This window comes from Mesorhizobium sp. M1050 (assembly GCF_040318715.1).
Classification (GTDB): domain Bacteria; phylum Pseudomonadota; class Alphaproteobacteria; order Rhizobiales; family Rhizobiaceae; genus Mesorhizobium.
On sequence record NZ_JAMYMV010000040.1, the window covers coordinates 1 to 56,671 of the forward strand.

Genomic DNA, 56,671 nt, shown 5'->3' on the forward strand with positions numbered 1-56,671 from the left:
TCCTCGCCCTGATTGACGATGACCGTCTCCGCCAGATAGCGCTTCGGCGTGAATCCCAGCCTTTTGATTAGCGCCGCATCGTCGTCATTGAGCCCGACATGCGATGGAATATTTTCGATTCCGTGCAACGACGGCTGTGAAGTGAATGCCATGTACTACCCCCGCCCAAGAGCTGCCTCCCATCTGCTTCCCCAAAGGAATGTACATCAAATTTGATGCGATGAGTATCTGTTCAAGAGCCCCACTATTGGAAGATGTGACGATTAGACTTTTCGCTGGAAACATACAGATTCAGCCGGCTTGCCGACGTCAGGATTTTGAAATTTCCAGAGAGAACAGCTCCAGCTATATTCTATCTCCCTTGAAATTTTCCCGCATGGACTTGACTATTTGGCTCAGGATGAGACGACTGCGGTTATCGAGTTTATTAGCGGCATTCCGTAGTGTCGTCGACGCTTGATTGAGCAATCCTCTGATCTCTGCTGCTGGGATGCTTCCAGTTCCAGCAACACGGATTCGCTCACGCGCAAGCGATCCTCAAGGTCCTGGATCGCTAGTTGAAGAGCGCACATCCGTCAGTGGCGGGTCGAGATTCATGCCTACTTGCAGCACGAATCCGCAACCGCAAAGCTCGACAAGTTCGTCTAGTGTTACTGCGACGAAAATACCCCTCGTTGACTACTCAGCGAATGGCAATGAAATTTTGTGTCGACCAAGGTGATATCGGCTGGCGACCTCTACTCCCGGAACGCCCTATGGACCTGGTCCGACAAAGGCTTCATCACGTAAGACCAGACGTTGCGCTCACCCGTCTGGTTGTGGACCTCCGCGGGCATGCCAGCCTGGAGCCACCTGCTGCCACGCAGGCATGAGTTCTGGTCGTCCAGCGTCGTCCTCGCCACGAAATACGAAATCTGCCGTTGTGGATCCTTGATCAGGTCGGCTGAGACTGTCTGCACCGTGCCCTTGCATTCCGGGGTCGTGTTCGTGTCGAACGCGGAGAAGCGTATTGAAACGGGCTGTCCGGGCGCAATATCATCGATGCTGGCGTCCCCGGCAACCACGAGTTCCACATCAGGCTCTGCCATCCGTTTCACGAGACTTTCCGGAAGTGAACACGTCTGCTTTGACGAGTTCAGTTCAACTACTCTGTCTCACTCGCCTATACGCCTCTCGTCATGGGCGTCGAAGGCCGCTATCGGGCGACTTCCCGTGGAATGTAGGCGGCTCACGCCGAGCGAGCAGCTTGTCTATCCGCCTTCCGTCCATATCGAGAATCTCGAAGCGCCAGCCCTCGTAGTCGAAGTGCTCACCAGCTTCCGGAAGATGCCCAAGCCGGGACAGGGCGAACCCGGCGATCGTGTGAAAATCACCCTCTGCCCCTGATCGAAAGCCGAGGAGAGCGAAAGCATCGTGCGCCAGCATCATACCGTCGATCAGCAGGGAGCCGTCTTCACGTTCGACGACGTCGGGGTCCTCACCGTCCAGATCCGGAAGGTCGCCTGCGATGGCTTCGAGCAGATCGGTCTGGGTGACGATCCCCTCCAGAGCGCCATATTCGTCGATGACGATCGCCAGGCGTACCGGTGCCCTCTTGAACCGATCGAGAACGCGGAATATCGGCGTTCCTTCATGAACGATCACGGGGTCGCGGATGACCGCCATTGGATCGAGCGTTTTCCCGACGAGCACTTGGTCGAGGAGATCCTTCTTCAGGATCATGCCGATTGGTTCATCTATCCCGCCACGGCCGACCAGAAGCTGCTCATGGCGACATTCACGGATGGTATGCAGAATCTCGTCTGGACTGTCCTCAGTGTCGATCCAGTCGATATCGCGCCGCGGCGTCATGATGTCGGCGATGCGCCGATCGCCAATGTTGAAGACGCGCTCGACGAGCTCCTGCTGGGTCTGGTGAAGCAGCCCTGCCTCCTGGCTCGCCGCGACAAGCAGCTTCAGCTCTTCAGGCGAATGCAGGGACTCCTCGCCCGTGCCTGGCCGCAGCCCGCAGAGCCGCAACACCAGGTTGCCGAGGCCGTTTAGAGCGAGGATCGCCGGCCTGAGCAGGAACAGGAACAGGCCTAGCGGACGCACCACCCATAGTGCTGTGCCCTCGCTACGCTGAAGCGCCAGGCTTTTCGGCGCCAACTCGCCCAGAACGATGTGGAGAGCAGTGATGATAATAAAAGCAATTGCGACGGCGATTGTATGGGATCCGGCGGTGGCAAGAGACCCCATCGCTCCAATCAGCAGTGGCTCGATCAGATGGGCGAGTGCAGGTTCGCCAACCCAGCCAAGCGCCAGCGACGAAATGGTGATACCCAGCTGGGTGGCGGCAAGATTGGCATCGAGATTCGCCAAGGCTCTTTGAAGCAGCCCGGCGTTCAAACGTCCAGCGGTAGCAAGTTCGTCGACTCGGCTCCGCCTGACCGCCACCAACGCAAATTCGGCGGCGACAAAGAAGCCATTTGCGCCAACGAGTACGAGAACCAATAGAATTCCAAGAATGTCGCGTAGACTACCATCGTCCGCCGGCATGATATCCTCTGCTTGATCTGACTGGGGCCATCTCTGAAGCGTATTTGGCGCTATTGCGCAACCGCATTAGGCCAAGATCGCCAAACCGGAGCTGCTACCGCAGCGCCGGGGCCTGCTCAATCAAGGCTAGCAAACCCAATTTCGCGCTGCGAACTCGACCGAACAAAAGCCGGCCGACATCGACCGGCGGACGAGATCAGACAGAAGACGAGTTGGTCTTGTCGACCGAAGTCAATGGCAGCGCCATGGATAGATCGCCCTTGATCCAGTGATCGAGCAAAATCACCGCAATGCCCGCAAGTATGGCTAGCGCTATCATCCAGGCGATCTTTTGACGGTCGGTCACTCATGATCTCCCGAGGAGCCCACAATCCTCACGGCAATAGGCAACCGGTATCGTCGGGTGAAGGCGAATCCAGTATGTCGCTCGGGGATTGCAATCCGTTCGGCAATTGAAGGACGCAAGGGCACACCTCACTAAGCCACACGCTCTGCGATGGCGAACGCCTGAAGATTCTTTGCCTTGCCGTGATAGCAGCGCGGTTCGAGTGCGACCACCGCCTTTGTCCTGGCTAGACTTGCGGCGCATTCGTCGCGACCCTCACCTTGTCGCCCATCTCTCTCGCTGTCGCCGAAGCTTTGCCCTTCCTTGGTCGTCAACACTTTGCGCCAGTGCGGTGCCTCGACACGCTCACAACGCAGTTCGTCGCAGGCGGCTCGTCGGTCATGCGCCCAACTCTGTTTCGCCCAAAAGCAGAGTTGGGTCCGGGTTTCTTGGAGATTGGGTTCTAGTCGCATGGTCTCTTTTTCCAAAACGGCGTTAAGGAGACGTGATTTGCCAAACGGCTACGCCAGCTAGAATGAGGCCAGCGACGCCCTCGATGGTCCGCGAAATGGCATCGAACAGGCGTGGCCAGCTATCGAAAAAATGCACCAAGCGCTCGCGAAACAGGATCGACAGCACCGCAACGCAAGACAGCGTCAGCGCCACGCCGGCCATCATGGTGATTGCGAAAAGAATGCCGGCGACCGGAACGCCTCTGGATATCGCAAAGGTCATCACAAAAAGCGTCAGCGGACAGGGGATCAAGCCGGCCATGACGCCGACGGCCTCGCCCTCATGCTTGTGGTGATAGCCGTGACTCAATGCACGCCAGAGCATCCAGATGCCAATCAGGCCAAGCAACCCGCGGCTGATGTCTTCCAGTAGCGGCGCACGGCCAACACTGCCCAGGGCAATCGACACCAACGGCAAAGAGAGCGCCGCGATCAGCACGGCGATCGTCACATGGGTGAAGGAAAGTGCCAGCGATACCAGAAGCCCACGCCGGACACTGGCATCCGATCCGGCCAGATAAGTCGCCAGCACGGCTTTGCTATGGCCCGGCGTCAGCGCGTGCGCCGCACCGAACAGAATGCCCATGGGCAGAAAGGCCGTGAAGGCCAGCCAATCGCCGCCGGCCGAAAGCAGTTTGATCTGCTCGGCAAGCGCCAGGTAGATCGTGCGCTGGAACTCGACCAGCATCTGGAACATGGCCATCGAACCGGCTCCGCTTCAGCCGCAGGTCAGTTCGAGGCGTGTCGCGAAGATCTTGCCGAGATCGGTCCCCGTCGGGTCACTAAAGAACGCGTCTGTCAGGCTCTTCTGGTTCTGCGCGATGGCCGTGTCCGGATCTGGACGCACGACCGCGCGTGAGCAGCCTTCAGGAAGGCCAGCCACAGCAATCTTGTCGTCGTCGGTAAAATCGATCGCCGTGTAGAAGGTCGGGTCGTACACGCCGATGCTGACTTTTCCAGCAAGGGCCAACGGGTCCTTCGGCTGCGTTTCGAACTGGACGACGAGTCGATCGTTTTCATAGCTGACGCTGAACTTCGGCGGTGGCGCCATCGTCACGTCCTTGCCGTTCAAGGTCACCATCTGAAAATAGTTGTACTCGGCCAGCGACGCATGGACGGTGAGAGCGACTTCATCGAGTTCCTTGGCATCAAGGACAAGGTCGGAATTCTTGTCGAATTCCATCAGCACGATGCTGGAAAAGAGGTCGTCGAAACGCCAGAGATGCCGAAGCGATTTGACCGTGTGGTCTGGACCAACGGTCAGGTCCAGCTTCGCTTCGGCAAACACATGCGGATGGGCGTTCGCCGCCGCGGCGGAAGCGAGCAACAGCGCCGCGCCTGATACTATGCCCGTCAGCTGCATTTTTCGCTCACATTTCGCTCGTCGATTCCGGATCAGGTACACCTGCCATTGCAAGCAGGCCGAAATGGGACATACCAGAACAGGTCGTCATGCAACTAGAGTCTGAGCATGATCACGACGCCTGGCCCGGCTGGTCCTTTTTCACCGTCGCGCGAATATAGTTCAGGTTCTTGGTCCCGACGGCGCCGATATCGCTGACCTGAAATCCGCTCTCGGTCAACAGCGAGGCGACCGAATGCATATCGACATGACCATGCTTGTGGAGCCTGGGCAATCTGGACTTGCGCACGGGCCTGCCGAAATCGATGAGTAACAGTCGGCCTGCTGGCTTCAAGACGCGTGCCGCCTCGCGGATGAAGGCCGATCGAACGGGCTTCGACAGGTGATGCAGCATTAGCGTGCCGACGACGATGTCGAATTGCGCGTCCTTGAAGGGAAGCTCCTGCGCCGTCCCGTTGACGAAAGTCAGATCGAGACCGGACCGCTCGGCCTTGGCGCGCGCCCTCTCGATCATTTCGGCCGACGCATCGACGCCGGTGATGCTTCCGCCCGAACCGACCAGCCGCTTCGCGGCAATGGCAAGGGTGCCCGTGCCGCAGGCGACATCGAGCATCGCTTCGCCGGGCTGGAGCTTTGCCGGGCGAAGCATGAGCTCGCGAAACCGGCCCTCGCGGCCAAAGGTCAGAACGCGCGCAAGCAAGTCATAGGCCGCCGCCCGGTGCAGGACGATGCCGGTGCCCCTGTCGCTCGCGCCGTGCGCACCCTTGCCGACCAGCCCCCGGTGACGCAGGCTGCCCCACAGCGCCAATCCCGCGATCACGGCGAGGACGAGGCCGTGGAATGCCGCCGTCCAGGCACCGGCCTGAATATAGCTCATGCCCAATTTGGCGAGGACGAGGAAGCCGGCGACCAGCGACAGCTTGGCAAGCAGGGCCAACGCAATCACCCTCTTGCGCGAATGCGATCCGTTACCGGCGTGATGATCAGATGAGTGCATGGCTGGCGACCTTCTGCTTCATTGCGGCATGCCCAAACCCGATTTGAGCTCCTGGACTTGGCGTATCATAATGGACACAATGTCTGGAAATGCTGTTGTCGGACACCGGGCCGCCGAATGTCCGAAACCGGCCACTGCAGAGGGCCATGACCATGAAAACCGAACGTGCGGGCGAGCGGAACACGATCGATCGACGCGTCGCGCGGACGCGCGGCCTGCTGCAGGATGCGCTCATCGCCCTGATCCCGGAGCAAGGATATGCCGCCATCACGGTCGATGACATTTGCCAGCGGGCCAATGTTGGCAGGTCGACCTTCTATACCCACTATGCCGACAAGGATGCTCTGCGCAGCGCAACCATCGAGGCGCATCTGCGGTCGATAGGCCGCAGGCGCGAGGCGGCAAGTCAAGAAACAGATAGCCGCCTGTTCGAGTTCAGCCTGCCCATGTTCGAGCACGCCCATGCATTCCGACCGCTTCACCACGCATTGCTTGCAAGCAGCGGCGATACGATCCACGACGAATTGCGTGAGCGTATCCGGCGAGCCGTCCGGGAAGAACTCGTCGACAAACGGATCGGCGATCGCGGCATGCCTGCGGAATTCGCCATTCAGTTCATCGCCGGCGCATTTCTTGCGGTCCTCGCCTGGTGGGTCGCCACCGACATGAACCTTTCACCGGCACAGGCAGACGACCTGTTCCAGAGGATGGCGGGAAAAGGCATCGGCGCCTGATTAGTCGTCGGCTATCGAGCTTGCAATGATCGAATTCGCTCGCTCCGTGTCGACCGGCGATGTCAAATGGACGAGCTGTTTTCGATTGCCTGCAATCAATATGTAAAGTTTGGAGACCTGATCTCCATTCCGGTCCTCGCTGATTTTTTCGGCGTCCGTTCGGGCGAAGAAGCGCTGTTCGAATGTTGCGCGGTCGACGTCGAACAGTCGGATGGAACAGGTCTGCACGGCTTTGCCGTTCAAGTTGGCTTTGGTCACTGCGATTATGGTTCCGGCAGGTAGATCGTTGCCAGTCACGGCCCACCCCTGAAAGGCATTCACTTCATCGACTGGAGCAAGCGCTGCGTCACCGGATAGCGGTGTCCATCCACGCGTCTTCGCCACAGCGACGGTTCGCTCGAAGTCGGGGCCATGGGCAAGACAGGTTTGGTGAAAAGTTTCTAGCCCGAGATCGACCTTGTCGGCAAACACCGGTGTCGATACCAGGCAGACGCCTGCGAGCGCAAAAGCGAAGACGGCTTTCGACATATCAGTTACACCTCGCGCTGGGAGCGAGCACCGGTACGATTAAGATGGAGGCGTTGGCGCGCTGGTCAAGCGGTTGCCAAGGACGTAGCACCTGCAGAATGATGTAAGGCGCGCCGCTCATATTGGCTCGCGCATGCTGCGGGCTGCTATAGACCCTCCAGTCGTTCCTCTGGCGGGCGAACCTTGCGAAACATCGCAAGCAGAAGCATATCGTAGACAATCTTCAAGGCGCCGGCGATCAGCAGCGGCCAACCGAAACCGGACATTGCGAGCAGCGAGCCGGCAAGCATCGGGCTGGCGGCTGCCGCGAGGCTGCGCGGGACAGCGGTGACACCCGCGGCTGCGGCCCGCTCACCAGGCGATACCACGGCCATGACGTAGGAGGTGCGGGTCGGTACATCCATCTGCGACAAAGCGCTCCTGATCGGCAGAAGTGCGATAACGTCTGTGAGTGGAGCTCTGATGATCTGGAACCAGCACAGCTTCGTTGTGCAGGCCTGGCGCGCGGCCACAGGAATGTCTTAACAATGTCGACGTTGGCTTGAGCCCTTCGCGCGCTGTGCCTTAGCTTGTTGGCCGGTCCCGCGACGCGCATGCGCGCGGCGCTGCGTTTGCCATAGGAAAGCGAGGCCCGCCTGCGTCGCCGAACCGGCGCTCGGTCTCGACAAGCGCTAAATCCAGCTCAGCGTCATCGCCGCCAGCGCGAGCTAGCGGCCGACCTTCGCGATCGTGACGATCGCAAGGAAGCTCCAGAACGGCTCCCGCAGCGCTCCCGCCACAAGCGTCAGCGGATCGCCGATGAGAGGCAACCAGCTCAACAGCAGCGACCATCGTCCATAGCGCTGATACCATCGCGTTCGCGCGCGTCAGCGCGGAGGGCTTCACAGGGAACCATTTGCGGTCGCGAAAGCGATCGACGCCCCGGCCGAGCCACCAGTTCACGATCGAGCCGAGCACATTGCCGGCGCTTGCGGAGACGATGAGCGAAGTCGGGGCATAGCTTTCTGTCAGAAGTAGTCCCGCAAGGGCTGCTTCCGAGTGCATCGGCAGGATGGTCGCCGCCGCGAACGCGGTCAGAAATAGACCGCCATAGATGGCGAGCTCGCCAGGCATGTTGAGTTCTCAGCTTGTCTTGGGCCATTTCGGGTGCCGATCATCGACGACGTAGCCATGCGAATGCTCATACCCCGCTTCCGACCATACTGCGTCGTCGCCGATGTGCCGGTCGTCCTCAGGCAGATCGACATGCGTGTGCACAAGCACGTCGGGATCATGTTTCGGCCAGAGCCAGACCGCGGCAAGCAGGGCAGCGGCGCCAATGATGCCGAGCAGAATGAATGTGAAAGACAATCCCATCGCCGCACCGACACGGCCGGCAATGGGATACGTGATCAACCAGCAGGCATGCGAAAGCGCGAATTGGGCAGCAAACAAAGCGGGCCGGTCGACGGCATCGGCGGAACGCCTGATCAATCGGCCCGAAGGCGTCTGCGCCAGCGAATAGCCGAGCCCGAGCACGAACCAGAGCGCCAGTAGCAGATAGTAGCTGCCGGCGAGAGGTCCCACCAGCACGCCCACGACCAGGATCGCGGCGCCCGAGAGCATCGCAACCCGGTCCGGGACGTTCTCCAGCAGCCGCGGCAGGGCAAGAGCTGCAATCATCGATCCGCCGCCGAACGCTGCGAGCGCCAGCGCCGTGTCACTTTGCGAGAGGCCGAACTGTGCCTGAACCAGGACGACTGTGTTGACGATCACCATCGCGCTTGCCGCCGCGACGGCAACGTTAAGGGCCAGCAACCCGCGCAATCGCGGCGTCGCCAGATAGATGCGCAATCCGCGCGTGGTACGATCGTAAACGCCGCGCGGCTGCGACGGTTTAGGGCTCGGCAGGACCACCGACACCACCAGCGCCGCCGAGGCGAGAAAGCCGATAACCGTCCCGGCGAACAGGCTGTGGAAGCTGATGACGGAAAGCAGCGCCGCCGCCAGCATGGGACTGACAACACTTTCGAGGTCGTAGGCCAGACGCGAAAGCGACAGGGCCCGCGTGTAGTCCTTCTCCTCGGGCAGCACGTCGGGGATCGAGGCCTGAAAGGCCGGAGTGAAGCCTGCCGACGCCGACTGCAGGACGAAGATGAGAAGATATACCTGCCAGACTTCGGTAACGAAGGGCAGGAACACCGCGACTGCTGCCCGGATGAGGTCGAGCGAAACCAACATGGTGCGGCGTGGCAGGCGCTCTGCGAACGCAGCGGCGACAGGCGCCACGCCGACATAGGCGATCATCTTGATGGCGAGCGCCGTGCCGAGCACCGCGCCGGCATCGGCGCCGGCAAGATCATAGGCCAGCAGCCCGAGCGCCACGGTGGCAAGGCCAGTGCCGATCAGGGCGATCACCTGGGCCAGGAAGAGATGACGGTAGGTGCGATTGGCCAGGACCTGAAGCATGTTTTGCCTTCTTGCAGCGGATTGGGGTTCGTCGAGCCAGGAAAGTAGCGCGACAGCCCGCCTGTCTCAGTGGTGGTGGCCTTCCGGCTCGACCATCTTGAATGGCAGCACCTGCTCGCGACCCTTCGCGACCAGGATCAACCTCGCCTGGAACTCATGCGGCTCAGCAGGGGCGACGGTGCTCTCAAGCCGATGATGGTTGTCTGCAACGGGTTCGAGGCGAAGCATCTCCGCCCCGTTGGGCCGGTCGATGATCACCGTCGCTGTCAGATCGTCGGCATGCCGTTCTATGGTCAGCCGCATCCGCTCGCCAGCGGGCGTGTCGACGATTTCCAACGTCCCCGCAGCCAGATCGCAGGCGAGTTTGAAGGGCTCCGGCGCATGATGGTGAGCATGAGAGGCTTCCGCGCCAGTGACGGCCAGCCCGGCTGGGCTCACCAGGCGGACATTAGCTTCCGCCAACGCCGGCAAGTGGGCGAACAGCTCCTCCTTGAGGGCTTCGGTTACGCCCAGCACGTCCTTGGCCGTCGCCATCTCCGGAACACTGATGGCGACATCGGCATGCAGACGATGTCCGATCCAGCGTGCCTGAACGCTTTCAACGCGCCCGTTGCCCGACACGTGTTCGGCGGCATGATGGATTTCGTCGACGATGGCGGGCTCAACACCGTCGAGCATGCGGGTCAACACGGCTTTCGACGACTGCCAGACGATGGCGAAGATCGCCACGGTGATCAGCAGCCCGACGATCGGATCGGCAAGCGGAAAACCCAGCCAGACGCCGATAGCGCCCAGCACGACCGCCAGACTGGTAAAGCCGTCGGTGCGGGCATGATAGCCGTCCGCGATCAGGGCTGCGCTGTTGATCTCTCGCCCGACGCGGATACGGAAGACGGCGACCGCTTCATTGCCGATGAAGCCTATGAGGCCGGCGATGGCGACCCAGCCAAGAAACGCGATGGGCCGCGGATTGATCAACCTGTCGATCGCCTCGTAGCCGGCGACGATGGCACTGAAGAGAATGATGAGAACGATGACGATCCCGGCCAGATCCTCGACCCGGCCCAGCCCGTAGGTGAACGTCTTGCTCGGTTTGCGGCGGACCAGCACGAAGGCGATCCACAGCGGAATGGCAGTGGCCGCGTCGCCGACATTGTGGATCGTGTCGGCCAGCAGCGCCACGCTGCCGGAGAGGAACACCACCACGAGCTGAAGCGCTGCCGTGATGGCCAGAACGACGAATGACCATTTGATCGCCCATATGCCGCGCGTCGTCGTGGCGATCGTCGGATCGATGACGCCATGGGTGTGGCCATGGCCACCATCACCGTGATCATGTCCGTGGCCGCTGAAGCCCTCTGTCATAGGGCCGAAGCCGAACCAGTCCCGCACTCTACCCAGCATGACGTTTCTCACAGGTACTTGGTAATATCCTTGAACTCATCGATCGAGCGGCGCTGCTCGCGCGCCAAGGGCCCGACAACGTCTTCAAGGCAATGGTTGAGATGATCCTGGATCAGGGTCTTCTTGGCTTGCGAGATGGCCTTCTCGACAGCATGAAGCTGCTGGGCGAGGTCGAGGCAGGGCCGGCCCGCTTCGATCATGTCGATGACGCCCTTGAGATGTCCATCGGCCCTTTTCAGGCGCTTGACGATATCGGGATGGGTTTCGTGGATGTGGGGTTGGCCGCTCATGCGACGGATACTATCCTCCCGGAGGGGATATGCAAGTCTCAAAGAGGCCTCGATTCTGATGTAGCAAAAACCATTCGTTAGGATTTTAGAGAATAATCGCCGTTCATGTCGAATCGGATCCACAGCACGGTTTTTTGTCTGGTCATCGCTTTAGCGATGATGTTCGGCGTGCTGCGTCCTTTCGGCTATTCGACCTCACACGATCCGATCGCGATTGCCACCGCGGTTGAACGTCACGGCGGAGCCGCCGCGCAGATCGAAGATCATGGCCACGCACACGATGATGGCGTTTCGGACGAGCAGAGCATTGGACATTTTCACGGGCACAATGCGGCAGACCACTCGCACGAGACGGCGAGTACGCCCTCCGACTTCGCACCGACCGTTCCGCAACTCGAACGGGGCTGGCTGAATTATCCGCTGATTTTCGTCGATCCGGATACGACATTCCGGCTTGAGCGACCGCCGAGACCATTCCTCGCCGCATGATCGCGGCCGCTCGCGCGGCCACCCTCAACGACGAAGATTGGAAATCTTATGCAAGGACCCTTCGACCGGGGCCGGACAGGCTCGCGTCGCACGTGTTGGCGACCCGCCCTGCCCCTGCTTATCGCTCTCATGACCCTGCCGCTCCTGGGCGGGGCTGCCTTCGCCCACGCCGTGGCCGAGGGCGACAAGGGCTATATCCAGGAAATCTCGGGCATCAACGTGCTGCCCTTCATCTATCTCGGCGCCAAGCACATGGTGACCGGATACGACCACATCCTGTTCCTTTTTGGCGTGGTCTTCTTCCTCTACCGGATGAAGCATATCGGCATCTATGTCAGCCTGTTTGCGCTCGGCCACTCCACGACCATGCTGCTTGGCGTCTATTTCAACGTCGGCATCAACAGCTACATCATCGATGCGATCATCGGCCTGTCCGTGGTCTACAAGGCGCTCGATAATATGGGCGCTTTCCAGCGATGGCTCGGCTTCCAGCCGAACACCAAGATCGCGACGCTGGTCTTCGGCTTCTTCCATGGTTTCGGCCTGTCGACGAAGATCATCGAATACAACATCTCGCCGGACGGCCTGGTGCCCAACCTGCTCGCCTTCAATGTCGGCGTCGAGATCGGCCAACTCATGGCTCTTGGCGCCATCCTGATCGCCATGGGCTACTGGCGCCGGACACGAAGCTTCTGGCGCCATGCCTACACCGCAAACGTCATTATGATGACGGCTGGTTTCCTGCTGATCGGATATCAGCTCACCGGTCTGTTCGTCGCAGCATAAGGAACCGAAACCATGTACAACACCGACCTTCCCAGCCGCGCCGATTTGCCGACTTCAGCGCAGCTCAAGCGCTCCACCATGATTGCCGCGCTGACGGCATTCGCCTTGCTCATCACGGTCGTCATGCCGTCCGAGTATGCGATCGACCCGACCGGTGTCGGACGGTTCCTGGGCCTCACCGAGATGGGCGAAATCAAGACCCAATTGGCGGCCGAGGCGGCCGTGGATGAAACCAGCAGCGGGAAGGCCACAGCAGCGAGCCTGCCGAAAACTGCCGCACCGGAAGAACTAATTGCGCGCATGGACCGCATTGAAAATCTTCTCGTTGGTTTGACCGCCGAGCGGCCTGCCTTGTCACCGTCGCAAACGGCAAGTCCTGCGGCGCAAGACGATGTGACAGTCGGCGAAATTGCTCTTGCCGAAGCCGTGCCAATCGATCCGAGTGCGGCGCCGCAGGTCGCCGAAGTCCCTGCGGAAGCTCCGGCCCCGACCATCGGAAGGCGAGATGAAATGTCCTTCACACTTACACCGGGTCAGGGCATTGAGGTCAAACTTGTGATGCGGCAAGGCGCCAAGGCGAACTTCGCCTGGACCGTGGACGGTGGCGTCGTCAACTTCGACGCCCATGGCGATGGAGGCGGACAATCTGTCAGCTACGAAAAGGGCCGCAGCGTCCCTTCCGGCGAAGGTGTGCTGGAAGCTGCTTTCGACGGGAACCACGGCTGGTTCTGGCGCAACCGCGGTGACAGCGACGTGACGCTGACGATCCAGACCGAAGGCGATTACATCGACATCAAGCGGATGATCTAGCGCGATGCAAATTCGCCCGGCGCCACTTCGGCGCCGGGATCACTTATCCGCCTGTTCCATTGTGGAACGCAGATGCGCGTCGAAACTCTCCACCCCGCCGAAGACACGGCTGACCTCCGGTAAATGGGTCTTGATCCACCTCTCGATCTGGGTCACGGCATTTCAGACCGACGTGATCAAACCGCCACGCGGGCAAGCAACAAGTCGGCAGCGCCCTCAATGGCTCGGGAAACAGTTTCGAACAGGCGTGGCCTGCCGTCGAAGAAAGACGTTCGCGGAGCAGGAGCGACAGAAGCGCGACAAAGACAGCGTCAGCGCTACGCCGACCATCAAGGGTGATGGCAAAAAGAATGCCGGCGAACGAAACGCCTCTGGATATCGCGAAGGTCATGACAAAGAGCGTGAGCGGACACGGGATCAAGCCGGCCATGACGCCGACGGCTTCACCCTCATGCTTGTGGTGGTGGCCGTGGCTCAATGCGCACCATTGCGACTATCCAAATAGTTATGTTGACAGGGTTCCTACCAGCTTGGATGCTCTGAACATACAGAGATCCTGTCTAGGCCAGTCGCTGGCACAGAGGAAAGCCTATGTCGACGCCGTACAATTTTTCCGAAGGCGATGCGCCGATCGACCTTCAGACATCGTTCTGGAACAGATGGAATGCCGACAATCGTGAGCACCAGATGAGCGAAGTCAGCGCTCGTCAAGCTGAAGTCATTCTGGGATGGCTTGAAAATACCGGCCGAAGAAATCTCGATATACTTGACGTCGGCTGCGGTTCCGGGTGGCTCGCTCCAAAGCTAGGCCGATACGGTGTCGTGACGGCGACCGATCTTTCTGACGAAGTACTAAACCGGGCGGCGATGCGTTGGCCCCAGGCGAAATTCATCGCTGGTGACTTCATGGCCCTGGACTTTGGCACGCCAGCATTTGACGTCATCATAACGCTTGAGGTTTTATCGCATGTCTTCGATCAAAGAGCCTTCATCCGCAAACTCTCCACCCATCTGCGGCCGGGCGGGTATCTGATGTTGGCGACCCAAAACCGCCATGTTCTCGAAAAATACAATGCTATCCCTCCGCCTGCACCCGGCCAGCTGCGTCGCTGGGTATACAAGCAAGAATTGGCTGATTTGCTCGTGCCTGAATTCGAGCCATTGGAATTGTTCACTGTTTCACCAATTGCGCGCAAAGGGATCATGCGATTGGTAAACTCCTGGAAAGTCAATGCTCCGATACGTGCTATCTTCGGCAATCGCGTTGAAAGAATGAAGGAGCGTTTGGGACTTGGATGGACACTGATGTCCCTGTCGAAAAGACGCACGTAGCGTCGCATGAGCGCCGTTTAGGCACCCCCGATTTGCCAGACCGCCACGGCCGCGAGAGCAAGCCCTGCTGCACCCTCGATCCTTCGGGAAATGGGATCGAACAGGCGTGGCCGGCTATCGAAAAAATGCACCAGGCGCTCCCGAAAAGGAGCGACAGATCCAACAAGCAAGTCAGCGTCACCGCCAGGAAAACCATAATGATTGGTGCAAACTCAATGCCCGCGACCGGAATGCTCTGGAGATCGCGAAGTCATCATGGAAAGTGCAAGTGGACATGAGGTCGGCACGGCTCTGATGCAGTTTCTACAACCCGCCTCGTTCGTTTTGCCGGCCGGAGCCTTGGCTGGTCGCCCCCTCCAGGATCGGCATCATGAGCGCAAACAGCTCTGCTTGCGAGGAAAGGCTGCATTTGCTGTAAAGCTGCTTGCGGAAGACCTTCACTGTTTGCGGGCTGACGCCGAGGTTTAAACCGATCGATGGCGAGGAGTGCCCCTGCAGAATGAGAAGCGCCACTTCGGCCTGACGTTTGCTCAACAGGACATCGTGGTGCTTCCGCATTGCCGCAATCAGGCTGTCGGTGATTGACATCGAACGCGGAGCGACCGCAGGCGGGGTTTCTGACGCAACCCAGTGGGCACGCAGCAGCGACATGATTGCCGGCTCATGCGAGCGCAGGCAGACCTCGGCTTTTTGCGTGAAGGCCTGGCCGGAAGAACCGTCCTTGCCCATGGATATGGTGACGGTCGCGTTCTCCCCGATCGACAGCACGACCGAGATTTCGTCGGTGATGCCGATCCGCCCATAATACCATTTGAAATAGCGGCTGCGGCGAAACTGGTCCGGTGCCACGTCGAGAAGACGATAAAGCCCCGGCGCGCCGCGTCGCAGATGAAAATGATAGATCGGGTCCAGGAGATAGGCCGCCGGCAGATATTGCTCGGCAAGATATCGAAACACATCCGGGCCGTAGATCTTCTTGTAAAGCACGGTGGGGACAGCGGTGCCCGAGAAAACGATGACGATCACATTGTCGTAGCTGAGGCAGCGCCGCAGATACTCGGTAACAGCTGGATAGAACTCGCGCTTGCCGATCGCGTCGATGGCCAGCGCGAGACCTTCAAAAACGGACATTGTCACCAATCATACCCCGATGGGGGTATATACCCCCAAGAAACGATGCCCGTAGTGTAAATCAAAAAAGAAAGGGGTACGAGAGAATTGTCCAGTTTGCCATTCGAGACCGCGCACAGGCCGAGATCGCGGCGGGGATTTTCGCCGCGATGAAACGTCCCGTCGATCATGGCGCCATGGCCGTTTCAGGCTACACGGTGCCCTGGCACACAGCGACTGGTACGCCTGTCGCGCTTCACGTCTCGTCGTCGCGGCCGGTGCGCGCTGTGCGGATCTTGCGGCTCGATACGCCCTCGGCCGCGGTCATGGACTGGGATGTCGAACCGACAGAAAATGCCGCGTCGCATCGCGACTTCAACCATGGGTCCTTCCTGAGGATCACGGCATCGGAACTGGCCAAGGCCACCGAAATCGGCGGTGTTTCCTTCGAGGTCTATTTGACCCGCAATGACGGCGCTCGCGTGCTCTTCGAGTGCGGAAATTTGCTAGTTGGGTTGCAGGACGGGCGGCTGACGTCAGGCCATGACGGCAAGCCGCTGGAAATCGGCGAGACCCTGCCAGCAAACACCTGGCTCATGGTCGAGATTTCATCCGATGGCGGCGGGACGGTCCTGAACATCGGCTCCGACGACCTGTTGTCGCCGTTTCGCCTGCAGCATCAATTCGATCGGCCCTGGTCCCTGTCCGGTGACATGATCTTCGGTACCAGCGCGGCAAACGACGTCAGGTCGCTCAATGCCAAATTCTCAGCGATCGCCCTGCAAACCGCGGCCGGACGCACCGCCTGGACCTTCCCCACCTTGCTGCCGAGCGGTCCGATCGCCTCGACAGGTGGAGATGACGTTCTCCTCCTGGAAACGGTCAACCAGCCCGCGTTCTGCATGACTTCGCGCCGCTGGGACGGGTCGAGTTTCGATCCCCGGCTGGTGCCATCGCATTACGACGCGGTGCATTGCCATGACGACGACATGGGTGCGTTGGATTGGCCTGCTTCCTACCATTTGCAGGTCCCCGCCGAAGCGTCTGCCGGGGTTTATGCCTTCGAAGTCAGCCATGACGAAGGATCGGAGCGCATCGTCTTCTTCATCACCTCGACGGCACGCCAGGCACCGCTGTTGTTCCTGGTACCGACGGCCACCTATCTCGCCTACGCTGATGAATTCCTGCCGGCGCATCTCTACGAGTGGATGTGCGAGGATCGCGGCCATCGCTTCGCCATCGATAACAATCTGAAGTCGCTCTACGACTACCACAGCGATCTCAGCGGCGTGTCGATCTGTTCCTACAGAAAACCGAAGGCAACGCTGCGCGACGACTACAAATACCCGCTCTGCGGCTGCCCGCACAATCTGCCAGTCGACCTGCATTTCCTGCGCTTCTGCCACGCTAACGGCATCGCCTTCGATCTCATCACCGACCGCGACCTGCATGAGCGCGGCGTTGCGGGCCTGCAGGGCTACCAGGCGGTCATCACCGGCAGCCATCCCGAATACATGTCGATCGAGATGGAGCATGCGCTGCGCCAGTTCGCGGCGACGGGCGGTAGCATCGCCTATCTCGGCGGCAATGGCTTTGCCGGCAAGGTGGCGTTCCAGGACGATCTGATGGAACTCCGCCGTTCGCCGCTCGAGGCAGGCCGCACCTGGGACGGACCGATCGCCGAACAATCGCTGTCGATTACCAACCAGCCGGGCGGCCATCTGCGCGCCAGCGGGCGCGGCGAATTCTCGCTGACCGGCGTCGCCATCTCGCTGATGGGTTTTGACCGCGCGCGGCCTTTTACGCGCACGCCGGAAAGCCACCAACCTTCGGCCGCATGGCTGTTCGACGGCGTCGCCAACGAAGCCTTCGGCGACGAGGGCATCGTGCTGGGCGGCGCGGCCGGCTACGAGGTCGATGCCACCGACCCGCATCTTGGCACCTCCCCCGATACAACAGTCATTGCGCGCGCAACCGGTTTTCCTGACAGCTTCGTCCACGACGCTACGCGCTGGTATGAGGGCGGCGAGGAGGAGCGCGCATCGCGGCGCTGCGCGGAGATGACGCTGCGCCACCTGCCTTCAGGCGGTTTGATCTTTTGCGCGAGTTCGGTCGCCTGGTGCGGCGCTCTGCCGACCGGCGACGCCATGAACGACGTCGGCAGGGTCACCAAGAATTTGCTGACGCATCTGGCGTCGGCAAAGAGCCGGCCGGCCCGGGATCGACAGCAACAGAGCGGGAGCCAACCCGCCACCCCATCGGCTTCGACAGCATAGCGACAGTTCAACATCACACTTTGGGAACAAGGACCAGGATCATGGGAACCATCAGAAGACATTTCACCGGGGCGGTCGCCCTGTTGGCGCTCTCCACCGCACTGCCGTTCGCCGCACAGCCGGCAAAAGCACAGGACCTGCCGGTTGAACCGGGCGTGTTCAAGCTCGCGATATCGCCCTGGCTCGGCTACGGCATGTGGTACATCGCCCAGGAAAAAGGCTTCTTCAAAGCCAATGGCCTGGAAGGCGTCGAGCTGACCAATTTCGTCGAGGACAAGGATATGGGCGCGGCGGTTGCCGCCGGACAGGTCGACGGCGACAACGAATCCATCCAGCAACTGCTGGCCAAGGTGCAGGCCGGCATTCCGATCAAGGGCGTGCTGCTGCTTGATGCCAGCACCAAGGCCGATGCCATCCTCGTCAACGGCGACATCAAGACCGTGGCCGACCTCAAGGGCAAGCAGGTTGCCTTCGAGCGCGGATCGACCAGCGATCTGCTGCTGAACTATGTGCTGCAGAAGAACGGCATGACCATCGACGACGTCAATGTCCTGCCGATGCCGGCGGCAAGCGCCGGCACCGCGATCATTTCCGGCACCGTACCGGCGGCCGTCACCTATGAGCCTTACATCTCGGCAGCCATCGGCGCCGACAAGAACATCAAGGTGCTGGCCGAGGCCGGCGAGGCGCCCGGCCTGATCAGCGACGTGCTTTCCGTGCCGGAAGAGACGCTGAAGAAGAAGCCGGGCCAGGTGCAGGCCATGCTGAAGAGCTGGGACCAGGCGCTGGAATATTATCGCGCCCACACCGAGGAAGGCCGCGCCATCATCGCCAAGGGAGTCGGCGCCGAGCCGGCGGACCTGGCGACGGCCTTCGACGGCGTGTCGTATTACTCGGCCAGCGAAAGCCAGAAGGCGCTCAACGGCGTGTTCAAGTCCGACACTTATCCCGGCATCGTCAAGGCGGCGATCGCGGCCAAGCTGATCGACAAGGACATCGCCTACGACGCGGCCATCGGCTCGACCGTGGCGCATTGGAAATAAGCGTTGCGAAACCGGCAGGCGGGCCAACGCGGCCCGCCTATTCCTATGCGATGGCGGGAAGAAAACCCAGGCATGACCAGCCCTGACGTTCAAGTGGCGCTGACGTTCGACTTCGATGGCTATTCGACATGGATCGGCAGCCAACGGGCGACGTCACCGAGCATGCTCTCGCGCGGCGAGTTCGATCCGATCGGCGCGCGCCGCATCCTGAAGGTGCTGGAGCAGGCCAGCATTCCGGCAACCTTCTTCGTGCCCGGCCATTCCGCCCTCGCCTTCCCGCCGGTCGTGCGCGCCTTTCGCGATGGCGGCCACGAGATCGGCCATCATGGCTGGGTTCATGAGAACCCTGTGCTGCTGACGCGCGAGGAAGAGCGCGCCGTCCTGCTGCGAGGCCTGGAGGCGCTGGACAAGGTCGCCGGCATCAGGCCATCCGGGTACCGCTCGCCGGCCTGGGACAACAGCCCGTCCACGATCGAACTGCTGCTCGAACTCGGTTTCGAGTATGAAAGCTCGATGATGGGTAACGACCATGAGCCCTATTGGTGCCGGATCGGCGATGCGTGGTCGACGTCGGAAGAATTCCGCTTCGGCCTGCCAGTCGATCTCGTCGAAATGCCTGTCGCCTGGCATCTCGACGACTTTCCGCAATTCGAGTTTCTGGCGACCGACAAGGGCTACCTGCCCGGCGGCCGTGCACCCTCGAGCGTGCTGGAGATCTGGAAAGGGGAGTTCGACTTTCTCTACCAGCGGATCGGCAGCGGCGTGATGGTGGTGACCATGCATCCGCAGATCATGGGGCGCGGCCACCGGCTGCTGATGCTCGAGGAATTCATTCGCCATGTCGCGTCGCATGAGCGCGCCGGCTTCACGACATGCCAGGACTATGTGCGGCAATGGCGCAAGGGGCGTTCGCCGTCCCTGCCCTCGGATGCCGGCGACAACAGGCTGACCAGATGAAAACGGCAATCGTCACCGGTGCCGCCGGCGGGATCGGCGCGGCGATCGCGACGCTGTTCGCGTCGATAGGTTCCACCGTGATCGCACTCGACCGGTCGTTCACCGGCGTGAGCGAACAGGCCACCGGCGCCGGCCAGATCCTGTCGGCCGCCTTCGATGTCGCTGATGAAGCCGATTGGGCGAGGATTTCGGACATCGTTGCCCAGCGGTTCGGCCACGTCGATGCGCTGGTCAACAACGCCGCCATCTTCAATCCGGTGCCATTCCTGGAAGAAAGCGTCGCCGGTTTCCAGGCCGTCACCGACGTCAACCAGCTGGGCACGTTCCTCGGCATGCGCGCCGCCGCCGCGCTGATGCCGGCGCAGGGCGGCTCGATCGTCAACGTCTGCTCCACGGGCGGCTTGAGAGGCTTTAGCGGCGCCTTTGCCTATTCGACCTCGAAATGGGCGATCCGCGGCATGACCAAGGTCGCGGCGCGCGAACTCGCCGGCCGCAACATCCGGGTCAACGCGGTGCATCCAGGCTTGGTCGACACGCCGATGCTTGGCGAGAACACCGCTGAGAACCTGGCTGAAATGACCGCCTCTGTGCCGCTCAACCGGCTGGCTAGCCCGCGGGAGATCGCGCATCTCGTGGCGTTCCTGGTGTCGCCCGGCAGCGAATACATCACCGGGTCCGAATTCACGATCGACGGCGGGCAGACGATCTAGAGACTCAGGAAAAGAGCTGGCTATGGAAAAGCGATTTCAGGGAAAGGCCGCCGTGGTGACCGGTGCCGGCAACGGCATTGGCCTGGCTACCGCCAAGCGGTTGCAAGCCGAAGGCGCGGCGGTGCTTTCGGTCGACTGGAACGCGGACTATCTGGCCGACTGCGCGGAACCGAAACTGACGATAGATCTCGCCGATGACGATGCCCCGGCGCGGATCGTCACGGCTGCAAAGGCACAGTTCGGGACCATCGATATCCTGATCAATAATGCCGGCGTCGCCGGTTCCAAGACGCTTGGCGACAGCAGTGACGAACTGATCGACCGTGTCATGGGGATCAACGTGCGCGCGGCGATGCGCCTGACCCGCGACACGCTTCCGCATCTGGCGAGGCCGGGCGGCTCTATCGTCAATGTCTGTTCGGTGTTCGGCGAGGTCGGTTTTCCCAACACCGCCCCCTATGCCGCGTCCAAGGGCGCGCTGTCGCAACTGACGCGCCAGTTGGCCGCCGACCTGTCGGCCGACGGGATCCGCGTCAACGGTGTGGCGCCCGGCGTCATCAACACGCCGATCGTCGCCGAACGCATCGCGTCGGACGCCTGGTACCGGCGCGCGATGATCGAAACCACGCCGATCCGTCGCGTCGGCACGGCAGAGGATGTCGCCGGCGGCATCCTGTTCCTGTGCGGCCCGGACGCCCAGTTCATCACCGGCCACATCCTCAATATCGACGGCGGCTGGCTTGCCGCACGCGTCGCCCCTTGAAGGGGCGTTTCGACGAGACGAAGGAAACAGATTGTCAGATGTAGCAATCCACGACCTGGCCACGATGTCGTCCGAGGCGCGCACGCGCCTGCTGGAGCGGACCGAGGCCGATCTCACCGACACGATCCGCAAGGTCGAGCCGATCATCGCCGCCGTGCGGACCAGAGGCGACGATGCCCTGATCGAACTTGCCGCCCGGTTTGACGGCGTGACGCTGGACCGCACGGCTTTGAAGGTGTCCGCAAGCCAGATCGCCGGCGCCGAGAAGGAACTCGATCCCGATGTCGTCGCGGCGATCCGGCTGTCGGTGGCGCAGGTGAGGCGTTTTCATGAGGCACAGATGCCCGACAACCTCTGGCTAAACGAGGCAACCGAAGGCGCGCTGATCGGCGACCGCTGGACGTCGATCGATTCCGTCGCCTGCTACGTGCCGCGCGGCAAAGGCTTCTTCCAGTCGAGCGCGATCATGACCGCGGTGCCCGCCAAGGTGGCCGGTGTCGCACGGGTGGTGATCGTGACACCACCGGGGCCGGACGGTTCGGCCGACGCCGCCACGCGTTTCATCGCATCCTTGATTGGCATCGACGACATATATGTCTGCGGCGGCGCCCAGGCGGTGGCAGCGGTCGCTTATGGCACGCAGACCGTGCCGAAATGCGCAAAGATTGTCGGCCCCGGCAGTCCATGGGTCAGCGCGGCGCGCCAGCTTCTGTCGAACCGGATCGATCCGGGCAGCCCGGCCGGCCCGAGCGAATTGCTGGTCTATGCCGACAGTTCGGTTCCGGCCGCGCTTGCCGCACTGGAGCTGACAGTTGAATCGGAACATGGACCAGACTCGTCAGCCTTTGCCGTCACCACCGACCGAGCACTGGCGGAAGCCATCGCCGCCGCGGTGCCACAGTTCTGGGAGGCGATGGGAGAGTATCGCGCGGATTTCTCCCGCACCGTGCTGAACGGCAGGAATGGCGGCATCGTGCTGGCGCCTTCGATCGAAGCGGCGTTCGACTTCATCAACGACTATGCGGCAGAGCATCTGGCCGTGCTGTCGACATCGGCCTTCGAGCTGCTGCCGAGGATCAGGAATGCCGGCGAGATCCTGCTCGGCCCGCATTCGATTGCCAACTTCGTGCTTGGACCGAGCCACGTCCTGCCGACGGGCGGGCGGGCCAACACGGCATCGCTGCTATCCGTCTTCGATTTCATGAAGCGCTCCTCGATCGCCTACCTTTCCCAGGCGGCCTATCAGCGGCTGGCGCCGGCCGCCCGCACCTTCGCCCAATATGAAGGGTTCATGGCGCATGCGAATTCGGTTTCGGAAATCCGCGATCGCATCCTGTCGAACAGCAGCCCTTTCACCCGGCCCGTGAGATCACGATGACCCTACAGACAGACACAGCCGTCCTGAAGCAGACCGTGCAACGCCCGCAGCGAAAACCGTTGCTGAGCATGGCGGCAGAAATTTCTGGCTCGACCTATCTCTTCATCGCCGTCTGCGCCTTCCTGCTCTTCATCGCGGCGTGGTTCCTGGCGACAGGGCTCGGCATGACCAAGCCGATCTTCCTGCCCTCCCCCCTTGCCGTAGTCGCCAAACTTACCAAGCTCGCCATGGATGGAACGCTGGCCAGCGATGTCGGCAACAGCGTCTACCGCATCATGATCGGCTTCCTCCTCGCGTCGGTGATGGCGCTGGCGACCGCCATCCTGATCGGCGCCTACCGCTTCTGGGAGGCGGCGATCGAGCCATTCCTCGATTTCGTCCGCTACATGCCGGTCGTGGCCTTCGTGCCGCTGACCATCCTGTGGAGCGGCACCGGCGACATCCAGAAATTCCTGATCATCTGGATCGGCACCTATTTCCAGCAGGCGCTGAATTTAAGGACAACATCAAGCGTGTTCCCACAGACTTCATCGGTTTTGGACGAACACTGGGGATGAGCGACCTGCGCGTTCTGATGCGCATTGTCGTGCCTTCGGCGATGCCGCAGATCTGGGACACGCTGCGCATCTCGCTGGGCTGGGCCTGGACCTGGGTGACGCTGGCTGAACTTGTTGCCGCCAATTCCGGGCTTGGGTACCGGATCACGGTTGCCCAGCGCTATCTGCAAACCGACATGGCGATCGGCTACATACTGGTGCTCGGCATACTGGGCCTGGCGACGGACCAGATCATGCGATTCCTCGGTCGGCATTTCTTCAAATATGAGAGGAAGTCCTGACATGCAGATGCATCCCAAGCTTAAGATCTCGCATCTGCAAAAATCGTTCACCAACGGCCGGTCGACGATCAAGGTGCTCGACGACATCAACCTCGAAGTCGGCGACAACGTGTTCGTTTCGCCGGTCGGCGCGTCGGGCTGCGGCAAGAGCACGCTGCTCTCGATCATCGCCGGCCTGCAGGACTATCAGCAAGGCGAGATGCTGGTCGACGGCAATCCGATCATCGGACCGGGCCGCGATCGTGGCGTCGTCTTCCAGTCCTACACCTTGCTGCCATGGCTGACCGCGCTGCAGAATGTTGAGTTCGCGCTGCGCGAGACCGGGCATGATGCCAAGGACATTCCCGAAGTGGCGCGCCAGCATCTCGACCTGGTGAAGCTTTCGCGCTTTGCCGACAGCTTTCCGAGCCAGCTTTCCGGCGGCATGAAGCAGCGCGTCGCTATTGCGCGCGCTTTGTCCTATCGGCCGAAGATGCTTTTGATGGACGAGCCCTTCGGTGCGCTAGATGCGCTGACCCGTGGCCAGATGCAGGAACTCTTGATGCAGATCTGGCAGGAGCATCGCCTGACCGTGATCTTCGTCACCCACGATGTCGAGGAGGCGGTTTATCTGTCCGACCGCATCTTCGTCATGGGCCTCAACCCGGGTCGTATCAAGGAGTGCATTACGGTGCCTGCCGTCAGGCCGCGGCCGACCGGCGTTCAGCATGATCGCGATGTCCTGGAGCTTCAGGCAAGAGTGCTGAAATCCATTCGGGAAGAGACCAGCCGCGCGGACTTTGAGTGAGTTCGATAGCCTCCATCAGGGGCAAGGAGCAGGGCCGACAACTATGCGGCAAGCGAAATCTCTCGTTCAGCGAACACACAATTAAATCCTGACGCAACCCAAGAGCGTGGGGCCGTGAGATTCAAGCTTTGGCTTGAGCTGTCTACCATTCTGTGGCCTGATACGGCATGCTGGATCGAGACCAGCGTCAGTCGATCGACGAATTCAAGGCCATCACCAAACACCGGGGCGGTCACTGGGGTTGGGCTCACAAATGCGATAGTTCCTTCGCCTAGATCTCGCTCGACAGCGCATTGCGCGCTGCATAAAGCTCGGCGATGAAATCGGTTGTCAACGTCGAGTTGATGCCGTCCGGCGGGCGCAAAATCAGTGCTCGGAAATGGACGGCTGGCTCGAATGGCTTGGCGACGATGCCGTCGATCATGCGGTCGGCAATGACGGAAGGATTGACCAGACCGATACCCATGCCCTTCGCGGCAAGGATGGCAATGGTCAGACCGTAAGGTGTTTCAATCAAGACGCGTGGCCGCACACGATGCTCGGCAAAGATCTTGTCCATGGCGAGCCGCACCGTGTCTTCCGGCGACAGTGCCAGGAACGCCTCATCATCAAGATCCCCAGGCGTGACAACAGGCTTGCGGGCCAACCGGTGGTTCTTCGGCATCACGCAGACAGCGCGCGGGGTGGTGAAGATGCTGTGCAGCACGCCTGTCGTATCGACCTCGTCGGCAGCGAGACCGATGTCGAAACTGCCAGATGCCACAAGGTCGCGCACGACATTGGACGTGCGCACCTGATAGCTGATGCGAACCTGTGGATGTTTGTTGGAGAAGGCCACAATGGCACGCGGCACCAGACCGTGCCCGAGCGCCGAGAGGCTGGCAACGCGGATCGTCCCCGTCCCGACTTCCTTGATCTGGGCCGCTCGCAGCTTGAGCCGATCCAGCCCCACCAGATTGGCCTTTACCTCAGTGTGGAAAAGTTCTCCTTCCCGGGTCGGCACCAGCCTGCCGCGGATACGGTCGAACAGGTTGAAACCGAGCTCCGACTCCAGCTTCGTCAGAGAGCGACTTATCGCGGGCTGCGAAGTATCCAGCAGCGTCGCCGCCGCGCCGGCGCCACCCGTGATCATGATTGCGTTGAACACATCGATGTCGCGCGGGTTCATTGGCGGTCCATATCAAAAATGGATTATCTTTATCGTAACGGTCATAGATGGCAATGGGCGAGCCAGTTAAAGTCCGCCCATGACCCGACACGACGACACTTCACATATCCATCCTCCCAGGCGCTCGGAGGAGCCATTCAGGTCGTTGGCGATGCCAGTTGAACGCGCCTCAACGGTGGTCTTCGACGATCTGGACTCCTTCGAGCGCCGCGTCGAGCGACTGTACGATGGCTTCAGTTACGGACTTTACGGGACTCCGACCAGCCGCCAGTTGGAAGACCATATCGCTGCGCTGGAAGGCGGATCTCGGGCGCTCGTCGTCCCTTCAGGAATGGCGGCCATAACGCTGACGACCATGACCGTCTGCCATGGTGGCGATCGGGTTCTGATCCCGGAGACGTTCTATGGGCCGGCACGCGAAATGGCCGCCCGCCTTCTCGCTCCCCTTTGCATCGATACGGTGACCTACGATCCCAAGCTTGACGGAAGAATTTCGGCGTTGATCGATGGCAGGACGCGGCTGGTCTGGGTGGAATCGCCGGGTTCCGGGACCTTTGAGGTACAGGACGTGCCGGCAATCACGGCTGCGGCCCACGAGGCTGGCGCGCTTGTCGCGGTCGACAATACCTGGGCCTCACACTTACTGTTCAAACCACTCAAGCATGGTGTCGATGTCTCGATGCAGGCACTTTCTAAACATGCCGGCGGCCACGGCGACCTGCTGATGGGCTCGGTGGCGGTGAACGACGAGAGCTTGTTCCGGCGGTTAAAGGACACCGCGCGTTTTCTCGGTTACGGCGTTTCGCCGGAGGATTGCGCATTGTGCGAGCGCGGCCTGATGACCATGCCGGTGCGCATGCGCCAAGCCGACAGCACCGCTCTGAACATCATATCGTGGCTGTCGGAGCGCCCCGAGGTTGCGCAGATCCTGCATCCGAGTGAGCCCGACCATCCCGGCCACTTGACCTGGAAGCGTGACTTCGCCGGATCGGCAGGTGTCTTTTCGTTTGTGTTGCAGCCGGAACTAGCGCCCCACCAATCCGAGGCTCTGCGTCGCATGCGACTGTTCAGGCTAGGTGCAAGCTGGGGCGGGGTGCACTCGCTGATCTCCGTCAGTGATCCTCGAAAGGGGCGCAGTGGCCTCGACTGGCTGAAGCCTGGCCCAGTTTGGCGGCTCTCGATCGGCCTGGAGGCCGTCGGCGACCTTCTCGCCGATCTGTCGCAGGCCTTCGAACACTTTGCGGAAACGCGACGAACCACAGTTGGCGACGCCAAGGCTGCAGAATGACAACAACTTCAACAAAAGGGGAATGGATATGAAATGCGAAGGGCATAAATGGCTTGCCGCCTTAGCGATCGGGCTGGTCGGCTTGGCGTCAAGCGCGGGAGATGCGGCCGCGCAAAGCGTCGTCGAAAAGATAAAGGCACGCGGCTACGTCAGTTGCGGCGCGAGCCAGGGAGTGCCCGGTCTCTCTCGACCCGACGAAAAGGGGTATTATCGCGGCTTCGATTCCGACATCTGCCGTACATTCGCGGTCGCCATTCTTGGGGACAAGGATAAGATCCGATACGTGCCGCTCAATGCTGCTCAGCGACTTCCTGCACTACAGACTGGAGAAATCGATATTCTGTCGCGCACGTCCACGATCACCTACACGCGCGATGCCGTGGTCCGTTTCGTCTGGATCAACCTCTATGACACGGATGGCATCCTCGTCCGCAAAGCGGACAAAATCACCGAGCCGAAGCTGCTCGACGGAAAGACTGTCTGCCTTCAAGGCGGCGGCAGCTTGACCGAGAAGGCGATTGAGGAAACCGAGGAGGAATTCGGGATCTCGATGAAGAAGGTCTACTACGACTCGACCCTCCAGGCCCGCGATGCCTTCTTCGGCGGCCGCTGCGATTCCTACGTCACCGATGGAACCGCGGCAGCAGGGCAGCGTGCCTCGGTCGCAAAGAATCCTAACGATTACGACATCATCAAAGTCGGAAAGGCTGCCGAGCCCAATGGCGTGGCGATCGCGCGCGGCGATGAACAGCTCTTCGACATCGTTCGCTGGACGATAAATGCCCTGTTCTGGGCAGAGGCCAACAACATCACGTCGGAAAATATCGACGAAAAGCTCGCTGGGGGCAATTCGGAGGTCCAGCGAGTGCTGGGCAAGGAAGCCGGCTTCGGCAAGCCGCTCGGGCTGGATGACAATTGGGTCTACAACGTCATCAAGCAGACCGGCAATTACGCCCAGATTTGGGATCGCAATCTTGGCAAGGATAGCCCGCTCAAGGTCGAACGCGGCTTGAACGCCCTGTGGAAAGATGGCGGCCTGAACTACCCTTTCCCGTGGGATTAAAGCGCGTCGAGGGGAGCGCCTGGCGCGCTCCTCGATTCCGATAGCGATGTGGATCCGAGGTCAGCATGTTGAGTGACGCCAAAATCAGATCAATCATCATTCAGGCCGCCTTGGCGACTGCTTTCCTGGCGTTCGCAGCGCTACTCGTCAGCACCACCTTCGCCAACCTTGAGGCGCGCGGTATCCCGATAGGCTTTGACTTCTTGTCCATGCCGTCCAGGATCGTCATCTCCGAGGCAATCCTCACATACAAGTCGCGGGATCCGTACTACTGGGCCATTGTAGTCGGGCTGGCCAACACCGTCTTCATTTCCACGCTGGTCACCGTCTTCTCGTCCATTCTCGGACTGATCGTGGGCATCACGCGGCTGAGCAGCAACCCACTGGCTGCGGGCACATGTCGCGTGTGGGTGGAACTGGCGCGTAATTCGCCCCCTATCGTCCTTCTGATCTTCCTCTATTCGCTGTGGTGGAAAATGTTGCCGCCAGTCGGCGAGGCGCTCAACCCGCTGCCTGGCGTCTATGCTTCCATGCGCGGTTTCGTGGTGCCAGCCGTTGGCATCGACGTAAGCATGACCGGTCTCCTCATGATCTTGTGCGCCATCGCGCTCGCTATCGCAGGCTGGATCGCAGTACGCAAAGGTTGGTCGCCGAAGGCTGTCGTGCCCAGTGTGCTGGCAGTTAGCGCCGCAGGAGTTTGGCTCGCTGACGCGCGGTTCACCATCGACTGGCCGGTCTTCACCGGCTCGAACTTTGAGGGTGGCAAAGAACTGACCCCGGAGCTCAGCACGATCCTCATCGGATTGACCCTCTACACAACGGGTTTCGTAGCAGAAATCGTGCGTGGCGGTGTCCTGTCGATAGGCCGCGGCCAGTGGGACGCTGGTCATTCGCTTGGCCTTCCGCGCGGCAAGATATTGCGCCTGATCGTCATCCCCCAGATGCTGCGGGTAATCGTGCCACCGCTCAACAGCCAGTACATCAACGTCGTCAAGAACTCGACCTTGGCAATCGCGGTTGGCTACCCGGATTTCCTTGCAGTCATGAATACAACCATCAGCAAGTCCAGCCACTCCATTGAAGGCGTCTTCATCATTCTCGGCGTCTATCTCGCCCTCAATCTCACCATGTCGGGCGCAGCCAACTGGTACAACCGCCGCATCGCGATCGTGGAGCGATAATCATGAAGGCCGTTTCTCTCCCGTTACCGGTCGATCCCCTAGAGCGACGTGTTCGCTTCCCAGTCCTGCAGCGTTCTGCCGGGCTCCTATTCGGTACGCCTTTCAACGCCGCATTGACGCTGGTGTTTGGCACTCTGCTGATGGTCACCGTCCCGCCAGTGCTGCGCTGGCTCGTCGTAGACGCAGTGCTGTTCGAATCCGACCCGAACGCCTGTCGTGCGGCGGCTGGAGCCTGCTGGAGTTTCGTATACGCCAAGTCCGGCCAACTCCTGTTCGGCATCTATCCGATTGATGACCGCTGGCGTCCCGCCATTGTGTGCCTACTCATCCTCGCGCTGCTGGGCTGGTCTGTTCGCCCGGCTAGCTGGAGACCCCGATTACTCGCGCTCTGGTTGGCAGCATTCGCGTTGATCGTCTGGTTGATGGGTGGTGGCCTTGGCCTGGTCGAAGTCCCCACGTCCTTATGGGGCGGACTTCCTGTAACGTTGATACTGACCGTCGTTGCCATCGGTGTCGCCTTCCCGGTCGGCATCCTGCTTGCGCTGGCGCGGCGCTCTTCCATGGCTGCGGTGCGGATCGGCGCGGTGGTACTGATTGAATCAGTGCGCGGCCTTCCCCTCTTGTCTATCCTGTTCGTGGCATCGATCATGATGCCGCTCTTCCTGCCGGAATCGCTGCTGCCCGACAAATTCGTGCGCGCGCTGGTTGCTCTGACCATTTTTGCGGCGGCCTATCTGGCCGAGGTCATCCGCGGCGGGCTTCAGGCTATCCCCAATGGGCAATACGAGGCCGCCGCCGCGCTCGGCCTTCCCTTCTGGCGCACCCAGTACCTCGTTATCCTACCACAGGCCATCCGCGTGGCCATCCCTGCGTTAGCCAACACCATCATCGTCATGATCAAGAACACCAGTCTTGTCCTCGTCGTGGGCCTATTCGACTTGATCAGTTCCGGCAAGGCAGCGCTTGCGGATCCCGAATGGCCATCGCCGGCGGCCGAGACCTTCCTGTTCATCGGCGCGATCTTCTTTGCGCTCTCCTTCTCCTTCGCCCGTTTCGCCGACTTCCTCGAACGGCGCGGTCCGACATCGCACTAGGAACAAGAACATGGTGTCTTTCACTCCTCGCACGCGACATGCTGAACCTGGATCTTCTACTGCCGAGCTGGCTGCCGTCGAGATGATTGGCGTCAAAAAGTGGTACGGGACCTTCCATGCCTTGAAGAACATCAATCTCACGGTTCGTCGCGGCGAAAAGCTGGTGATCTGTGGACCGTCTGGCTCTGGCAAGTCGACGATGATCCGTTGCGTCAACCGGTTGGAGGAGCATCAGAAAGGTCATATCGTCGTAAATGGCACTGAGCTAACGAACGATCTGAAGAAGATCGATGAAATCCGCCGCGACGTCGGCATGGTGTTCCAGCATTTCAACCTCTTTCCGCATCTGACCGTGTTGGAGAATTTGACATTGGCGCCGATCTGGGTGCGCAGACTTCAGCGCAATGAAGCTGAACAGACGGCCATCCACTATCTCGAGCGCGTGGGGATTCTCGATCAGGCGCACAAATATCCCGGTCAGCTCTCTGGCGGCCAGCAGCAGCGGGTAGCCATTGCTCGCTCACTCTGCATGAACCCGAAAATTATGCTGTTCGACGAGCCGACCTCGGCACTTGATCCCGAAATGGTCAAGGAGGTGCTAGATACAATGGCGTCATTGGCCTGTGATGGCATGACAATGCTGTGCGTCACCCATGAGATGGGATTCGCCCGCCAGGTTGCGGACCGCGTTGTGTTCATGGACCAGGGCGAGATTGTCGAGACCAACACTCCGGTCGAGTTCTTCACAAACCCGCTTCACGAACGCAGCAAGCTGTTTCTTAGCCAGATTCTGAATTAAGCAATTGAACTCGTTGGCCTTGACGAGTTCAATGTCTCTATGTCGATTTTGTTCGCACATTCTGCCAAAATCGATCCCGACGTAGAGACGCTTGCCGACAACTGGATTGGCATCCGCGCTGTGGGCGCGTCGGCCGATGCGTTGATAGCATCCTGGACGACCGGCTTTGTTTGTATTGGCCGATGCTGAAATCCACTGTTAAAACCCGTTGCGGCAAAGGGCTTCAAGATCCGCCTTTGTCATCGCCTCGATACCGAGTGCAGGAAGAATATCATTGTCTCGTCTGAGATCACGACCATAAGCCGCCGACAAGATGGAAATTCCGGATTCATGGAGTGTCGCCGGATTTCCGCTGATCTTCCCCAGAACGGCAGTCGGTAGCAGGCCGAACGGAACATCCTCGAGAATATAGCGGCTCTCGATGGTTGTCGGGCCAAACCCGCCGCGGCCTTGACGATCCATCTCCTGGTTCATTTCCGAAACAGTGTTCATGGGGACGTGGAACGACAATGAAAAATGTTCCTGGACGGTACGAACCGCGATACCGAAATGGGCAGCTATGGCCAACCGTTCGGCATCCAGAGCCTCGATAAAGCGGCCAACGGCAGGAGTGACATTTCCCCCCTGGCTCCACTGCTCGGCCTTCTCCATGCGTGTGAGATTGAGAAGGGCAATTCCCAGATGGTTCTGCGGATTGAGGTTGCTGAGCGCAATCGCCAGCAGACCATCCCGCTTGACGAAGCGATCGCCGAACAAGGCCGTGCAAAGCTCGTACCCTTGGTCGAGCGCATCGAAAGGCAGCGTCGCAACATCAAGCTTCTGGCGAATGGAAGTGACATTGACTTCGGTTGATCCAAGCTGGCGACCAGTCAGTAGTGTTGTGCCCCAAACGACGATCGGCAACCTGATCTTGCGCTCCGTCAACCGCTTCCAGAGATACAGAGCCCCAAACGAACTATGCGAACTGATGATGACCGGAATTCCATCTGCCAGATGAGGGACGGCGGCATCCATAACCATCTTGTGGCCGTAAGCCGGAAGCGCGATCACCACCACGTCCGCGTGGTCGATGGCATCTTTACAATCCTTGGCAATGCCCACCGGCACCGTCGCCTCGATATCCCCCGTCGCCTTCAATAATTCGCCAGTAGCCAACGTTCGGGTGCGGCGTCCCGACGGTGACCAAAGTGTTGGCGAATGTCCCGATTGTGCCAAATAGGCGGCAAGGCCATAGGCAATTGCTCCGGCGCCCAGAATACTCACGCGCATAACATTCCTCCTCTTGCAGGCTTTGTGGTTCGAGAATCCTTGCCGTCCCCGCCTACAAGTTTTTTCATCACGAGGTTCCGATTTGGAGTCACGTCGGTTTGCCCCAGCCGGTTTCGATCAAGGGCTCCGGCTCGGAGCCGGCAAGCGCCGTGTGAACATTAGTTTCCGCTTGACATATATCAAAAATGAATGAGACGATGTCAATCATACGGATTTCACATGTAGGGAGAAATGGAAACTCGGGACCTTCAGACCTTCCTTGCGGTTGCTGCCAGCGGCAGCATTACCAAGGCGGCTGACATGCTCGGGCGTTCCCAACCTGCGGTGACACGCACCATTCAGGATCTTGAGGCCGAACTTGGCTTCGAATTGCTGCACCGGGTCGGCCGACGGGTGCAGCTATCTGAAGAGGGTGTCGCATTTGAAGAAGAAGCGCGGCGACTGCTGATGTCCTTCACCGAACTCGCGGCGCGGGCCAAGATGATCGCCGCCGGCCGGGGTCGGATCCTGCAGATCGTCACAACCTCCGCGATCGGCACTGGCCTAATTCCGACGGCCATGGCCGAGCTCAAGGGTATCGAGCTTCCGCACGAGACGCATCTCGGACAGTTTCTTCCTTCCACCGTCGCCCAGGAAGTACGCAGCGGTCGTGCCGAGATCGGCTTTTCAAGCCTGCCGCTCGATACGCCTGGTCTGGATGTCCTGCGGCTCTATTCGGCGCCCGATGTTGCGGCCGTGCGGGAGGACGATCCGCTGGCTGAACTTGACGTCATACCGCTTTCCGCCTTTGCCGGTCGCCGCGTCGCCACACTGCTCAACCCCCTGCGTTTCCAGTTGCATGTCTCCAAGGCTTTGGCTGCCCGGGGCATCGATACAGGGCCAGTGATCCGGACGAATACTGCATATGGCGCGTTACAGATCGTGCGTCAGACCGGTGCGGCAGCCGTCATCGATCCCCTCACCGCTTATGGCGTCGCCCTGCCCGATGTCGTCATCCGCCCGATCGACGCAACCGTTCTCTTTTATTGGGGCGTTATGGCTGCCGAAAAACGTCCGCTTCGTCCAGTCGCGCAGGCGTTGATAGATGCGGTCGAGACGGTGGCTGAACGGTCGATCGTCGGCTTCAAGAAACTCGATCCGGCCCTCGCTGGTCAATTGGTGAGCGATCCTGCATCCGGCACAAATTACGGAACAGGAATATGAAGCATACCCCCGCCGCGCCAAATTTGACAGGTCTTGCCGCGCTCGAAGCACAGCTGGCGCAGGATCTCGACCTCCTCGAACTGCCTGCCAAGCCATGGGTCCCCGCGCGTTCGCACGATGGTGTTCCTGTGCGTGACGTCGTGGTGATCGGCGCCGGCATGTGTGGACTTGCTGCCACGGCAAAGCTGGTGCTGACGGGGATAACCAATGTCGTCGCCTATGACGCGGCTCCGGCAGGGCTCGAAGGGCCATGGGTAACCTTTGCCCGCATGCAAACGCTCCGGTCTCCAAAAACCCTGCACGGTCCGTCGCTCGGCCTGCCGCAATTGACGTTCCGCGCCTGGTTCACGGCGCAATGGGGCGTTGAGGCCTGGCGGTCGCTGGACAAAATCCCCAAGGGTCAGTGGATGGACTACCTGGTCTGGTATCGCAAGGTTCTTGGCCTGCCGGTCCGCAACAGCGTGCGCATGACCGGACTAGCCCCTGTTGGAGATCTGATTGCGATCGATATCGAAGGCGCGGAAACGGGCCGGGTTCTCACCCGTCATCTCGTTCTGGCCACCGGTCGGTCCGGCCTGGGCGGTTTTGCCGTGCCCGATTTTCTCAGCGCAATCGATCGCGCCTATTGGGCCCATTCTGCCGACGACATCGATTTCGATGCGCTGAAAGGCAAGCGTGTGGCAGTTATCGGCGCCGGTGCCTCTTCCATGGACAATGCTGCGACCGCACTTGAGGCGGGCGCCGGATCTGTCGACATGTTGATCCGGCGCAAGGAGATGCCGCGCATCAACAAGCTGACCGGCATCGGCAGTCCGGGTGTTGTACTCGGCATGCATGAATTGCCCGATGCCTGGAAGTGGAAGTTCTTCGACTACACCGCCTCCACCCAGACGCCGCCGCCGCGTTCATCGACACTTCGCGTGTCTCGCCACGCGAATGCCCGGTTCTTTCTGGACTGCGGCATCGTCGCGGTCAAGGAAGATGCGGGAAGCCTGCTGATCGAAACCACACAAGGGCCGATGCGCTACGACTTCCTGATCGCGGCAACCGGCTTTTCAAATGACTTCAGCGGCCGCCCGGAATTCGCGGCGATCGCCCCACATATCCGCATTTGGTCGGATGGCCGATATACGCCGGATATGGGGCCGGCTCGTGCAGGCATGTCCGATGCGCCGGATCTCGGTCCCGCCTTCGAGTTTCGGGAACGCGTCCCCGGCTCCTGCCCGATGCTGTCGCATATCCACTGCTTCAACGACGCCGCCATGCTGACGCATGGCAAGGTCTCCGGCGATATCCCGGCCGTCAGCGCCGGTGCCGACCGTCTGGTCCGCGGCATTGCCGCATCGCTGTTTGCCGAGGATGTCGAAACCCACTTCGCCAATCTGATCGCCTACGACACGCCCGAACTTCTGGGCGACGAGTGGGTCGATTCAACTCCCTTGCTGCAGAAGGAGGCTGCGTTGTGATCGACGCGATGGACAAGGCTGCCGGCCTTTCACCGGATGATACCCTCTTCGCCACAAGGCGGTTTCGGCCCGAATTCGTGCGAGGGGCAGAAGAATGTCGCCTCTCGGTGCTGCACCCGGCAACCGATCAGGGGCTGGCGCCGAATTTGCGTGTTGCTCTTGCCCGTCGCATGGCGGCCCTGAACGCCGATCCGGTCCTGGTGGCCGAATATGATGTGCAGCTGGCTCAGCTTGGTCCGAATGAGCAGCTTCTGGCCTTGGCCCAGGGGGGAACGGATTTGAATGAACCCCTGGCGACCATCGTTCGTCATGTTGACCTGGTCACCCTGACGCCGAAAAAGGCGGAAGCGAGCCATATCGCTCTCCTGGAGAAGGCTGGATTGAACAATCCTCAGATCGTCGCGCTCTCCGAGCTGATCGCTTTTGTCAACTTCCAGACACGGGTGGCGACCGGCTTGCGCCTGATGAGGCCGACATGATTTCCTCGGTTCGTCTGAAGCCATTGAATTGGCATCCGTACATCGCGCCGGTCGAGCTTTCCGAGGCCACGCCGGAACAGCTCGATGCGATGAAGGTTACGCCCTCCGCCAAGAAAGTTTCGGAATATGTACGGACCCTTGTCCATGATCCGGAAAGCTATCTTGCCCGCACGGTTCTGTTCAACGCGATCATGTACGTCGAGGGCGGGCTCGCCCGTCCCGATCGCGAACTTGGCGCATTGGGCGCATCAATGGTCAATGGCTGCAAATTCTGCGCCGTTGTTCACGCCCGCCGACATGCGGAGTTGACCAAGAGCGACGATGTGGTCACCGCGCTGTACCTCGACAAACCCGAAAAGCTTGGGCCGCGCGATGCGGCAATCTACAGTTTTGCCCGCCGCCTGTCGGCGGCCCCGTCGGAAGCGACGGCAGACGATATCGCCGCGCTTCGATCAGTCGGCATGGATGACCGCGAGATCATCGACCTGATCCATGCCATATCGATCTTCGGCTGGGCAAACCGGCTGATGCACGTTCTGGGCCATGCGGAGAGCGGGTGATGATATCGCATACGGTCAAAGCAGTCCGTCTCACACTTTCCGAAGGGCTAACCAGCAATGCTTGAACTCAAAGACGTAAAGCTGTCTTACGGAAGCACCCAGGTTCTGAACGGCGTCAATCTCTCGGTAAAGCGGGGTGATGTGGTGTCGATCATCGGCCCCAGCGGCACCGGCAAGACCACGTTGCTGAAATGCATCAACTATCTGGCCAAGCCGTCGTCAGGAACCATCGCCTTCGATCAGATTCGGATGGATTACCAGCGTGCCGACAAGGCCGCTGTCCAGGCGATCCGGTTGCGAACGGCGATGGTCTTTCAGCAATTCAACGTCTTCAAGAACATGACGGTCCTGCAGAACGTGATGGATCCCCTGGTCGTCGTGCAGCGCAAGTCCCCAGATGAGGCGCGGGAGATCGCCTTGCGGGAGCTCGAGCGGGTCGGCCTCGCCCCGAAGCGAGACAGCTATCCCTCCCAACTGTCGGGCGGCCAACTCCAGCGCACCGGCATCGCGCGCGCCTTGGCGGTTCGCCCCGACGTGATACTCTTCGATGAGCCTACGTCATCGCTGGATCCCGAGCTCGTCGGTGAAGTCCTGAAGGTGATCAAGGATGTCACCTCGTCAGGGATCACTTCGCTGCTTGTGACCCACGAGATGCAATTCGCAAAGAACATCTCCAACCGGATCGTCTTCATGGATCGTGGCGTGGTTGCCGCCGATGGCAGCCCGGCTGAAATCTTCGATGCACCTTCCAGCCCGCGACTTGCTCAATTCCTGCAGTCCGAACTCGCTTTTCAATAGCTCAACAAGAAGGGAACCTAAGAAATGTCTGCAATCACATCCAGTTTGTCCCGCCGCGCTGCCTTGGCTGTTGCCGGCGGCATCGCAATCGCCCTTGCAACCTTGGGGATCAGTCACGGCGAAACGGTCCGGACGATCAAGATCGCGACATCTGCCGAATCCAAGCCGCTGGCATGGGGCGCGATCGGCGTCGAACCGCAAGGCTATGAGCCCGATCTCCTGAGGGCGATCAATGCAAAGCTGCCGCAATACAAGTTCGAGATGGAAGGTGTCTCGGATATAGCGCAGGAAACTGGCCTCGCCACGGGCAAGTACGACATCGCGGTGGGTGGCTACTACAAGTCCCCCGAGCGCGCCAAGCAGTTCCTCATTCCGGAAAATCCTATGGGCGCCAGCCTGATGAAGATTTACAGCAAGAAAGACAGCGGCATTAAGGAAATGAAAGACCTGGTCGGCAAGAGGATCGTTCCGACCACGGCCGGCGGTGGAACCTACAAGTTCATCATGAATTGGCAGAAAGAAAACCCGCAATACAAGCTCGAAGTCACGGCATCGAGTGCCGGTATCCCCTACCCGAACCGGCTTGACGAAGTTCAGAACGGCAAGTTCGACGCTCTCGTCCTGCCGTCGAATCTCGGTGAGCAGACCGTTATCGAGCAAAAGAAACTCGATATCGTGGCGTCCGAACCAGTGTTCAGCAACAACACCTACATGCTGATCCACCGATCTGACGAGAACAAGGTTCTGGCCGACGATGTGAACAAGGTTCTCAAGGAACTGAAAGACGACGGCACGATCGAAAAGCTCTCGCAGAAGTGGTTCGGCGAGGGCATCGTCCAGTACATGAAATAGCACGGCCGTCGACGACCATATTCGCTAGTCAGCGGCAAGGCTGAATTGCAAGAAGGAGCGTTTCAAAGTGGATGTATCTGCTATGATTCCCGAGTTGCTCTCGGCACTGCCGCTGACGCTCGCCATCACGTTTACAGCCCTCATTTCCGGGTTCTGCCTGGCTCTCATCGCGACAACCCTCCGGGTCCGCAGAGTGCCAGTCATCAGTCACCTGGTGGACCTCTACGTGTCCTATGCCCGCAGTGTTCCTGTCGTACTGCAGTTGTTCGTCGCGTTTTATGGGCTTCCGCTGTTGGTGATCCTATTCGGCGCCAAAGATTTTATTTCGGCGACGATGGCTGCCATGGTGGGGTTGAGCCTCTACCACGGCGGCTATCTGTCGGAAGTCATGCGGCCTGCATACCTGGCCGTCGATCGCGGCCAGCACGATGCGGCCGACAGCCTTGGATATACGTTCCGACAGAAAATTACTCGCGTCGTGGGTCCTCAGGCGGTGCACTTCGCTTTGCCGGGCTATGGGAACTCCATCATCTACCTGATCCATAACGTTGCGCTGGTCATGTATATCGGGGCGGCCGACGTCATGGCGACCGCGCATCTGATCATGGAACGCGACTACAACCAGTTCCAGTTCGAAACCTACCTCGTCCTGGCGGTCATCTATTCGATGATGTGCCTGGTCGCATGGCTCATCGTGCGCTTCTTCGAGCTTCGATCACCGATGCAAGCGCCTGAGGCGACGACAACAACTCCGATCAAGAACGAGCTCCTCGCGAGCGTCTGACGTAAGGGTATTCAACCATGTTTGATACCGATATTTTGCTCCAGGACACGCAGGAAATTTTGAGTGCCGTACCCGTGACAATTGGAATGGCGCTCATGATTTTCGTCCTGTCGACGATAGTCGGCAGCATATTCGCGCTTATCGAATACAGACGGGTACCGGTGCTGCGAGAGCTCATCATGACTTACAAGATCGTCTTCAAGGGCGTTCCGATGGTCATCGTGATTTTCCTCGCCTATTTCGGTCTGCCGCCCGCATTCCAGTTCCTGTTCTCATTGCTGGGGATCAACTTCAACGCCCACGAAACCCCCAATTGGGTCATCCTTGTCGTTGCGATTACCGGCTGTGTCGCCGCGTTCCAATCGGAGATTATCAAGGGAGCCCTGAATGCATTCGACACCGGTCAGTCGGACGCAGCCCATTCGCTGGGCTATACGGGCGGCCAACTGTTCCGACGTATCCTATTTCCCCAGGTGGCCCTCACGGCAATTCCTGACCTGACAACTTCGATGATGGTCATCATGAAGGCCCTTTCTCTCGGATTCGCCATCGAGGTTGTCGATATCTTCGCCCAGTCCCAGTTGACCGCTGCGCTGAACTACTACTACCTCGAAGCCTTCGTGATTGCCGTCGTGATCTATATGGTGATTGCCTATATCGTCACACAGATTGCCGACAGGCTGGAGCAGGCGCTGAGGGTGCGGACGTGAGGCGGACGTGGGATAGAATCGTCAAGCTTCGGATATCGAGCCGCACCTGGGAGGCAATTCTTTCGGGGATGAAAAGCTTGAGGAGAAACCCAAGCAGCCGATGTATGTACCGGTGAGTTTCATGCGTTTGGTTGATAGCATCTTTTGTCGCTGCTGACGGGCTTCATGCCGACTGAAGCACCGATCGCGCGGTCGCAACCGCGCACAGGCACCTGGCATCCCACGTGCTTTGAAGGCATGTCGTGCTCCGCTTCAATCGGCTGGGCAGGCATTGTGGGCCGATAAACGGAGCCCACCAGTTCACCGTCTCTTAGCTCGGAAAGCTGCCGGCGAAGGATGTCGCGGTATCAGCCACGAAAGTCCAGCAGCTTCTGTTCTCCCGTGATCACACCATAACTTCGCTTGGAAGAATCGGCGATGTGTGTTGGGCGGCGGACCTGATGTCCGCTTGGCCGGCGCCGCACAGCCCAACAGCTCCCACCCTGACGCCGGCCAACTTCTTTTGCCGAACGCGAGAAACGTTCCCCCCAGGCGTTGTGCCGACGCACGAATAGTGCTTTGGTGCCGACATTACTTCGGAGGGGGAACATGAAAACAGCAATTATGGCCGCGTTGACCGTTTTGACTATGGCTCTTGTGACCAATGCCTATGCGCATAGTGGCGGCACTGATAGCAACGGGTGCCATACGAACCACAAGACCGGCGAATATCATTGTCATTAGTTCTCGAGCACCTTGTGAAGCGCCAAGGCCTGATCCCTGTCGGGGAGACGATACCTTCTTGTCCAGTCTGGTCCGCGACGTAGTAAACGGCGTCACCGTGCCGGGCATCGCCTCGCTGAAGTCAACTGATAAGGCCCAATCGCCTGCTATCTCAAGAATGCGGCTGTTTTCGAAGAGGGAAATGGTGCTCTCGCTCATCAGACGGGCTAACCCGCAAAGATAAAGACACGGATCGAACTGGTACTGGCCGAGAGCTGATGCGCCGGAATGGACCATGCGCATCTGACGAAAAGCGGCCCCGACCGCGCTGTCGTTCGGGCACAGCGTCCTCACCCGCTGAAATCTATCCAATCTAAAGGAATAGACGCGCAACAGGTTCAGCACCTTTGGCGAACTGGACCGGACCAATGGAGATGCCGGGACGTCACCCTTACGGAGTGTCGCCGACCATGCCTGAGAACAGGACTGACCCGCGCTGCTCGAGCAGCGACATCGACGTGTAATCCAGGATCGATAGGCCCCCGTCCGCGACCAACGTCTGGCCCGTGATGAACGAAGCTTCATCGCTCGCCAGGAACGCGACAGCCGCAGCAATTTCGGCCGACGTGCCCATCCGGCCGAACACGCTTGGCGCCACAGTCCAGTCGCTGGCACCAGACGCTGGCGCCGCTGCATCGGTTTCGGTGGCAATCCAGCCGGGACTGACGCAATTCGCCCGGATCCGATGTGGAGCCCCTTCGATGGCCAGCGATCGCGTGAGCGCTTCGACGGCCGCCTTGGCGACGCAGTACAGGCCCCAATTGCCATGCAACGTGGCCGTGGACGATATGTTGACAATCGCACCGCCGCCGAAATCCCGCATCACCGGCAAGGCGTAGGAGGCTACAAAATAGGTGGAGTCCAGGTTGGCGCCGCGCATCTTGTCCCATCTCGATCCGGGGCGATCGCCTGGTTCGATGCCGCTCCGGCGCGAACCAGCGCCTGCGTTGTTGACCACAACCCGCAGCCGCCCCCAATGGCCGATTTGGCCGATCAAATCCTCGACTTGATGTTCCTCTGATAGATCGCACGAGAAAAAGCGGGCTTCGCCGTTAATCGCCTTTGCTTCCACTTCAACGGCGCGGCCCTTCTCACGATCGCGGCCTGCGAACGCCACCCGGGCTCCCTCTTTCAGGAAATAGTGAACGATCCCGCGGCCTATTCCCGAATTCCCACCGGTCACGAGAACGTCTTTGCCTTTAAACCGCATAGTGCCTCCTGCAGACGGTGCAGATGCGCGCAAATTGCGGCATCTCTGATCCATTGCGCTGAGAAACGGTGGACCGAAACAGGGATATGCCTCGTTATTCAATTCCGCGTCAGTGCCACAGCGGATCGAGGATTAGACATCGAGCGGGAGTGAGTTCTTCCCTGGCAGCGGTATGAGCAATATCCGGCAGTTTTTTGAAGTCATAGGGCCTTTTTTGGTTGAGAACTGCTGTTAGGTCTGCTCGGGTTCGCTAGGAGTTCTAGAAAGAACCTTCGGCGCGTGATCTGGAGGGGCAATGATTTGGGCCGTCACCGGCTGCGTGCCAAATTTCGAGAAAGGCGCGGTCGACGAGTTTCCGCGTCCCCCCAATCCGACCGAAATCGACGAGTGGCTCGCTTTCAACGTGGAGAGCACCCGTCACGGCCGGCCAGGGCACGGTTCGGCGCACTCGTCGGCTCGACACGTCTTGCGGGTGGCGGCGGTATTTTTCTGTGGCATGGTGGATCAATCGTGAGGATTTCGATGTCGTCTGCTCAATGCCACATCGGTGATTTTTTATCTCTGGACCAACGCCCAGGCCGTGGCGATCTCGATGATGGGAGTTGTTATGTCGCTCAGTCGCGCTGAAGTGTACGACCTTTCGATATTCCTGCTCATCGTACAGTATCGCAGTTTTAGAAAGGCGGCGGACAATCTCGGCGTAACCGCATCAGCACTCAGCCACCGGGTGAAAGCGCTTGAAGAGCGACTTGGCGTAAGGCTGCTAAACCGGACAAGCCGAAGCGTTGCTCCAACGGTAGCAGGAAGCGCGCTTGCCGAAAAAGTGAGTGCTGGCCTCGATCTTATCAATTCCGGGCTGGAAGAACTGCACGGGCACCATGAAGGGACCGCCGGGAGTGTGCGGTTGAATGTACTGCGTGATGCGTCGATTTTGCTTTTGCGCCCGGTATTGCCGATCTTCCTGCAGCGCTTTCCCAACATCGAATTGGAGATTGCGGTCGACGATCACTTCGTCGACGTGACTGCGGAAGGTTTCGACGCTGGTCTCAGATATGGTGGCACGATACCCGAGGACATGATCGCCATTCCATTGACGCCACCACTCAAGTGGGTGGTCGTCGGTGCACCGCCCTACTTCGAGCGCCACGGTCGGCCGGAATTGCCCGACGACCTTCATTTCCATCAATGTATCCGCATCCGCACGGGGCGAGGGCAGATTTACAAATGGGAATTCGAGCAGGGCGACGATCGGCGCGAGATCGACGTTCCTGGCTCACTCATATCAAGTGAGTCGGCTTTCGCCATCAATGCTGCGATCGACGGCCTTGGTCTTTTTTATTGCCTGGAAAAGCTCGCTAGCCCTCACCTTGCAGCAGGGCGGCTGGAAGTGGCACTGCCGCAATGGTCTTCAATCGGCCCACCATTGTCCATGTACTATTCGAGTCGCCGGCAACTGCCCTTCGGCATCAGTGCCCTCATTCAGGTGATACGCGATATCAATCCGCTGAAATGAACTTTGCGGAGGCCGACCATGGGTGACAATCAATTGGGCATCGATGAGTACCGCTCATTGATCTGATTACCTATCACCCATTGATTCATTAATCGACGATGGTATTCAACCTCTCGAATGCTGCGCGGCCGATGGGCCGAAATGGCGCATGCAATACAAATACGAGGCTTGAATGTACGTTGCAGATGCCAAGAGATACCACGCGATTGCCTACCGCCGCTGTGGTCGGTCGGGGCTGAAGCTCCCACCGATTTCGTTGGGGTTATGGCAGAACTTCGGTGGTCAGGATGTCTTCGAGACCGGCCGGTCCGTGATCCGGCGTGCCTTCGACCAGGGAGTTACTCATTTCGACCTGGCGAACAATTATGGCCCGCCCTACGGGTCGGCGGAAGAGAATTTCGGACTGGTCCTCAAAAGAGACTTTTCGAGCCACCGCGACGAGATGATCATCTCCTCGAAAGCCGGTTGGGATATGTGGCCGGGTCCTTATGGGGCGGGAGGATCGCGCAAGCACCTGCTTGCATCGCTCGACCAGAGTCTGAAGCGAATGGGTGTCGAATATGTCGATATCTTCTATTCCCACCGCCCGACATTGGATGTTCCGCTCGAAGAAACCATCGCCGCGCTCGTGCAGATGGTACGGCAAGGCAAGGCGCTCTACGTCGGCATTTCATCGTATGGGCCAGATCGCACTCGGGAAGCCGAGCGCGTCCTGCGCGCGGAAGGAGTTCCCCTGCTTATCCACCAACCCTCCTACTCCATGCTGAACCGCTGGATTGAGGATGGGTTGCTCGATACGCTGGAAGAGCTTGGTGCCGGCTGTATCGCATTTTCGCCTTTGGCTCAGGGGTTGTTGACATCAAAGTATCTGAATGGCGTCCCGGACGGCGCGCGTGCAGCGCGTGGCGGCTCGTTCGACACAAAGCTGCTGAGTGATGCAAACATAGAGCGAGTCCGCGGACTGAACGCGATCGCAAGCGACCGCGGACAGACACTTGCCCAGATGGCGATCGCGTGGACCTTGCGAGATTCACGCGTAACGAGCGCGCTGGTAGGCGCGCGCAACGTGGCCCAACTCGATGATTCCCTCGGCGCTTTGGAGAATCTCGAATTCAATACCGAAGAACTCTACAAAATCGACAGGTACGCAACCGAGGGTGGGATCGATCTCTGGCGAGCTCAATCAAAGGCAGCCTGAGGAGACGTAGCATCGGCCCGCGGCGCGGCAGGCCCGATTGAAATCCCTGAAGGAGCAAGACTATGGAGTATCGCAAGCTTGGCAATAGTGGTGCCGTCGTCTCGGCCTATTGCCTTGGCACCATGACTTTTGGACACGAGTCCGACGAAGCTACATCGTTCGCGCTTATGGATGATTATGTCGAGGCCGGCGGCAATTTCATCGATACGGCCGACGTCTACAGTGCCGGCGTGTCAGAGGAAATCATCGGCCGCTGGCTGAAGAGCAAGCCAGGAAACGCCAAGGATCTGGTGATCGCCACCAAGGGTCGGTTCCCCATGGGCGCAGGACCGAACGATCTCGGCCTGTCGCGCAAGCATCTTGGGGCAGCGCTCGATGCCTCGCTCAAGCGCCTGGGCGTCGAGCAGGTTGATCTTTACCAGATGCAGGCCTGGGACGCGCTGACGCCGCTGGAGGAGACGCTACGCATTCTCGACGAGTCGATCCGTAACGGAAAGATCGCCTATTACGGGTTCTCGAACTTCCTGGGCTGGCATCTGACCAAGGCGGCGTGGCTGGCCAAAGCCAATGGCTACACGCCACCCGTGACGCTGCAACCACAATACAGCCTGCTGGTCCGCGACATCGAACATGAGCTTGTGCCGGCGTCGCTCGACGCCGGTATCGGCCTGCTGCCGTGGTCGCCGCTGGGCGGCGAATGCCTCTCAGGCAAATACAAGCGCGACCAGATGCCAACGGGCGCCACGCGCCTTGGCGAAAATCCCAAACGCGGCATGGAAGCGTTCGACGCCCGCAACGCCAGGCCGATCACCTGGAACGATTGGGGCGGTGGAAGATATCGCAAAAGCGCTTGGGGCGAGCATGGCGCAGGTCGCGCTGGCATGGGTCGCCGCACAGCCAGCGGTCACGTCGGTTATTCTCGGGGCTCGGACACGAGAGCAACTGGCCGACAATCTCGGTGCGGCCAAGCTGACGCTGACGGACGAAAACATTGCCGAACTCAACGCTGCGAGCAAACCGGAAATGTCGGAATATCCCTATGGAACGGGCGGCATAAGCCAGCGCCACCGCAGATCGAGGTGGCCGCTGACTTTGGCGGCAGGCGAACCGCATCGATAAACATCAAAGGAGGCTCACCATGTCCGCATCCGATACCCCAGGCAAGCGCATCATCTTTACCGGCGGCACCGGCAAGGCCGGCCGGCACGCTATTCCCTACTTGCTGGAGCGCGGCCACGAGGTGCTCAACCTCGATCTGGTACCGTTCGCCCATCCCGGTGTCAGGACGTTGATCACCGATCTCACCGACAGCGGGCAGACCTTCAACGCGTTGTCGATGCATTTCGACAGTAGCGGGCTCACCACCGGCAAGGGGCCTGCACCGGTGGATGCCGTCGTGCATTTTGCCGCCATCCCCGCCTTGTTGCTGCGCCCCGACAACGTCACCTTCCAGGCCAATGTCGCTTCGACCTACAATGTCATCGAGGCGGCTACAAAGCTCGGCATCCGCAAGATCATCATCGCGTCCAGTGAGACGACCTATGGCGTCTGCTTCGCCGAAGGCGACAAGGACTTCCACCAGTTTCCCCTGGAGGAGGATTACGATGTCGACCCGATGGACAGCTACGGCCTGTCCAAGGTGGTGAACGAGAAAACGGCGCGCGCCTTCGCCATGCGCTTCGGTACAGACATCTATGCGCTTCGCATCGGCAACGTGATCGAGCCGCATGAATACGACCGGTTCCGGAGTTTCGTCGCCGATCCGTTGTCGCGCAAGCGCAATGCCTGGAGCTATATCGACGCGCGCGACTTGGGTCAGATCGTCGATCTTTGCGTCCGTAGGGACGGTCTCGGTTTCCAGGTTTTCAACGCCGTCAACGACACGATCACCGCCGACGAGCCGACCGAGGCCTTCTTGAGGCGCTGGTGCCCTGACGTGCCGGTCACCCGCCCGATGGGCGAATTCGAAGCGCCGCTGTCCAACCGCAAGGCGCGCGAGGTACTCGGGTTCCGCGAGGAGCATGACTGGCGGAAATATGTCTGACGATGGCGCTGGCGCCGTGCGGGATACCGGCCGGTCGATCCGCTTGTCCCGGGGCAAAACGGCACCCGAGAACTCAAAGCACAGCCGTCGCGACAAAAAAATCGAGTAAGATCGTCCGCGCATGCGGGATGATCCCTGCGATCGGACCAGAGTCCGAGGCAGCATCGATCCCCACCCCGCAGCCGCTTCAGAGCGCTTACTGGATCTGGGCGGTCACCGACAAGGAAGACCCTTGAATGTTGGTTTCATTGGACTCGGGCGCATGGGTGCTGGAATGGCAGCCAACCTTTTGAAGGCCGGGCATGACGTTACCGTCTACAACCGGACGCCCGGCAAGGACGAGGAACTCGTCCAGATGGGCGCCCGGGCTGCCGCCGAGGTTGCGGAAGCCTGCGATGGCGAGATCGTCGTGACGATGCTGGCAGACGACCATGCGGTCGAAAGCGTGGTGTATGGCGATCAACGCGTGCTAACGAGCCTGGCCAAAGGCGCGATCCATGTCTCCTCCAGTACGATTAGTGTTGCCTTGGCGGAGCGGCTCACAGCTGATCACGCCGCAGCCGGCCAACGCTTCGTCGCTGCTCCCGTGTTCGGTCGGCCTGAGGCTGCGGCGGATGGAAAGCTCTTTGTCGTTGCCGCCGGCGAGCCGGAGGCCGTCACGACCGCAACTCCGTTCTTCGACGCCGTTGGGCAGAGGACTTTCGTTGTCTCCGAGACGCCCAAGGCCGCCAATCTTGTAAAACTCAGCGGCAATTTCCTGATCGCTTCGGTTATCGAATCCCTCGGCGAGGCGATTGCGCTGGTTAGCAAGGGCGGCGTCGATCGACACCAGTATCTCGATATGCTCACCTCGACGTTGTTTGGCGCTCCTGTCTACAAGACCTATGGCGGGCTGATCGTCGATCGAAAATTCGAGCCGGCAGGGTTCGCGGCACCACTTGGCCAGAAGGACATCCGGCTGGTGCTCGCGGCGGCTGAAGAACTGCGCGTACCGCTTCCCATCGCCAGCCTTCTGCGTGACCGTTTCCTGAGTCTGCTCGCCCATGGCGGCGACAATCTCGACTGGTCGGCGCTCGGTTCGCTTGCGGCAAGAGATGCTGGGGAGGCAGCAAACTAAGGACTCGATTCCGCGCCAGCAAAGGCAGACCAGGAGGTGGCCCACTGTCCAACGATCGACCTGACTGCGCATTTCATTCAAAAAGGATCGCAGACCGGGAGCGCTCTTGGGCGGCCACAGCTTTCTTGGATACTGCCCTGCGCGCCGCTGAACCGCTCGACGTGGCCAAATCGACGATCGCTGAGCACGCTCTTCCTGTACGGGCCGCCCCGTCGGCTCAGCCGCATCGTAAACGTCGTTGCGCTTGGATGAACAATTACTGCACAGGCACACTAAAGCCAGCTTCGGAGAAAATAGTCTCCGACACCGTTTCGGAGCCCTTTCATGTCGATATCAGGTACAAGAATTCGCTACGGCAGCCTCGCCCAGGCTTTTCACTGGCTTACGGCGCTGCTCGTACTCGTCGCCTTCCTGGTCTCGCAAGGCGGCCCTCCAACGCGCGTCTATGCGCCGGCTAACGCTGCCACGCTGCAGCTTCATGAATCGCTCGGTTTCACCGTTTTCATGCTGCTCGTCATACGCCTGGCGTGGCGTTTTTTCGACCGTATTCCGGAGTCGCCGCCCATGCCTCTCTGGATGGATGTTGCGGCGAAGATAACGCATTGGGCGCTCTACGCGCTGCTGTTCGCCGTCCCTGCGACGGCGATACTCGGTGCATGGTTTGGGGGCCGCCCGGTCACGGTATACGGCCTCGGCGCCCTTGGCCCATTCTTTGGCGCCTGGGGCCCCGGCGCATCCCTTGCCGAGATTCATGGCACGCTCGGCGATGTGATCATGTGGCTCGCGGGCCTGCACGCCGCCGCGGCTATCTTTCACCATGTCTTCCTACACGATCGCGTGCTGAGGCAGATGCTGCCTGGCTTGCCCAACTCGTAATCGGATCGTCGCCATGCTGAGCGAAGGGACGCTTCGAACCTGGCAACCGGGGAGACATTGCAGGGTGAGAAGTTCTATCCTCCACGCGAACCAGCAGGAGCGCTTGACGCACAGTTGACCCTTACGGCAGTTGCGTGCCACCGCATTCAGGCCTTCGGCCTTTACCTCTGGAGGTAACGGCGGAGCAGCCTTATGTTGCGATTGTTCGCCTTAAAATAGACGTCGAAATCGACCCGAGAATAGGAACGCTTCCTACCGCCGTATCAAGCAGCACGTTGCCTAACATGCGGGCGACCAAGCCATTTCCAGCCCCGCAATTTCGGGCTCGCAAGACGATATAGGCCGAGACCAGGCCCGTCGCCACATCTCCGAGTACGGGCACCAGACCCACCAAGGCATCCAGTCCATAACGAACTGACGTTCCCGGAATGCGCCAGCGGGAATCAAGTAGAGAGGCCAATAGATTCAGCTCGGCGATTGCTTTTTCTGCCGCAGGGTTGGGATGGCCCTGCCCGCGCATCCCAGCCGCCGGGTGTGTGCGATTTACCCGACCTCCCCGGTCTAGAACGGTCACTCTAGACATCGCTGGCTGAATTCTCGGCTTGCGGCCCACGCGGGGGCACGTCGTCGAGCAGGGTGGTCTCATCCGAGCCTTGCACTGGCTCAGCTGGCAAATCACCATGTGGCGTCATCTTGTTGACAGCCTCGGGCAAATCTCGCGTGATCCTGCGGATGAGGTCCTCGCGCGAAAGACCCGTCTGCATCGAAAGGGAAGTGAGCGTGTCTTCGTCAATGGCCGCTTCCACGTCGGTTGGCTGCATCGGCTCGTTCGGCCCGGTGCCAACCCAAGAGTCGACCTTCGATCCTACCCCTGCCCCTCTGAATCGGTCGAGGATGTCGCCAAGGGCCGTACCGGACACCCCTTTCGATATCTGATCCAGAATCCGGCCTTGCGGGTCGTTGGGATTACGATTTCCCGCTTCACGGATCATATCGCCGATCTTGTCGCGATTCTGGTATGCCAGGACGCCAAGCATCGCAATCGCCAATTTTCCCAGACTTGCCATTTAGACCTCGTCCACGGTTCAAATGAAGGAAGGGCTCAGCTTCACAAAAGTTCCGCGAGCAACATGTAATGCTGGGTGTCGTTGCGACCCTGTCCGGAGCGAGTTCGACCACTTTGTCCGACTGGATGTGAGGACCGTTACGAGGTCGCGCATGGTGCTAAAGCCTTGAATAACAACTGCCTTGGGCCGAGAGAACGGAACCTAATAGGCCGTGCCGCGTCATATAGGGAGATTCCCGTCCGGAGTGAAATCCATGATCAGGCTCCTAGTTGTCGCCGCAGCGTTGCTCTTCGCTTGTGGCGGGGCGGAAGCGGCTAAGCTGGACCTGAGCGCCGTCAACCAGGCTCAATTCGCATCCGACACCCCAAAGGGTTTCAACCCAGCCGTTCTGAAGGCGCAAATTCTTTTGGATCGCGCGCGCTTCTCGCCGGGCCTGATCGACGGCCACCTTGGTGAGAGCTTCACCAAGGCGGTCAGCGCCTTCCAGACGGCGAACGGATTCCCGTCCGATGGCAAGCTCACTCAGCAGACCTGGGACAAGCTGTTGGCCACCTCCTCGAGCCCAGTCCTGATTACCTATGAGCTAACGCGCAAGGATGTGCGCGGACCTTTTACCAAGCGAATTCCGGCACGCCTGGAGCGGATGGCCCGGCTGTCGAGGCTCGGCTATCGCAATGCGGCCGAGAAGCTGGCGGAGCGCTTTCATATCAGCGAACCCCTGTTGCAAAGGCTCAATCCTGGCATCGGCTTTAGAAAGGCCGGCACGAAGTTGCTGGTCCCTGATATTGACCGGCGCGATCCTGGCGCCGCCATTGCCGCGGTTGAGGTCGACAAGGAGGCTCGCGTGTTACGCGCGCTTGATCCTTCCGGTAAAGCACTTGCGGTCTACCCCGCCTCGATCGGCAGCGACGAAAAGCCGGCGCCGAGTGGCCAGGCAGAGGTAAAACGCGTGGTGCACAATCCGACCTATCACTACGATCCCCACTTCGCTTTCAAGGGCGTCAAGACCAAGCGACCCTTCACCATCGCTGCCGGCCCGAACAATCCGGTGGGGTCGATATGGATCGATCTCTCCATCGAAAGCTACGGCATTCACGGCACGCCCGAACCCGGCAAGATCGGGAAGACCTTCTCGCATGGCTGCATCAGGCTGACGAACTGGGATGCCGAAGACCTCGCCTCGATGGTGCAAAAGGGCACGAAAGTTACCTTCAAGGACGAAATGGCCGACGCTGGCGACAAACCTATGTAGGCATGCCGCACCAAATCGTGTCATTTTGACCTGATTCAGAACGCCTCTCCGAGGCCTACTCTCGCGTGCCGGAGTGCACCGACGCCGCGAACCGTGCAATCCGCCATTGGACCGCTTCCAGCCGAATTGCGCGCGCTAGGTAGAAAGTTCGAAAAGCTTCCAACAACGCCAAGCAAACTGGGCGCTGCAGCGCGGGCAATAAGGTTCACGGATATCCCGGCGAACATCCGCATTGGAGCGGTCGATATCGTCGGCAGAAGAGCGTCGGAAAGGGGCTGTCGGCGGCTCCGTCGTGGGAACGAAAAAAGAAGAGAAGCAGAACTTTCTTGTGCGATTTTTGCACACGGCCTCCCGCAAGTATCTGATATTACGTATCTATCTGTCCCATCCATCATGGGTGCCACGGCAAGTTTGCTGTATATCATATTAATGTCATTGTCTTTTTTGGTCTTGGGCAGCTAGGTGGGAAAAGCCACCCGTCCAAACGTCGGGCATTTTACGATTGCATCGCCGTAACTGAAAGCCACTGGTTATCACGAAGTTTCCACTGCGCACATAGGGCACGGGTGCCTGCATGCCCGCTTGCGAGATCTCGAGAGCCATCCGCCCACGGGGCCACCGAAAGGCTTTCCGCAGGCGGCAGCTTTTAATATCGCGCCGATAAGTGCTGCTCAGCTTACCCCGGCCACGAGTCGGTAAAATCCGCGCGGACTTTGCTTTCGATCAAAGAATGCTCAGTGCATGTCGCTAGGCTTTGGGAGCATCGACCGAGGGGGGCATGCGAGAGAATGCTTCGGCGAAGACGACTGTCGATTGGCTAAATGTCGCTGACAGACAGGAGAACATGGAAGGATGTTCTTCCCCCTGTCTGCTCCTTCCGTCGAATTGACAGTGCGCTGATTGAAAGCGGAACCTGGCGCGACACTGGTTTGGGATGTGACGGAGCAGTCGGGGTTTTGGGAGGATAAGCATGGGCGAGGATCTATCCGGTCATCATGCCGACCGCATTCAGGCCGCGATCGCGTCGGACACGGCGGCGAAGTCCGCGCTGGTCGCCTCCTGGCGACGGTCTTCCAGCTTGCATCGGCTCAATCCGACCGATTGCAGCCCCCCACGCTATCTGACGGAGGCAGAATTGGGAGAGGTCCGGCAACACATCGAGCCACTCGTCCGGGCTGCTCAATCAAGTCTGGACCGGCTCTATCTTGCGGTGGGCGGCGTTGGATGCTGCGTCCTGCTCGCCCATCGCGACGGCGTTCCGGTCGAACGGCGCGGCGCGCCCGTGGATGACGAGACGTTTCATTCCTGGGGTCTGTGGACTGGTTCAGTCTGGAACGAGGAAAGCCAAGGCACCAATGGTATCGGCACTTGCCTGGTTGAACAGCGCGCGCTGACGATCCACCGCGACCAACATTTTCATACGCGCAACACCGGGCTGAGTTGCACCACCGCTCCAATCTACGATCACCAGGGAGAGCTTGCAGCCGCGCTTGATGTGTCCTCCTGCCGGGCCGACCTCACTGAAGCCTTTGCCAATCTTATTTCGATGGCCGTGGTCGATGCCGCGCGTCGGATCGAGGCGGAGACCTTCAAGATGGCATTCCCCAAGGCACGAATCCTTCTGGCGCCGGTGCCCGACAAGGGTTCCGGCGCGTTGATCGCCGTTGACGCCGACGGCCTCGTGGTCGGTGCGACACGTTCGGCTCGCCTGGCGCTTGGAATTACGCAACGGTGTTTCGACAAGCCAATGCCCGCAGCCGATCTGCTCGGCTGGGCCGAGAACGGCCCCGAAGTCCTCGCCGAGGCGGAGCGTGGCGTCCTGCAGCGTGCGCTGGCGCGGGCGGACGGAAATGTCTCGGCCGCGGCTCAGGCGCTCGGCATTAGCCGCGCGACGCTTCACCGCAAGCTCAACCGCCTGGACGTCCATAGGTCTCACTGACCATTCAAATCCTCGCGTGAGTGTCGCAATTATGCGACACATCCCGTCCGCCCACCGTCCCCGACGCAGTGACAATGGCGATGGGAGATCGCAAGTCTCTTTCCAAGCGTCGCAACCCGCGACGTCAGCTTCGGGAGGAAGACACATGAACAAGGTTGAATTTTCACGTCCCGTAAAGGCGCCCTTCGACAAGCGCTACGGCAATTTCATCGGCGGCAAATGGGCCGAGCCGCACTCCGGTCGCTACTTCGAGAATTTCTCACCGGTGAACGGTCAGCTGCTGTGCGAGGTGGCGCGATCAGATGCCCACGACATCGAGGCGGCCCTCGACGCGGCCCATGCCGCCAAGGACGCCTGGGCGCGCACCAGCGTGGCAGAGCGCTCGCTTATCCTCAACCGCATCGCCGACCGTATGGAAGAGAACCTCGATCTCCTCGCATGCGCCGAAACCTGGGACAACGGCAAGCCGATCCGCGAAACGACTGCCGCCGACCTGCCGCTCGCCATTGATCATTTCCGCTATTTCGCCGGCGCCGTGCGCGGACAGGAAGGCAGCCTTTCGCAGATCGACGATGACACAGTCGCCTATCATTTCCACGAGCCGCTCGGCGTGGTCGGCCAGATCATCCCCTGGAACTTCCCGCTGCTGATGGCATGCTGGAAGCTTGCTCCTGCACTTGCCGCCGGAAACTGCGTGGTCCTGAAGCCTGCCGAACAGACACCGGCCGCCATCTTGCTGTGGGCCGATCTTATCGGCGATCTGCTGCCGCCGGGCGTGCTCAACATCGTCAACGGCTTCGGCCTTGAGGCCGGCAAGCCGCTCGCGTCCTCGCCGCGCATTGCCAAGATCGCCTTTACCGGCGAGACCACGACGGGCCGGCTGATCATGCAATATGCCAGCCAGAACCTGATCCCCGTCACACTCGAACTGGGTGGGAAGTCGCCCAATATCTTCTTCAAGGACGTTGTCGCCGAAGATGACGACTTCTTCGACAAGGCGATCGAAGGCTTCGTCATGTTCGCGCTGAACCAGGGCGAAGTCTGCACCTGCCCAAGCCGCGCGCTCATTCATGAATCGATCTACGATATCTTCATGGAACGTGCCCTCAAGCGCGTCGAGGCGATCGTGCAGGGCGATCCGCTCGATCCGGTAACAATGATCGGTGCCCAGGCCTCGTCCGAGCAGTTGGAAAAGATCCTGTCCTACATCGACATCGGCCGCCAGGAAGGCGCCGAACTACTGACCGGCGGCGAGCGCAACGTTCTGCCTGGTGATCTGGCCGGCGGCTACTACGTCAAGCCGACGGTGTTCAAGGGTCACAACAAGATGCGCATCTTCCAGGAAGAGATCTTCGGGCCCGTGGTTTCGGTCACCACCTTCAAGGATGACGACGAAGCGCTGGCAATTGCCAACGACACGCTCTACGGCCTCGGCGCCGGTGTCTGGACCCGTGACAGTAACCGCGCCTACCGGTTCGGCCGCGCGATCCAGGCCGGCCGGGTCTGGACCAACTGCTACCACGCCTATCCCGCGCATGCGGCCTTTGGCGGCTACAAGCAGTCCGGCATCGGCCGCGAGACGCACAAGATGATGCTCGATCACTACCAACAGACCAAGAACATGCTGGTTAGCTACAGCCCGAAAAAGCTCGGCTTCTTCTGATCGGCGCTTTGACTCACTGGCGCGGCTCCGTGACGGGCCGCGCCAAAGGAAATCGGAAATCACCATGCGAGCGAAGGTCACCGGGACACCGGCGGCCCTTGAACTGATCGCCGAAATCGTCGCCGAGCACGGCCCGGTGCTGTTTCATCAATCCGGCGGCTGCTGTGATGGCTCTTCGCCCATGTGCTATCCGCGTGCGGGGTTCATCGTCGGCGACCAGGATGTGCTGCTCGGCGAGATCGGCAATGCGCCTTCTATATCGGCGCTCCGCAATTCGCGGCGTGGAAGCATACCGATCTCTTCATCGACATTGTGCCTGGTCACGGCGGCATGTTCTCGCTCGACAATGGACGGGGAAAGCGGTTCCTGACGCGGTCGACTATCTGCGCCGTTCCGATGTGATTGTGCATCGGGCTGCTTGCTGTTTGTCCTGGCGCAACGAGCATCTCGCAAAGCCGACGCAACATGTCCGCTTGCAAACGCGGGCAAAGCGTCATGAAACGCAAACTCACCGACGACGCGACGATGGACGAAATAATGCACGATTTTCCAGCGGCCATCCGCGTCGTGCTCCAGCACGGCATGCTTTGCGTGGGCTGCCCGATCGCTTCATTCCACACCGTTTCCGACGCGGCACGGGAGCATCATCTAAACGAGGAACAACTCAGCAGCGATTTGCAGGCCGCAATCGAAAACACCGACTGAGGCTAGCTTTTCTCGATGCGGCCTTCCGCGATCAGCAGGAGCCGGTGAGGTTCGACCACGGTCACCTTCTGGCGCCCGCTTTTGACCAATCCCTGCTCTTCCCATGCCGAGAGCAGCCGGCTCACCGTATGGAGCGTCGTTCCCGTCATCTCGGCTATGTCCTGGCGTGAGATCGGGAAGTCTATCAGAATCCCTTCCTCGGTCTTCCTGCCCGTCTGCTTGACCAGCTTGAGCAGGGCATGGGCGACGCGCTGATCCACCTGCTCGGTCGACATCTCGATGACCCGGGTATGGGCGTCCTGCAACCTACTGCCGACGGTCTTGTAAGTGTTGGCACTGAAGCTCGGGAAATCCATTGCGAATGTCGGCCATAGCTGGCTTGGCCAGGCAAGAGCCACGCAGTCGACGGCAGCGATCGCATTTGCCGGATAGGTGGTGCGGCCCAGCGCGTGGGCGATACCCATCAACTCACCCGGACTGATGTAGCGCACAATAACCTCCTGGCCGTCAGGCATCGATCTCACGACGCGCACATGTCCGTCGAGCAGCAGGAAAAAGGAATGTGCTTCCTGCTCCTGCTCGAATACAGGTTGGTCCTTGGCAATCCGGAGCGATCTGGCCTGTCCGACTATGCGGTCGAGATCCGTGACGGCCACGCCCTCAAAGGCAGAAAGCCCGGCAATCAGCGAGCGATCGAGGTTAGCCAACTCTGTCCCCTCCCGAATCCGACTATCAGGCACCCAACCGGTCTGATCGAGAGTGTTCCCATGGCGACAGGCGGGCGGCAAGGGGCACGTGCATTGTGACGTGCATGCGCGACGCCGCATGGGAACCCAAGCGCAGTTTTTTTGCTCAAGAGTTTGCGCCAGCGCAAATCGCCAGATCGTCCGGCGGGGCACGGTCGATACCGTGACGAACTCAAGAAAGGACTTCCCTTATGAAACTGCCTCTGATTGCCGCGGCCATCGCCCTCCTTACCATAGCCGGCTCCGCAAATGCCGAAGAACACGTGGTGCAAATGCTGAACAAGGGAGAGAAAGGCTCGATGGTGTTCCAGCCTGCCTTTATCCGGGCGGTGCCTGGAGACACGATCAAGTTCGTGCCGACCGACAAGTCCCACAATGCCGAGATCATTAAGGGAATGATCCCGGACGGTGCTGAAGCGTTCAAGGGGAAAGCCAGTGAGGAAATAACGGTCACCCTTACCAAGGAAGGGGTCTACGGTGTCAAATGCGCTCCGCACTACGGCATGGGCATGGTTGCGCTGATCGTCGTCGGCAAGCCCGTCAATCTTGAGGCGGCGGAAGCCGTGAAGCAGATCGGAAAAGCCAAACCTGTATTCGCCGACCTGTTCGCCGAAGCAACCAAGGTCACTGCTAACTGACCTGGTCTTCATGGATGCCGCTCAGGTTCGCAATGTTCCGGAGCAGAGGCCGGACGGACCGGGGAGCGGTCTGTCCGGCCTGTTTTATTTGGCACTGCGCGCCGCGGCGTGCTTCGCTGCACAGCGTCTCCAAACCAGAAACCTGCGAAAGACATTGGATTTGCGCTAACGCAAAGACTTGGCCAGTACGCAGTTTATTCTGAGCCCATCAAGTAGCGATAGCCAAGGAGATGGAAATGCTCACGAGACGCGAAGCTTTGTTAGGATCTGTCCTTACCGCAGCCGCTGCCGCTGCCGTTGTCGCAATGCCGGCAGTGGCGAGCGCGAAGGAAGTCGCGGGATTGCCGCGCGAAAAGGTCACCCTGGTGGCGCCGCCATTTGTCCACGCTCACGAGCAGGTGGCCAAGGGCGGTCCAAAGGTCGTCGAATTCACCATGACCATCGAAGAAAAGCCGATCGTCATCGATGCCGATGGAACGCAGCTCAATGCCATGACCTATAATGGCTCAATTCCCGGCCCTCTGATGGTTGTGCATCAAGACGACTATATCGAGCTCACGCTAATCAACCCTGACACGAACACGCTTGCCCACAACATCGACTTCCACGCAGCTACCGGGGCTCTCGGCGGCGGCGGGCTGACGCTGATCAATCCCGGCGAGCAGGTCACGCTGCGCTTCAAGGCCACCCGCACCGGCACGTTCGTCTACCATTGCGCGCCCGGCGGCGCGATGATCCCGTGGCACGTCGTGTCGGGGATGAGCGGTGCGGTGATGATATTGCCTCGGGACGGCCTCAAGAACGACAAG

The 56,671-nt window shown here is 60.0% G+C and carries 56 protein-coding genes and 5 pseudogenes (1 of these 61 cut by a window edge); 42 read left to right on the forward strand and 19 right to left on the reverse strand.

Features of this window, described 5'->3' with window-relative positions; all coding sequences use genetic code 11:
- Positions 1-737: 737 nt before the first annotated feature.
- The 6 genes from NKH57_RS20805 to NKH57_RS20830 form a co-directional block, all read right to left on the reverse strand.
- Positions 738-1,088: a beta-barrel domain-containing protein gene (locus NKH57_RS20805; protein ID WP_352946907.1), complete on the reverse strand. Its 351-nt coding sequence runs from the start codon at positions 1,086-1,088 to the stop codon at positions 738-740.
- An 88-nt stretch (positions 1,089-1,176) separates the two neighbouring features.
- A complete protein-coding gene (locus NKH57_RS20810; RefSeq protein WP_352946807.1) occupies positions 1,177-2,538 on the reverse strand; it encodes a hemolysin family protein in 1,362 nt (453 codons plus the stop codon).
- A 196-nt stretch (positions 2,539-2,734) separates the two neighbouring features.
- Complete coding sequence (locus tag NKH57_RS20815; protein ID WP_352454963.1) at positions 2,735-2,884, reverse strand: hypothetical protein; 150 nt, start codon at positions 2,882-2,884, stop codon at positions 2,735-2,737.
- Between the two features lie 474 nt (positions 2,885-3,358).
- Complete coding sequence (locus tag NKH57_RS20820; RefSeq protein ID WP_352946909.1) at positions 3,359-4,072, reverse strand: nickel/cobalt transporter; 714 nt, start codon at positions 4,070-4,072, stop codon at positions 3,359-3,361.
- Positions 4,073-4,093: 21 nt separating this feature from the next.
- Positions 4,094-4,738: a DUF1007 family protein gene (locus tag NKH57_RS20825; RefSeq protein WP_352946810.1), complete on the reverse strand. Its 645-nt coding sequence runs from the start codon at positions 4,736-4,738 to the stop codon at positions 4,094-4,096.
- Between the two features lie 112 nt (positions 4,739-4,850).
- Positions 4,851-5,735, reverse strand: coding sequence for a class I SAM-dependent methyltransferase (locus NKH57_RS20830; RefSeq protein ID WP_352946812.1), 885 nt, complete (start codon positions 5,733-5,735; stop codon positions 4,851-4,853).
- A gap of 146 nt (positions 5,736-5,881) precedes the next feature.
- Between NKH57_RS20830 and NKH57_RS20835 the strand changes: the two genes are divergently transcribed.
- Positions 5,882-6,469, forward strand: a complete 588-nt coding sequence (locus tag NKH57_RS20835; RefSeq protein WP_352946815.1) for a TetR/AcrR family transcriptional regulator — start codon at positions 5,882-5,884, stop codon at positions 6,467-6,469.
- Here the strand turns inward: NKH57_RS20835 and NKH57_RS20840 are convergent, their stop codons facing one another.
- The 6 genes and pseudogenes from NKH57_RS20840 to NKH57_RS20865 form a co-directional block, all read right to left on the reverse strand.
- On the reverse strand, positions 6,470-6,997 hold the full coding sequence (locus tag NKH57_RS20840) for a hypothetical protein (RefSeq protein WP_352946818.1): 528 nt from the start codon (positions 6,995-6,997) through the stop codon (positions 6,470-6,472).
- Positions 6,998-7,143: 146 nt separating this feature from the next.
- Positions 7,144-7,437 (reverse strand): annotated as a pseudogene (locus NKH57_RS20845) (MFS transporter); the annotation flags it as partial.
- 267 nt (positions 7,438-7,704) lie between these two features.
- Positions 7,705-8,110 (reverse strand): annotated as a pseudogene (locus NKH57_RS20850) (YqaA family protein).
- 9 nt (positions 8,111-8,119) lie between these two features.
- Positions 8,120-9,445 carry an MFS transporter gene (locus tag NKH57_RS20855; protein WP_352946820.1) on the reverse strand — a complete coding sequence of 442 codons (1,326 nt, stop codon included), beginning with the start codon at positions 9,443-9,445 and terminating at the stop codon, positions 8,120-8,122.
- Positions 9,446-9,511: 66 nt separating this feature from the next.
- Positions 9,512-10,849, reverse strand: coding sequence for a cation diffusion facilitator family transporter (locus NKH57_RS20860; RefSeq protein WP_352946823.1), 1,338 nt, complete (start codon positions 10,847-10,849; stop codon positions 9,512-9,514).
- An 8-nt stretch (positions 10,850-10,857) separates the two neighbouring features.
- Positions 10,858-11,139, reverse strand: a complete 282-nt coding sequence (locus NKH57_RS20865; RefSeq protein ID WP_352664930.1) for a metal-sensing transcriptional repressor — start codon at positions 11,137-11,139, stop codon at positions 10,858-10,860.
- A 105-nt stretch (positions 11,140-11,244) separates the two neighbouring features.
- Between NKH57_RS20865 and NKH57_RS20870 the strand changes: the two genes are divergently transcribed.
- The 5 genes from NKH57_RS20870 to NKH57_RS20890 all read left to right on the forward strand — a co-directional run bounded on the left by NKH57_RS20870 (position 11,245) and on the right by NKH57_RS20890 (position 14,556).
- Positions 11,245-11,628 (forward strand): hypothetical protein, encoded by a 384-nt coding sequence (locus tag NKH57_RS20870; protein ID WP_352946826.1) that lies wholly within the window; start codon positions 11,245-11,247, stop codon positions 11,626-11,628.
- Positions 11,629-11,757: 129 nt separating this feature from the next.
- Positions 11,758-12,414, forward strand: a complete 657-nt coding sequence (locus tag NKH57_RS20875) for a HupE/UreJ family protein (RefSeq protein ID WP_352946828.1) — start codon at positions 11,758-11,760, stop codon at positions 12,412-12,414.
- A gap of 12 nt (positions 12,415-12,426) precedes the next feature.
- Positions 12,427-13,224 (forward strand): hypothetical protein, encoded by a 798-nt coding sequence (locus NKH57_RS20880; RefSeq protein ID WP_352946830.1) that lies wholly within the window; start codon positions 12,427-12,429, stop codon positions 13,222-13,224.
- Between the two features lie 130 nt (positions 13,225-13,354).
- The gene (locus tag NKH57_RS20885) at positions 13,355-13,729 is read left to right on the forward strand and encodes a hypothetical protein (RefSeq protein ID WP_352946832.1); all 375 of its coding nucleotides are present in this window, start codon (positions 13,355-13,357) and stop codon (positions 13,727-13,729) included.
- Positions 13,730-13,815: 86 nt separating this feature from the next.
- A complete protein-coding gene (locus NKH57_RS20890; protein ID WP_352946834.1) occupies positions 13,816-14,556 on the forward strand; it encodes a class I SAM-dependent methyltransferase in 741 nt (246 codons plus the stop codon).
- Positions 14,557-14,859: 303 nt separating this feature from the next.
- Here NKH57_RS20890 and NKH57_RS20895 read toward each other — a convergent pair whose 3' ends face one another.
- Complete coding sequence (locus NKH57_RS20895; RefSeq protein ID WP_352946837.1) at positions 14,860-15,687, reverse strand: helix-turn-helix transcriptional regulator; 828 nt, start codon at positions 15,685-15,687, stop codon at positions 14,860-14,862.
- Positions 15,688-15,836: 149 nt separating this feature from the next.
- Here NKH57_RS20895 and NKH57_RS20900 point away from each other — a divergent pair, with 149 nt between their 5' ends.
- From NKH57_RS20900 to NKH57_RS20935, 8 genes and pseudogenes are all read left to right on the forward strand, one after another.
- Entirely contained in the window at positions 15,837-17,942 is a 2,106-nt protein-coding gene (locus tag NKH57_RS20900; protein WP_352946840.1) for a N,N-dimethylformamidase beta subunit family domain-containing protein, read from the forward strand.
- A gap of 41 nt (positions 17,943-17,983) precedes the next feature.
- Positions 17,984-18,985, forward strand: coding sequence for an ABC transporter substrate-binding protein (locus NKH57_RS20905; protein ID WP_352946842.1), 1,002 nt, complete (start codon positions 17,984-17,986; stop codon positions 18,983-18,985).
- Positions 18,986-19,057: 72 nt separating this feature from the next.
- On the forward strand, positions 19,058-19,942 hold the full coding sequence (locus NKH57_RS20910) for a polysaccharide deacetylase family protein (protein WP_352946845.1): 885 nt from the start codon (positions 19,058-19,060) through the stop codon (positions 19,940-19,942).
- A complete protein-coding gene (locus NKH57_RS20915) occupies positions 19,939-20,652 on the forward strand; it encodes an SDR family NAD(P)-dependent oxidoreductase (RefSeq protein ID WP_352946847.1) in 714 nt (237 codons plus the stop codon). Before NKH57_RS20910 ends, NKH57_RS20915 begins: the two co-directional genes overlap by 4 nt.
- Positions 20,653-20,674: 22 nt before the next feature.
- A complete protein-coding gene (locus NKH57_RS20920) occupies positions 20,675-21,415 on the forward strand; it encodes an SDR family NAD(P)-dependent oxidoreductase (protein WP_352946849.1) in 741 nt (246 codons plus the stop codon).
- Between the two features lie 31 nt (positions 21,416-21,446).
- Positions 21,447-22,793, forward strand: coding sequence for a histidinol dehydrogenase (gene hisD / locus NKH57_RS20925; RefSeq protein WP_352946851.1), 1,347 nt, complete (start codon positions 21,447-21,449; stop codon positions 22,791-22,793).
- Between the two features lie 68 nt (positions 22,794-22,861).
- Positions 22,862-23,631: pseudogene (locus NKH57_RS20930) on the forward strand (ABC transporter permease).
- A gap of 7 nt (positions 23,632-23,638) precedes the next feature.
- Complete coding sequence (locus tag NKH57_RS20935; RefSeq protein WP_352946912.1) at positions 23,639-24,418, forward strand: ABC transporter ATP-binding protein; 780 nt, start codon at positions 23,639-23,641, stop codon at positions 24,416-24,418.
- 271 nt (positions 24,419-24,689) lie between these two features.
- Here NKH57_RS20935 and NKH57_RS20940 read toward each other — a convergent pair whose 3' ends face one another.
- Positions 24,690-25,586, reverse strand: a complete 897-nt coding sequence (locus NKH57_RS20940) for a LysR family transcriptional regulator (RefSeq protein WP_352946854.1) — start codon at positions 25,584-25,586, stop codon at positions 24,690-24,692.
- 79 nt (positions 25,587-25,665) lie between these two features.
- Between NKH57_RS20940 and NKH57_RS20945 the strand changes: the two genes are divergently transcribed.
- The 5 genes from NKH57_RS20945 to NKH57_RS20965 all read left to right on the forward strand — a co-directional run bounded on the left by NKH57_RS20945 (position 25,666) and on the right by NKH57_RS20965 (position 31,011).
- A complete protein-coding gene (locus NKH57_RS20945; RefSeq protein WP_352946856.1) occupies positions 25,666-26,874 on the forward strand; it encodes a trans-sulfuration enzyme family protein in 1,209 nt (402 codons plus the stop codon).
- Positions 26,849-27,937, forward strand: coding sequence for a transporter substrate-binding domain-containing protein (locus tag NKH57_RS20950; RefSeq protein ID WP_352946859.1), 1,089 nt, complete (start codon positions 26,849-26,851; stop codon positions 27,935-27,937). Before NKH57_RS20945 ends, NKH57_RS20950 begins: the two co-directional genes overlap by 26 nt.
- A gap of 65 nt (positions 27,938-28,002) precedes the next feature.
- The gene (locus NKH57_RS20955) at positions 28,003-29,118 is read left to right on the forward strand and encodes an amino acid ABC transporter permease (protein WP_352946862.1); all 1,116 of its coding nucleotides are present in this window, start codon (positions 28,003-28,005) and stop codon (positions 29,116-29,118) included.
- A gap of 2 nt (positions 29,119-29,120) precedes the next feature.
- The gene (locus tag NKH57_RS20960) at positions 29,121-30,212 is read left to right on the forward strand and encodes an amino acid ABC transporter permease (protein ID WP_352895601.1); all 1,092 of its coding nucleotides are present in this window, start codon (positions 29,121-29,123) and stop codon (positions 30,210-30,212) included.
- A 10-nt stretch (positions 30,213-30,222) separates the two neighbouring features.
- Positions 30,223-31,011 (forward strand): amino acid ABC transporter ATP-binding protein, encoded by a 789-nt coding sequence (locus NKH57_RS20965; protein ID WP_502907321.1) that lies wholly within the window; start codon positions 30,223-30,225, stop codon positions 31,009-31,011.
- Between the two features lie 198 nt (positions 31,012-31,209).
- On the opposite strand, the gene NKH57_RS20970 is transcribed toward NKH57_RS20965, so the two are convergent.
- Entirely contained in the window at positions 31,210-32,280 is a 1,071-nt protein-coding gene (locus NKH57_RS20970) for an NAD/NADP octopine/nopaline dehydrogenase family protein (RefSeq protein ID WP_352946864.1), read from the reverse strand.
- 231 nt (positions 32,281-32,511) lie between these two features.
- Between NKH57_RS20970 and NKH57_RS20975 the strand changes: the two genes are divergently transcribed.
- From NKH57_RS20975 to NKH57_RS21015, 9 genes are all read left to right on the forward strand, one after another.
- On the forward strand, positions 32,512-33,483 hold the full coding sequence (locus NKH57_RS20975) for a LysR family transcriptional regulator (protein ID WP_352946866.1): 972 nt from the start codon (positions 32,512-32,514) through the stop codon (positions 33,481-33,483).
- Positions 33,480-34,949, forward strand: coding sequence for an NAD(P)-binding domain-containing protein (locus tag NKH57_RS20980; protein ID WP_352946868.1), 1,470 nt, complete (start codon positions 33,480-33,482; stop codon positions 34,947-34,949). Before NKH57_RS20975 ends, NKH57_RS20980 begins: the two co-directional genes overlap by 4 nt.
- The gene (locus tag NKH57_RS20985; RefSeq protein WP_352946870.1) at positions 34,946-35,428 is read left to right on the forward strand and encodes a CMD domain-containing protein; all 483 of its coding nucleotides are present in this window, start codon (positions 34,946-34,948) and stop codon (positions 35,426-35,428) included. Before NKH57_RS20980 ends, NKH57_RS20985 begins: the two co-directional genes overlap by 4 nt.
- Positions 35,425-35,988, forward strand: a complete 564-nt coding sequence (locus tag NKH57_RS20990) for a peroxidase-related enzyme (protein WP_352946872.1) — start codon at positions 35,425-35,427, stop codon at positions 35,986-35,988. Before NKH57_RS20985 ends, NKH57_RS20990 begins: the two co-directional genes overlap by 4 nt.
- Positions 35,989-36,045: 57 nt before the next feature.
- Positions 36,046-36,786, forward strand: a complete 741-nt coding sequence (locus tag NKH57_RS20995) for an amino acid ABC transporter ATP-binding protein (RefSeq protein WP_352763424.1) — start codon at positions 36,046-36,048, stop codon at positions 36,784-36,786.
- Positions 36,787-36,810: 24 nt separating this feature from the next.
- A complete protein-coding gene (locus tag NKH57_RS21000) occupies positions 36,811-37,638 on the forward strand; it encodes a transporter substrate-binding domain-containing protein (protein WP_352946875.1) in 828 nt (275 codons plus the stop codon).
- A gap of 67 nt (positions 37,639-37,705) precedes the next feature.
- Positions 37,706-38,422 (forward strand): amino acid ABC transporter permease, encoded by a 717-nt coding sequence (locus NKH57_RS21005; protein WP_352596104.1) that lies wholly within the window; start codon positions 37,706-37,708, stop codon positions 38,420-38,422.
- A gap of 17 nt (positions 38,423-38,439) precedes the next feature.
- On the forward strand, positions 38,440-39,132 hold the full coding sequence (locus tag NKH57_RS21010) for an amino acid ABC transporter permease (RefSeq protein WP_023809599.1): 693 nt from the start codon (positions 38,440-38,442) through the stop codon (positions 39,130-39,132).
- A 627-nt stretch (positions 39,133-39,759) separates the two neighbouring features.
- Complete coding sequence (locus NKH57_RS21015; protein WP_352547042.1) at positions 39,760-39,855, forward strand: YHYH domain-containing protein; 96 nt, start codon at positions 39,760-39,762, stop codon at positions 39,853-39,855.
- 430 nt (positions 39,856-40,285) lie between these two features.
- Here the strand turns inward: NKH57_RS21015 and NKH57_RS21020 are convergent, their stop codons facing one another.
- The gene (locus tag NKH57_RS21020; protein WP_352883611.1) at positions 40,286-41,104 is read right to left on the reverse strand and encodes an SDR family NAD(P)-dependent oxidoreductase; all 819 of its coding nucleotides are present in this window, start codon (positions 41,102-41,104) and stop codon (positions 40,286-40,288) included.
- Positions 41,105-41,399: 295 nt separating this feature from the next.
- Between NKH57_RS21020 and NKH57_RS21025 the strand changes: the two genes are divergently transcribed.
- From NKH57_RS21025 to NKH57_RS21055, 7 genes and pseudogenes are all read left to right on the forward strand, one after another.
- Positions 41,400-41,618 carry a hypothetical protein gene (locus tag NKH57_RS21025; RefSeq protein ID WP_352946876.1) on the forward strand — a complete coding sequence of 73 codons (219 nt, stop codon included), beginning with the start codon at positions 41,400-41,402 and terminating at the stop codon, positions 41,616-41,618.
- 33 nt (positions 41,619-41,651) lie between these two features.
- On the forward strand, positions 41,652-42,617 hold the full coding sequence (locus tag NKH57_RS21030; RefSeq protein WP_502907322.1) for a LysR family transcriptional regulator: 966 nt from the start codon (positions 41,652-41,654) through the stop codon (positions 42,615-42,617).
- Between the two features lie 172 nt (positions 42,618-42,789).
- Positions 42,790-43,815: an L-glyceraldehyde 3-phosphate reductase gene (mgrA, locus tag NKH57_RS21035; protein WP_352946877.1), complete on the forward strand. Its 1,026-nt coding sequence runs from the start codon at positions 42,790-42,792 to the stop codon at positions 43,813-43,815.
- 62 nt (positions 43,816-43,877) lie between these two features.
- A pseudogene (locus tag NKH57_RS21040) lies at positions 43,878-44,934 on the forward strand (aldo/keto reductase).
- A 19-nt stretch (positions 44,935-44,953) separates the two neighbouring features.
- Complete coding sequence (locus NKH57_RS21045; RefSeq protein WP_352946879.1) at positions 44,954-45,859, forward strand: NAD-dependent epimerase/dehydratase family protein; 906 nt, start codon at positions 44,954-44,956, stop codon at positions 45,857-45,859.
- A 232-nt stretch (positions 45,860-46,091) separates the two neighbouring features.
- The gene (locus tag NKH57_RS21050; RefSeq protein WP_352546913.1) at positions 46,092-46,976 is read left to right on the forward strand and encodes an NAD(P)-dependent oxidoreductase; all 885 of its coding nucleotides are present in this window, start codon (positions 46,092-46,094) and stop codon (positions 46,974-46,976) included.
- Between the two features lie 324 nt (positions 46,977-47,300).
- Entirely contained in the window at positions 47,301-47,852 is a 552-nt protein-coding gene (locus NKH57_RS21055; RefSeq protein WP_352946882.1) for a cytochrome b, read from the forward strand.
- 190 nt (positions 47,853-48,042) lie between these two features.
- Here NKH57_RS21055 and NKH57_RS21060 read toward each other — a convergent pair whose 3' ends face one another.
- Both NKH57_RS21060 and NKH57_RS21065 read right to left on the reverse strand, forming a co-directional pair.
- Entirely contained in the window at positions 48,043-48,534 is a 492-nt protein-coding gene (locus tag NKH57_RS21060) for a DUF4112 domain-containing protein (protein WP_352946884.1), read from the reverse strand.
- Positions 48,428-48,919: a YidB family protein gene (locus NKH57_RS21065; protein ID WP_352946887.1), complete on the reverse strand. Its 492-nt coding sequence runs from the start codon at positions 48,917-48,919 to the stop codon at positions 48,428-48,430. The genes NKH57_RS21060 and NKH57_RS21065 overlap by 107 nt, the downstream gene beginning before the upstream one ends.
- 253 nt (positions 48,920-49,172) lie before the next feature.
- Here NKH57_RS21065 and NKH57_RS21070 point away from each other — a divergent pair, with 253 nt between their 5' ends.
- The 5 genes and pseudogenes from NKH57_RS21070 (at position 49,173) to NKH57_RS21090 (ending at position 54,478) form a co-directional block, all read left to right on the forward strand.
- The gene (locus tag NKH57_RS21070) at positions 49,173-50,171 is read left to right on the forward strand and encodes a L,D-transpeptidase family protein (RefSeq protein WP_352946890.1); all 999 of its coding nucleotides are present in this window, start codon (positions 49,173-49,175) and stop codon (positions 50,169-50,171) included.
- A gap of 970 nt (positions 50,172-51,141) precedes the next feature.
- Entirely contained in the window at positions 51,142-52,110 is a 969-nt protein-coding gene (locus tag NKH57_RS21075; protein WP_352946893.1) for a helix-turn-helix domain-containing protein, read from the forward strand.
- A gap of 145 nt (positions 52,111-52,255) precedes the next feature.
- A complete protein-coding gene (gene adh, locus NKH57_RS21080) occupies positions 52,256-53,773 on the forward strand; it encodes an aldehyde dehydrogenase (RefSeq protein ID WP_352946896.1) in 1,518 nt (505 codons plus the stop codon).
- Between the two features lie 64 nt (positions 53,774-53,837).
- Positions 53,838-54,175, forward strand: a pseudogene (locus NKH57_RS21085) (DUF779 domain-containing protein).
- A 93-nt stretch (positions 54,176-54,268) separates the two neighbouring features.
- A complete protein-coding gene (locus tag NKH57_RS21090) occupies positions 54,269-54,478 on the forward strand; it encodes a DUF1858 domain-containing protein (RefSeq protein ID WP_023759194.1) in 210 nt (69 codons plus the stop codon).
- A 2-nt stretch (positions 54,479-54,480) separates the two neighbouring features.
- Here NKH57_RS21090 and NKH57_RS21095 read toward each other — a convergent pair whose 3' ends face one another.
- Entirely contained in the window at positions 54,481-55,185 is a 705-nt protein-coding gene (locus NKH57_RS21095) for a Crp/Fnr family transcriptional regulator (protein WP_352607490.1), read from the reverse strand.
- A 230-nt stretch (positions 55,186-55,415) separates the two neighbouring features.
- On the opposite strand from NKH57_RS21095, the gene NKH57_RS21100 reads away from it, so the two are divergent.
- Positions 55,416-55,862 (forward strand): pseudoazurin, encoded by a 447-nt coding sequence (locus NKH57_RS21100; RefSeq protein ID WP_352607403.1) that lies wholly within the window; start codon positions 55,416-55,418, stop codon positions 55,860-55,862.
- Positions 55,863-56,098: 236 nt separating this feature from the next.
- Positions 56,099-56,671: the 5' portion of a copper-containing nitrite reductase gene (gene nirK / locus NKH57_RS21105; protein WP_352607405.1), read on the forward strand. 531 nt of this gene lie beyond the right edge of the window; only the first 573 of its 1,104 coding nucleotides appear in the window; it begins with the start codon at positions 56,099-56,101; its stop codon lies beyond the right edge, outside the window.

Coding starts and splice junctions, on each gene's coding strand:
- NKH57_RS20860 (WP_352946823.1), bottom strand. CDS start 10,849: ATGCTGGGTAGAGTGCGGGACTGGTTCGGCTTCGGCCCTATGACAGAG.
- NKH57_RS20935 (WP_352946912.1), top strand. CDS start 23,639: ATGCATCCCAAGCTTAAGATCTCGCATCTGCAAAAATCGTTCACCAAC.
- NKH57_RS20890 (WP_352946834.1), top strand. CDS start 13,816: ATGTCGACGCCGTACAATTTTTCCGAAGGCGATGCGCCGATCGACCTT.
- NKH57_RS20835 (WP_352946815.1), top strand. CDS start 5,882: ATGACCATGAAAACCGAACGTGCGGGCGAGCGGAACACGATCGATCGA.
- NKH57_RS20820 (WP_352946909.1), bottom strand. CDS start 4,072: ATGTTCCAGATGCTGGTCGAGTTCCAGCGCACGATCTACCTGGCGCTT.
- NKH57_RS20920 (WP_352946849.1), top strand. CDS start 20,675: ATGGAAAAGCGATTTCAGGGAAAGGCCGCCGTGGTGACCGGTGCCGGC.
- NKH57_RS20825 (WP_352946810.1), bottom strand. CDS start 4,738: ATGCAGCTGACGGGCATAGTATCAGGCGCGGCGCTGTTGCTCGCTTCC.
- NKH57_RS20915 (WP_352946847.1), top strand. CDS start 19,939: ATGAAAACGGCAATCGTCACCGGTGCCGCCGGCGGGATCGGCGCGGCG.
- NKH57_RS21090 (WP_023759194.1), top strand. CDS start 54,269: ATGAAACGCAAACTCACCGACGACGCGACGATGGACGAAATAATGCAC.
- NKH57_RS21045 (WP_352946879.1), top strand. CDS start 44,954: ATGTCCGCATCCGATACCCCAGGCAAGCGCATCATCTTTACCGGCGGC.
- NKH57_RS21025 (WP_352946876.1), top strand. CDS start 41,400: ATGATTTGGGCCGTCACCGGCTGCGTGCCAAATTTCGAGAAAGGCGCG.
- NKH57_RS20990 (WP_352946872.1), top strand. CDS start 35,425: ATGATTTCCTCGGTTCGTCTGAAGCCATTGAATTGGCATCCGTACATC.
- NKH57_RS20870 (WP_352946826.1), top strand. CDS start 11,245: ATGTCGAATCGGATCCACAGCACGGTTTTTTGTCTGGTCATCGCTTTA.
- NKH57_RS20900 (WP_352946840.1), top strand. CDS start 15,837: ATGAAACGTCCCGTCGATCATGGCGCCATGGCCGTTTCAGGCTACACG.
- NKH57_RS21065 (WP_352946887.1), bottom strand. CDS start 48,919: ATGGCAAGTCTGGGAAAATTGGCGATTGCGATGCTTGGCGTCCTGGCA.
- NKH57_RS21055 (WP_352946882.1), top strand. CDS start 47,301: ATGTCGATATCAGGTACAAGAATTCGCTACGGCAGCCTCGCCCAGGCT.
- NKH57_RS20805 (WP_352946907.1), bottom strand. CDS start 1,088: ATGGCAGAGCCTGATGTGGAACTCGTGGTTGCCGGGGACGCCAGCATC.
- NKH57_RS20955 (WP_352946862.1), top strand. CDS start 28,003: ATGTTGAGTGACGCCAAAATCAGATCAATCATCATTCAGGCCGCCTTG.
- NKH57_RS20960 (WP_352895601.1), top strand. CDS start 29,121: ATGAAGGCCGTTTCTCTCCCGTTACCGGTCGATCCCCTAGAGCGACGT.
- NKH57_RS21075 (WP_352946893.1), top strand. CDS start 51,142: ATGGGCGAGGATCTATCCGGTCATCATGCCGACCGCATTCAGGCCGCG.
- adh (WP_352946896.1), top strand. CDS start 52,256: ATGAACAAGGTTGAATTTTCACGTCCCGTAAAGGCGCCCTTCGACAAG.
- NKH57_RS21010 (WP_023809599.1), top strand. CDS start 38,440: ATGTTTGATACCGATATTTTGCTCCAGGACACGCAGGAAATTTTGAGT.
- NKH57_RS21100 (WP_352607403.1), top strand. CDS start 55,416: ATGAAACTGCCTCTGATTGCCGCGGCCATCGCCCTCCTTACCATAGCC.
- NKH57_RS21020 (WP_352883611.1), bottom strand. CDS start 41,104: ATGCGGTTTAAAGGCAAAGACGTTCTCGTGACCGGTGGGAATTCGGGA.
- NKH57_RS20880 (WP_352946830.1), top strand. CDS start 12,427: ATGTACAACACCGACCTTCCCAGCCGCGCCGATTTGCCGACTTCAGCG.
- mgrA (WP_352946877.1), top strand. CDS start 42,790: ATGTACGTTGCAGATGCCAAGAGATACCACGCGATTGCCTACCGCCGC.
- NKH57_RS20965 (WP_502907321.1), top strand. CDS start 30,223: ATGGTGTCTTTCACTCCTCGCACGCGACATGCTGAACCTGGATCTTCT.
- NKH57_RS20830 (WP_352946812.1), bottom strand. CDS start 5,735: ATGCACTCATCTGATCATCACGCCGGTAACGGATCGCATTCGCGCAAG.
- NKH57_RS21000 (WP_352946875.1), top strand. CDS start 36,811: ATGTCTGCAATCACATCCAGTTTGTCCCGCCGCGCTGCCTTGGCTGTT.
- NKH57_RS21060 (WP_352946884.1), bottom strand. CDS start 48,534: ATGGTGATTTGCCAGCTGAGCCAGTGCAAGGCTCGGATGAGACCACCC.
- NKH57_RS20995 (WP_352763424.1), top strand. CDS start 36,046: ATGCTTGAACTCAAAGACGTAAAGCTGTCTTACGGAAGCACCCAGGTT.
- NKH57_RS20895 (WP_352946837.1), bottom strand. CDS start 15,687: ATGTCCGTTTTTGAAGGTCTCGCGCTGGCCATCGACGCGATCGGCAAG.
- NKH57_RS20905 (WP_352946842.1), top strand. CDS start 17,984: ATGGGAACCATCAGAAGACATTTCACCGGGGCGGTCGCCCTGTTGGCG.
- NKH57_RS21015 (WP_352547042.1), top strand. CDS start 39,760: ATGGCTCTTGTGACCAATGCCTATGCGCATAGTGGCGGCACTGATAGC.
- NKH57_RS20910 (WP_352946845.1), top strand. CDS start 19,058: ATGACCAGCCCTGACGTTCAAGTGGCGCTGACGTTCGACTTCGATGGC.
- NKH57_RS20975 (WP_352946866.1), top strand. CDS start 32,512: ATGGAAACTCGGGACCTTCAGACCTTCCTTGCGGTTGCTGCCAGCGGC.
- NKH57_RS20940 (WP_352946854.1), bottom strand. CDS start 25,586: ATGAACCCGCGCGACATCGATGTGTTCAACGCAATCATGATCACGGGT.
- NKH57_RS20855 (WP_352946820.1), bottom strand. CDS start 9,445: ATGCTTCAGGTCCTGGCCAATCGCACCTACCGTCATCTCTTCCTGGCC.
- NKH57_RS20980 (WP_352946868.1), top strand. CDS start 33,480: ATGAAGCATACCCCCGCCGCGCCAAATTTGACAGGTCTTGCCGCGCTC.
- NKH57_RS20840 (WP_352946818.1), bottom strand. CDS start 6,997: ATGTCGAAAGCCGTCTTCGCTTTTGCGCTCGCAGGCGTCTGCCTGGTA.
- NKH57_RS20875 (WP_352946828.1), top strand. CDS start 11,758: ATGACCCTGCCGCTCCTGGGCGGGGCTGCCTTCGCCCACGCCGTGGCC.
- NKH57_RS20865 (WP_352664930.1), bottom strand. CDS start 11,139: ATGAGCGGCCAACCCCACATCCACGAAACCCATCCCGATATCGTCAAG.
- NKH57_RS20945 (WP_352946856.1), top strand. CDS start 25,666: ATGACCCGACACGACGACACTTCACATATCCATCCTCCCAGGCGCTCG.
- NKH57_RS20810 (WP_352946807.1), bottom strand. CDS start 2,538: ATGCCGGCGGACGATGGTAGTCTACGCGACATTCTTGGAATTCTATTG.
- NKH57_RS21070 (WP_352946890.1), top strand. CDS start 49,173: ATGATCAGGCTCCTAGTTGTCGCCGCAGCGTTGCTCTTCGCTTGTGGC.
- NKH57_RS20970 (WP_352946864.1), bottom strand. CDS start 32,280: ATGCGCGTGAGTATTCTGGGCGCCGGAGCAATTGCCTATGGCCTTGCC.